Source organism: Eubacterium album, assembly GCF_025336545.1.
Classification (GTDB): Bacteria; Bacillota; Clostridia; order Lachnospirales; family Lachnospiraceae; genus Eubacterium_U; species Eubacterium_U album.
In genome coordinates this window covers 288357-345297 of record NZ_JAODBU010000002.1, presented here as the reverse complement: position 1 = coordinate 345297, position 56941 = coordinate 288357, and the positions used below count along the sequence as shown (strand labels likewise).

Annotated in this window: 76 protein-coding genes and 1 CRISPR repeat array (2 of these 77 only partly in view); of the genes, 66 read left to right on the top strand and 10 right to left on the bottom strand. The window is 30.9% G+C overall.

Features of this window, described 5'->3' with window-relative positions; genetic code table 11:
- From N5B56_RS01920 to N5B56_RS01905, 4 genes are all read left to right on the top strand, one after another.
- A protein-coding gene (locus tag N5B56_RS01920; RefSeq protein WP_260978281.1) for a hypothetical protein crosses the window boundary here: on the top strand, positions 1-263 show its 3' portion. It extends 58 nt beyond the left edge of the window; 263 of the gene's 321 nt are visible here — the last part of the coding sequence; the start codon falls outside the window, past its left edge; its stop codon occupies positions 261-263.
- A gap of 26 nt (positions 264-289) precedes the next feature.
- Positions 290-946 (top strand): hypothetical protein, encoded by a 657-nt coding sequence (locus N5B56_RS01915; RefSeq protein WP_260978280.1) that lies wholly within the window; start codon positions 290-292, stop codon positions 944-946.
- Positions 947-1515: 569 nt separating this feature from the next.
- Positions 1516-2223: an 8-oxoguanine DNA glycosylase, N-terminal domain-containing protein gene (locus tag N5B56_RS01910; protein ID WP_260978279.1), complete on the top strand. Its 708-nt coding sequence runs from the start codon at positions 1516-1518 to the stop codon at positions 2221-2223.
- Positions 2183-2653 carry a hypothetical protein gene (locus N5B56_RS01905; RefSeq protein WP_260978278.1) on the top strand — a complete coding sequence of 157 codons (471 nt, stop codon included), beginning with the start codon at positions 2183-2185 and terminating at the stop codon, positions 2651-2653. Before N5B56_RS01910 ends, N5B56_RS01905 begins: the two co-directional genes overlap by 41 nt.
- Positions 2654-2687: 34 nt before the next feature.
- On the opposite strand, the gene N5B56_RS01900 is transcribed toward N5B56_RS01905, so the two are convergent.
- Together N5B56_RS01900 and N5B56_RS01895 are read right to left on the bottom strand one after the other, a co-directional pair.
- Positions 2688-3041, bottom strand: a complete 354-nt coding sequence (locus tag N5B56_RS01900; RefSeq protein WP_260978277.1) for a hypothetical protein — start codon at positions 3039-3041, stop codon at positions 2688-2690.
- A gap of 64 nt (positions 3042-3105) precedes the next feature.
- Positions 3106-4143: a tyrosine-type recombinase/integrase gene (locus N5B56_RS01895; RefSeq protein WP_260978276.1), complete on the bottom strand. Its 1038-nt coding sequence runs from the start codon at positions 4141-4143 to the stop codon at positions 3106-3108.
- A 767-nt stretch (positions 4144-4910) separates the two neighbouring features.
- On the opposite strand from N5B56_RS01895, the gene N5B56_RS01890 reads away from it, so the two are divergent.
- The gene (locus tag N5B56_RS01890; protein WP_260978275.1) at positions 4911-5222 is read left to right on the top strand and encodes a hypothetical protein; all 312 of its coding nucleotides are present in this window, start codon (positions 4911-4913) and stop codon (positions 5220-5222) included.
- Positions 5223-5256: 34 nt separating this feature from the next.
- Here N5B56_RS01890 and N5B56_RS01885 read toward each other — a convergent pair whose 3' ends face one another.
- The 8 genes from N5B56_RS01885 to N5B56_RS01850 all read right to left on the bottom strand — a co-directional run bounded on the left by N5B56_RS01885 (position 5257) and on the right by N5B56_RS01850 (position 12074).
- Positions 5257-7386, bottom strand: coding sequence for a type IA DNA topoisomerase (locus N5B56_RS01885; RefSeq protein ID WP_260978274.1), 2130 nt, complete (start codon positions 7384-7386; stop codon positions 5257-5259).
- A 20-nt stretch (positions 7387-7406) separates the two neighbouring features.
- Positions 7407-7751 carry a hypothetical protein gene (locus N5B56_RS01880; RefSeq protein ID WP_260978273.1) on the bottom strand — a complete coding sequence of 115 codons (345 nt, stop codon included), beginning with the start codon at positions 7749-7751 and terminating at the stop codon, positions 7407-7409.
- Positions 7752-7765: 14 nt separating this feature from the next.
- The gene (gene lepB / locus N5B56_RS01875; protein WP_260978272.1) at positions 7766-8374 is read right to left on the bottom strand and encodes a signal peptidase I; all 609 of its coding nucleotides are present in this window, start codon (positions 8372-8374) and stop codon (positions 7766-7768) included.
- On the bottom strand, positions 8365-8802 hold the full coding sequence (locus tag N5B56_RS01870) for a hypothetical protein (RefSeq protein ID WP_260978271.1): 438 nt from the start codon (positions 8800-8802) through the stop codon (positions 8365-8367). The genes lepB and N5B56_RS01870 overlap by 10 nt, the downstream gene beginning before the upstream one ends.
- A gap of 19 nt (positions 8803-8821) precedes the next feature.
- Positions 8822-9301 (bottom strand): hypothetical protein, encoded by a 480-nt coding sequence (locus tag N5B56_RS01865; RefSeq protein WP_260978270.1) that lies wholly within the window; start codon positions 9299-9301, stop codon positions 8822-8824.
- A gap of 21 nt (positions 9302-9322) precedes the next feature.
- Positions 9323-10264, bottom strand: a complete 942-nt coding sequence (locus N5B56_RS01860; protein WP_260978269.1) for a ParM/StbA family protein — start codon at positions 10262-10264, stop codon at positions 9323-9325.
- A 130-nt stretch (positions 10265-10394) separates the two neighbouring features.
- Positions 10395-10961, bottom strand: a complete 567-nt coding sequence (locus tag N5B56_RS01855; RefSeq protein ID WP_260978268.1) for a hypothetical protein — start codon at positions 10959-10961, stop codon at positions 10395-10397.
- Between the two features lie 63 nt (positions 10962-11024).
- Positions 11025-12074, bottom strand: a complete 1050-nt coding sequence (locus N5B56_RS01850; protein ID WP_260978267.1) for a hypothetical protein — start codon at positions 12072-12074, stop codon at positions 11025-11027.
- Between the two features lie 598 nt (positions 12075-12672).
- Here N5B56_RS01850 and N5B56_RS01845 point away from each other — a divergent pair.
- From N5B56_RS01845 to N5B56_RS01545, 61 genes are all read left to right on the top strand, one after another.
- Complete coding sequence (locus N5B56_RS01845) at positions 12673-13044, top strand: hypothetical protein (protein ID WP_260978266.1); 372 nt, start codon at positions 12673-12675, stop codon at positions 13042-13044.
- 75 nt (positions 13045-13119) lie between these two features.
- The gene (locus N5B56_RS01840; protein WP_260978265.1) at positions 13120-15525 is read left to right on the top strand and encodes a TrbL/VirB6 family protein; all 2406 of its coding nucleotides are present in this window, start codon (positions 13120-13122) and stop codon (positions 15523-15525) included.
- 61 nt (positions 15526-15586) lie between these two features.
- Positions 15587-18907 (top strand): M23 family metallopeptidase, encoded by a 3321-nt coding sequence (locus N5B56_RS01835; RefSeq protein WP_260978264.1) that lies wholly within the window; start codon positions 15587-15589, stop codon positions 18905-18907.
- Between the two features lie 62 nt (positions 18908-18969).
- Positions 18970-19308 carry a hypothetical protein gene (locus N5B56_RS01830; RefSeq protein WP_260978263.1) on the top strand — a complete coding sequence of 113 codons (339 nt, stop codon included), beginning with the start codon at positions 18970-18972 and terminating at the stop codon, positions 19306-19308.
- Positions 19309-19310: 2 nt separating this feature from the next.
- Entirely contained in the window at positions 19311-21941 is a 2631-nt protein-coding gene (locus tag N5B56_RS01825) for a VirB4 family type IV secretion system protein (RefSeq protein WP_260978262.1), read from the top strand.
- A 112-nt stretch (positions 21942-22053) separates the two neighbouring features.
- Entirely contained in the window at positions 22054-22620 is a 567-nt protein-coding gene (locus tag N5B56_RS01820; protein WP_260978261.1) for a DUF5697 family protein, read from the top strand.
- On the top strand, positions 22613-23323 hold the full coding sequence (locus N5B56_RS01815; protein WP_260978260.1) for a DUF6100 family protein: 711 nt from the start codon (positions 22613-22615) through the stop codon (positions 23321-23323). The genes N5B56_RS01820 and N5B56_RS01815 overlap by 8 nt, the downstream gene beginning before the upstream one ends.
- A 208-nt stretch (positions 23324-23531) precedes the next feature.
- Positions 23532-24587, top strand: a complete 1056-nt coding sequence (locus tag N5B56_RS01810) for a hypothetical protein (RefSeq protein WP_260978259.1) — start codon at positions 23532-23534, stop codon at positions 24585-24587.
- 91 nt (positions 24588-24678) lie between these two features.
- Positions 24679-27417: a VirD4-like conjugal transfer protein, CD1115 family gene (locus N5B56_RS01805; protein ID WP_260978258.1), complete on the top strand. Its 2739-nt coding sequence runs from the start codon at positions 24679-24681 to the stop codon at positions 27415-27417.
- Positions 27418-27431: 14 nt separating this feature from the next.
- Positions 27432-27830 carry a hypothetical protein gene (locus tag N5B56_RS01800; protein ID WP_260978257.1) on the top strand — a complete coding sequence of 133 codons (399 nt, stop codon included), beginning with the start codon at positions 27432-27434 and terminating at the stop codon, positions 27828-27830.
- 175 nt (positions 27831-28005) lie between these two features.
- Positions 28006-28398, top strand: coding sequence for a hypothetical protein (locus N5B56_RS01795; RefSeq protein WP_260978256.1), 393 nt, complete (start codon positions 28006-28008; stop codon positions 28396-28398).
- A 5-nt stretch (positions 28399-28403) separates the two neighbouring features.
- Positions 28404-28646: a hypothetical protein gene (locus N5B56_RS01790; RefSeq protein WP_260978255.1), complete on the top strand. Its 243-nt coding sequence runs from the start codon at positions 28404-28406 to the stop codon at positions 28644-28646.
- Positions 28647-28841: 195 nt separating this feature from the next.
- Positions 28842-29258 carry a hypothetical protein gene (locus tag N5B56_RS01785; protein ID WP_260978254.1) on the top strand — a complete coding sequence of 139 codons (417 nt, stop codon included), beginning with the start codon at positions 28842-28844 and terminating at the stop codon, positions 29256-29258.
- Positions 29259-29261: 3 nt separating this feature from the next.
- Positions 29262-29504, top strand: coding sequence for a hypothetical protein (locus tag N5B56_RS01780; protein ID WP_260978253.1), 243 nt, complete (start codon positions 29262-29264; stop codon positions 29502-29504).
- A gap of 19 nt (positions 29505-29523) precedes the next feature.
- Positions 29524-29865, top strand: coding sequence for a hypothetical protein (locus N5B56_RS01775; protein WP_260978252.1), 342 nt, complete (start codon positions 29524-29526; stop codon positions 29863-29865).
- A gap of 69 nt (positions 29866-29934) precedes the next feature.
- Entirely contained in the window at positions 29935-30843 is a 909-nt protein-coding gene (locus N5B56_RS01770) for a DUF5688 family protein (protein WP_260978251.1), read from the top strand.
- A gap of 14 nt (positions 30844-30857) precedes the next feature.
- The gene (locus tag N5B56_RS01765; RefSeq protein WP_260978250.1) at positions 30858-31160 is read left to right on the top strand and encodes a hypothetical protein; all 303 of its coding nucleotides are present in this window, start codon (positions 30858-30860) and stop codon (positions 31158-31160) included.
- A 222-nt stretch (positions 31161-31382) separates the two neighbouring features.
- On the top strand, positions 31383-32189 hold the full coding sequence (locus tag N5B56_RS01760) for an ADP-ribosylglycohydrolase family protein (RefSeq protein ID WP_260978249.1): 807 nt from the start codon (positions 31383-31385) through the stop codon (positions 32187-32189).
- A gap of 68 nt (positions 32190-32257) precedes the next feature.
- Positions 32258-32902 (top strand): hypothetical protein, encoded by a 645-nt coding sequence (locus N5B56_RS01755; RefSeq protein WP_260978248.1) that lies wholly within the window; start codon positions 32258-32260, stop codon positions 32900-32902.
- Positions 32892-33122: a hypothetical protein gene (locus N5B56_RS01750; RefSeq protein WP_260978247.1), complete on the top strand. Its 231-nt coding sequence runs from the start codon at positions 32892-32894 to the stop codon at positions 33120-33122. The genes N5B56_RS01755 and N5B56_RS01750 overlap by 11 nt, the downstream gene beginning before the upstream one ends.
- A gap of 19 nt (positions 33123-33141) precedes the next feature.
- Positions 33142-33627, top strand: a complete 486-nt coding sequence (locus tag N5B56_RS01745; RefSeq protein ID WP_260978246.1) for a hypothetical protein — start codon at positions 33142-33144, stop codon at positions 33625-33627.
- Positions 33628-33786: 159 nt separating this feature from the next.
- Positions 33787-35265: a flotillin family protein gene (locus N5B56_RS01740; RefSeq protein WP_260978245.1), complete on the top strand. Its 1479-nt coding sequence runs from the start codon at positions 33787-33789 to the stop codon at positions 35263-35265.
- Positions 35266-35383: 118 nt separating this feature from the next.
- Positions 35384-35890 (top strand): hypothetical protein, encoded by a 507-nt coding sequence (locus N5B56_RS01735; RefSeq protein WP_260978244.1) that lies wholly within the window; start codon positions 35384-35386, stop codon positions 35888-35890.
- A gap of 31 nt (positions 35891-35921) precedes the next feature.
- Complete coding sequence (locus tag N5B56_RS01730; protein ID WP_260978243.1) at positions 35922-36518, top strand: hypothetical protein; 597 nt, start codon at positions 35922-35924, stop codon at positions 36516-36518.
- A 139-nt stretch (positions 36519-36657) separates the two neighbouring features.
- On the top strand, positions 36658-37077 hold the full coding sequence (locus tag N5B56_RS01725; RefSeq protein ID WP_260978242.1) for a hypothetical protein: 420 nt from the start codon (positions 36658-36660) through the stop codon (positions 37075-37077).
- Between the two features lie 18 nt (positions 37078-37095).
- The gene (locus N5B56_RS01720; protein WP_260978241.1) at positions 37096-37485 is read left to right on the top strand and encodes a hypothetical protein; all 390 of its coding nucleotides are present in this window, start codon (positions 37096-37098) and stop codon (positions 37483-37485) included.
- Positions 37486-37655: 170 nt separating this feature from the next.
- On the top strand, positions 37656-38000 hold the full coding sequence (locus tag N5B56_RS01715) for a hypothetical protein (RefSeq protein ID WP_260978240.1): 345 nt from the start codon (positions 37656-37658) through the stop codon (positions 37998-38000).
- A gap of 22 nt (positions 38001-38022) precedes the next feature.
- Positions 38023-38520, top strand: a complete 498-nt coding sequence (locus N5B56_RS01710) for a hypothetical protein (protein ID WP_260978239.1) — start codon at positions 38023-38025, stop codon at positions 38518-38520.
- An 8-nt stretch (positions 38521-38528) separates the two neighbouring features.
- A complete protein-coding gene (locus N5B56_RS01705) occupies positions 38529-38855 on the top strand; it encodes a hypothetical protein (RefSeq protein WP_260978238.1) in 327 nt (108 codons plus the stop codon).
- 302 nt (positions 38856-39157) lie between these two features.
- Positions 39158-39547 (top strand): hypothetical protein, encoded by a 390-nt coding sequence (locus N5B56_RS01700; RefSeq protein WP_260978237.1) that lies wholly within the window; start codon positions 39158-39160, stop codon positions 39545-39547.
- Positions 39548-39625: 78 nt separating this feature from the next.
- Positions 39626-39949, top strand: coding sequence for a hypothetical protein (locus tag N5B56_RS01695; protein WP_260978236.1), 324 nt, complete (start codon positions 39626-39628; stop codon positions 39947-39949).
- A gap of 17 nt (positions 39950-39966) precedes the next feature.
- Positions 39967-40455 carry a hypothetical protein gene (locus N5B56_RS01690; RefSeq protein ID WP_260978235.1) on the top strand — a complete coding sequence of 163 codons (489 nt, stop codon included), beginning with the start codon at positions 39967-39969 and terminating at the stop codon, positions 40453-40455.
- Positions 40456-40579: 124 nt separating this feature from the next.
- Positions 40580-41050: a hypothetical protein gene (locus N5B56_RS01685; RefSeq protein ID WP_260978234.1), complete on the top strand. Its 471-nt coding sequence runs from the start codon at positions 40580-40582 to the stop codon at positions 41048-41050.
- A 70-nt stretch (positions 41051-41120) separates the two neighbouring features.
- Positions 41121-41432 carry a hypothetical protein gene (locus N5B56_RS01680; protein WP_260978233.1) on the top strand — a complete coding sequence of 104 codons (312 nt, stop codon included), beginning with the start codon at positions 41121-41123 and terminating at the stop codon, positions 41430-41432.
- Positions 41433-41474: 42 nt separating this feature from the next.
- Positions 41475-41867, top strand: coding sequence for a hypothetical protein (locus tag N5B56_RS01675; protein ID WP_260978232.1), 393 nt, complete (start codon positions 41475-41477; stop codon positions 41865-41867).
- A 45-nt stretch (positions 41868-41912) separates the two neighbouring features.
- Positions 41913-42404, top strand: a complete 492-nt coding sequence (locus N5B56_RS01670; protein ID WP_260978231.1) for a hypothetical protein — start codon at positions 41913-41915, stop codon at positions 42402-42404.
- Positions 42405-42512: 108 nt separating this feature from the next.
- Entirely contained in the window at positions 42513-43610 is a 1098-nt protein-coding gene (locus N5B56_RS01665; RefSeq protein ID WP_260978230.1) for a ComEC/Rec2 family competence protein, read from the top strand.
- Positions 43611-43627: 17 nt separating this feature from the next.
- The gene (locus N5B56_RS01660; protein ID WP_260978229.1) at positions 43628-43879 is read left to right on the top strand and encodes a hypothetical protein; all 252 of its coding nucleotides are present in this window, start codon (positions 43628-43630) and stop codon (positions 43877-43879) included.
- 148 nt (positions 43880-44027) lie between these two features.
- Positions 44028-44726 carry a carbohydrate-binding protein gene (locus N5B56_RS01655; protein ID WP_260978228.1) on the top strand — a complete coding sequence of 233 codons (699 nt, stop codon included), beginning with the start codon at positions 44028-44030 and terminating at the stop codon, positions 44724-44726.
- 319 nt (positions 44727-45045) lie between these two features.
- Complete coding sequence (locus N5B56_RS01650; protein ID WP_260978227.1) at positions 45046-45399, top strand: hypothetical protein; 354 nt, start codon at positions 45046-45048, stop codon at positions 45397-45399.
- A gap of 113 nt (positions 45400-45512) precedes the next feature.
- Positions 45513-45989 carry a hypothetical protein gene (locus tag N5B56_RS01645; protein ID WP_260978226.1) on the top strand — a complete coding sequence of 159 codons (477 nt, stop codon included), beginning with the start codon at positions 45513-45515 and terminating at the stop codon, positions 45987-45989.
- Positions 45990-46129: 140 nt separating this feature from the next.
- Positions 46130-46525: a hypothetical protein gene (locus tag N5B56_RS01640; protein WP_260978225.1), complete on the top strand. Its 396-nt coding sequence runs from the start codon at positions 46130-46132 to the stop codon at positions 46523-46525.
- Positions 46526-46664: 139 nt separating this feature from the next.
- Complete coding sequence (locus N5B56_RS01635; protein ID WP_260978224.1) at positions 46665-46910, top strand: hypothetical protein; 246 nt, start codon at positions 46665-46667, stop codon at positions 46908-46910.
- A gap of 91 nt (positions 46911-47001) precedes the next feature.
- Positions 47002-47328 (top strand): hypothetical protein, encoded by a 327-nt coding sequence (locus N5B56_RS01630; RefSeq protein WP_260978223.1) that lies wholly within the window; start codon positions 47002-47004, stop codon positions 47326-47328.
- Between the two features lie 36 nt (positions 47329-47364).
- Positions 47365-49068, top strand: a complete 1704-nt coding sequence (locus N5B56_RS01625; protein WP_260978222.1) for an Ig-like domain-containing protein — start codon at positions 47365-47367, stop codon at positions 49066-49068.
- 54 nt (positions 49069-49122) lie between these two features.
- Positions 49123-49272: a hypothetical protein gene (locus tag N5B56_RS01620; RefSeq protein ID WP_260978221.1), complete on the top strand. Its 150-nt coding sequence runs from the start codon at positions 49123-49125 to the stop codon at positions 49270-49272.
- Positions 49273-49438: 166 nt separating this feature from the next.
- Positions 49439-49741: a hypothetical protein gene (locus tag N5B56_RS01615; protein WP_260978220.1), complete on the top strand. Its 303-nt coding sequence runs from the start codon at positions 49439-49441 to the stop codon at positions 49739-49741.
- A gap of 28 nt (positions 49742-49769) precedes the next feature.
- Positions 49770-50261: a hypothetical protein gene (locus tag N5B56_RS01610; RefSeq protein WP_260978219.1), complete on the top strand. Its 492-nt coding sequence runs from the start codon at positions 49770-49772 to the stop codon at positions 50259-50261.
- A gap of 18 nt (positions 50262-50279) precedes the next feature.
- On the top strand, positions 50280-50558 hold the full coding sequence (locus N5B56_RS01605) for a hypothetical protein (protein WP_260978218.1): 279 nt from the start codon (positions 50280-50282) through the stop codon (positions 50556-50558).
- 89 nt (positions 50559-50647) lie between these two features.
- Positions 50648-51154, top strand: a complete 507-nt coding sequence (locus tag N5B56_RS01600) for a hypothetical protein (protein WP_260978217.1) — start codon at positions 50648-50650, stop codon at positions 51152-51154.
- 177 nt (positions 51155-51331) lie between these two features.
- Positions 51332-51862, top strand: a complete 531-nt coding sequence (locus N5B56_RS01595; protein ID WP_260978216.1) for a hypothetical protein — start codon at positions 51332-51334, stop codon at positions 51860-51862.
- Positions 51863-51875: 13 nt separating this feature from the next.
- Positions 51876-52214 carry a hypothetical protein gene (locus tag N5B56_RS01590; RefSeq protein WP_260978215.1) on the top strand — a complete coding sequence of 113 codons (339 nt, stop codon included), beginning with the start codon at positions 51876-51878 and terminating at the stop codon, positions 52212-52214.
- A gap of 124 nt (positions 52215-52338) precedes the next feature.
- Entirely contained in the window at positions 52339-53280 is a 942-nt protein-coding gene (locus N5B56_RS01585; protein ID WP_260978214.1) for a hypothetical protein, read from the top strand.
- Between the two features lie 358 nt (positions 53281-53638).
- The gene (locus N5B56_RS01580) at positions 53639-53791 is read left to right on the top strand and encodes a hypothetical protein (RefSeq protein ID WP_260978213.1); all 153 of its coding nucleotides are present in this window, start codon (positions 53639-53641) and stop codon (positions 53789-53791) included.
- A 36-nt stretch (positions 53792-53827) separates the two neighbouring features.
- Positions 53828-54016, top strand: coding sequence for a hypothetical protein (locus N5B56_RS01575; RefSeq protein ID WP_260978212.1), 189 nt, complete (start codon positions 53828-53830; stop codon positions 54014-54016).
- Positions 54017-54033: 17 nt separating this feature from the next.
- Complete coding sequence (locus N5B56_RS01570; RefSeq protein WP_260978211.1) at positions 54034-54267, top strand: hypothetical protein; 234 nt, start codon at positions 54034-54036, stop codon at positions 54265-54267.
- 207 nt (positions 54268-54474) lie between these two features.
- Positions 54475-54882: direct repeats of the CRISPR family, unit length 35 nt; unit sequence GTTTAAGAAAAAAATAAATATCTACTGTTGTAGAC.
- A gap of 221 nt (positions 54883-55103) precedes the next feature.
- On the top strand, positions 55104-55427 hold the full coding sequence (locus N5B56_RS01565; RefSeq protein WP_260978210.1) for a hypothetical protein: 324 nt from the start codon (positions 55104-55106) through the stop codon (positions 55425-55427).
- A 293-nt stretch (positions 55428-55720) separates the two neighbouring features.
- Positions 55721-55975, top strand: coding sequence for a hypothetical protein (locus tag N5B56_RS01560; RefSeq protein WP_260978209.1), 255 nt, complete (start codon positions 55721-55723; stop codon positions 55973-55975).
- A 222-nt stretch (positions 55976-56197) separates the two neighbouring features.
- A complete protein-coding gene (locus N5B56_RS01555) occupies positions 56198-56389 on the top strand; it encodes a hypothetical protein (RefSeq protein ID WP_260978208.1) in 192 nt (63 codons plus the stop codon).
- 17 nt (positions 56390-56406) lie between these two features.
- Entirely contained in the window at positions 56407-56898 is a 492-nt protein-coding gene (locus N5B56_RS01550; protein WP_260978207.1) for a hypothetical protein, read from the top strand.
- Between the two features lie 26 nt (positions 56899-56924).
- On the top strand, positions 56925-56941 hold the beginning of the coding sequence (locus N5B56_RS01545) for a hypothetical protein (protein WP_260978206.1). Its footprint extends 424 nt past the window's final position; only the first 17 of its 441 coding nucleotides appear in the window; it begins with the start codon at positions 56925-56927; its stop codon lies off the right edge, out of view.

Sequence of the window (56941 nt, the reverse complement as noted above, 5' to 3'; positions counted from 1 at the left end):
CATCGCTTAACGAAACAATAGAACTATATAAATGGTTACAAGGAGAAAAGATGGAGGGCTATAAGATTAAATATCAGCCCAAATTAAATAAAGAGCAGGCATTTGCAATAATATATCTGTTGCAGGAAGCGTATGGATTCATCCCGGATGTTTACGAAAAATGTGATACGTGTGGAAAATTATATGATTCGGATGTTGAAGGAGACGTAATCTCTGACGAGGAACAGAGTAAATACATAAATTGCTGTGCAGAATGTATGTAAGAAAAAATATGAGAAAGGAAAGAATTATGGAACAAAATAAATCACAACAATATGAAGATAGACAAATCGCCAAGAGTAACGGCGGAGATGTTTTGATTGAATTTCAGGACAGTCTTAATTATGGAGAAACAAAGAGAATTCATGGTAAATATAGTTTAATTAAAATTGTTATGTGTAATTATAAATATAAAGATACGACAGGGTCAATTACCGTTAAACACTTTGTTGACCCGGGATTTATCAAGTATCTTTTATCATTATTTTATGCAAACAAGGATAAAGTATATATTACGCAAGATAAAATACATTCAGGAATAGATGAAAAAACAGGTCTATCTCATGTATCTAAACTTCTTATTGCAAGACAGCCTGTAAGAAATGATGGGAGCATTGCTCGTATGCCTTGGTATGTTAAAATAGAAGAAGGTACTGGTAAGCAGGCTAAAAATATGAAGACCGGAGGTGTGTACATAGCATCAGGTTCTTACAAAAAAGAAAAAGAAGCAGCAATTAATATGACTGATGAGGATTTTTTCATTATGTTGGAAAAATGTAGGTCATATATTGAAAGATTTGAACATGAAGGTATGATTAGAAGAGTGTTGGTTGGAGCATTATCAAATGTTCTTGGAACTATAAACAAACTTTTCAAGTCATATTTCAGCCTTATAACAAAAAATTAAAAAAATTTTTTAAATTAAAGAATTAGCGAAAAGCCCCAATTTATGGGGCTTTTCTTAGTATGTGCCACTTTTTTGCCACTACAAGGGTCATTGAAACGCCTTTTTTAAGGTAGTATAATGGTAAAATCTTCTAAAAATGTAAAAAATAGGGAATGTGAATTGACATTTACTAGAATTATGATATACTTAAGATGTCCACAAAAAGGCACATTGGCTTATTTGTGTGAGGAAATAGAACCTATAATTTTATATGCTTTAATTGCATTTTTTAAAAAGGATAAAGGCGTTTGCTTTTATCCTTTTTTATTTAAAATGCTGATTTATTAAGAACTTTAAAGGAAAATATTGGTAATAAAAAAATAGTAAAAAAGGATTGACTTTCACTATATTTTACTATATATTCTGAGTGTAATTGATTTAGTTAAACAACAAAGCCCAAAATAGGTTAAACAACATAGAGAATGACAAAACCTTCACCTTGAAGTTTTGATGATTCAGTTATTTAAGACAGATGTAAGAACATCTGTCTTTTTTATTATATTAATTTTTCAGGGGAAGGAGGTGATACTGTGGCAAACTTAGTCGAACTCATTGAAAATGCAAAGAGCCAAAACGAGATAATCCGTAGTCAAAGCATTGAAAAGGTTCTAAAAATGTACAAAGGTATGGCAATTCATCGAGCAAAAAATAACATAGGCTTGCAAATCAATTTAGAGAATACCATTAGAATTTGTGCATTCAAATTCGAACTCCAATCTAAAACTAATGAAGAAAAAGCAAAAGCAATGTTTACAAATTATCTAAGAAAATCATTAGACAGAGAAAAGAGCAATTATTTCAAAAATCAAGTGTTCAATAACCTAGTAAGTTCCTTAAATGAATTAGAAGAAATAGAAGATAAAAAGAATGATGTCGATTCGCTATTCTATCGTCAAAAAATAGAAGCAGGAGAAGAGGCTATTGCTAAAAATGAACCTGTTGGTTTGATTTTTTTAAGGCAGATTAATGATTTAGCCCTATACAGAGCAGGCAAGAAAATTTACGACTCAGACGAAAAGAAATGGGAAATTATTATTCGTCATTTTGCTTATGATGTGCAATTTAAAACATTAGTTAAATTTTACTCAAAAGAATACGGTGAAATTAAAAGCGTTGAGGCTATAAAAAAAATGGCATATCGAGGGCTAAGAGAACTTAGGCAAAACATTTACAATTACAAGAAAGGAAGTGGATTAAATGAAGAAAGGAGACAAGGTCGCAAAAAGCGACAAGTATAATGCTACCGAATTAGACAGTTTTTATATGCTCAGTTTATCAGTTCTTTTTGGATTGACACCTAACACTGCTAAGCAACTGTATCAACTTGGAAGAACGAGTGAAAAATCGCATAATTTTTTTGAAAAATTATATGAAAAAAAATGCAAGTATGACAATTTTGAAAGAGACATGAATATCGTAAGAGACAGGGTAAACGGTATGCGCTACAGGGAACTTTCAGCTAAGTATAATATAACAATATCATCTATTCAGATGGTGTTGAGTAAAACTGAAGAATCTTTTGCTGAAATAAGAGGATTACATAAACTTCATGTTTATACATCAATCACATCTGAAATGGCAGAACTGTTTGAGTGTGGAATGGCGTTACATAAGAGAAACAATGAAAATGAAAGCAGTTTGTCAGAAGACAATTTAGAAACATTATAGAAAAAAATCCTCCTAATATTTTAGGAGGATTTTTTTATTTTTTGTTTACTTCAGAAAAGAAATTTTGAAGAACTTCCGGATTATCGTTTTTATTATCTAATAAATCTATGAAGCCATTATCTATTTCACGACTGTTTCCATTCTCATAGATTTTCTTAATCTTATAAGCAGTTCTTAACATAGATGCCATACAGTACATCTTTTCAAAATAACAGATAAAGCAAGGAGTACAGGCAAAGGATAAGACAACATAGAAAATAGAAAAATCATATTTTCCCATATATACGTACATTATGCTGCATAAGGCAAACATTAAGCCAACCAAATAAAATCTATAGTCTTCCTCAACAGTTATTTCATACTTATTTATTTTTTTGATTAATTCCATAAAATTAAGCCCTTTCGTATAATTAAATTTGCGTATTGGTTATCTAGTGTATTTTCCTAAAACATTACTTGATTCTTCTAATAGACACAATATTTCTCGCTGAACGTTGCCTTTCTTTTTTCATGGCAACATAATGGTCTTTAGTAGTATTAATGTTTTCGTGACCGAGGCTATTTGCAACAAGATAGATGTCCCCAGTTTCATCATAAAGCTGTGTGCCAAAACTACTTCTCAATTTATGAGGGGTTATATGCTTTGCAGTAACACATGAAGCGTATTTTTTTACTATATATTCAATACTTCTGACTGATAGACGATTACCTTTAAGCGATATAAAAAGAGCCTTTTCATCTTCATTTTTTAACTTGTATCTATCTCGCTCATCAACAATGTATTCCTTTATAGCATCAATTACTTCATCGCTGCAGTATATAATTTGTTCTTTTTCACCTTTTCGTATAATTTTCAGTTCACATGTGTCAAAATTTAAGTCTTCAACATTGATATTATAACACTCTGAAACACGAATTCCTGTACCTAGAAGAAGAGTAACAATAGCAACATCTCTCAGTTTTGTGTTAAGAGCAATTTTCTTTTGTTTTTCACTCAAACCTTCGCCTGTTTCGATTTTATCTAAAAGTTTGGCACTTTCATCAGGTTCAAGCGTAATAATCTCTTTTTTCCTTATTTTAGGCGTTGAAACGAGGAGAGCAGGATTAGTAGTTAATTTACCATGAGTATAAAAGTAATTATACATTTTTCGTATAGATGACAACTTTCGGCTTTTGGCAGATGCATCATTTGAAATTACATGTCCGGTTTTATCTACGTAACTTGTTAAATAATGTAAATAGCGCTCAATTTCCGTGGCGGTGAGAGAATCAAGTGTTTCCAACGATATTTCCTTAATATCTCCGTCATTAAAAACTTCTAAAACCAAATAATTGAAAAAACTTGTAATATCTACAGCATACGCAACACAAGTCTTAATCGTACAGGTTAATTCCAATGCACAAAAAAACTGTTCAATGTAATCCGGAAGTTTTTCAAGTAACCGATTTAATTTTTCCATTTCTTTCTTTTTGTTTTCGTTCTTATTCATAAAATTATCACCTCATATGACATAAAATAACAATCCGAATGAAGAATAGAACCAAATAATTTTATAATTTTATAATACCAAAAGGTTTTTTTGATTCTTTCGTAAATTACTAAAAAAGCACAAATTTTGATAAAAATTTTTTCATAAAACAGTACCATTGCGTTAAACAGCTATTTAACGCAATGGTGGGTGCTTTTAAATTACTGCCACTCCATTGAGTTTTTTGCTTTTTAAACATTGAATTGACCTTATTTATACGTATTCTGATTTTAATACATATATTGTTTTAAATTACATGCAGCTCTTATTTAATTTCTTATTTATTTCATTTTAATTTCATAGTGATTTGCATTTTATATTTTTAAAATTTCAGACTTAAGAACTTTCTATTTAATATTAATCATTAAGCCATTTCTTTCATGTATTTGCTAAATCATTCTATAAAAAGTTTTATTTCGTTATAAAAAATTCTACATAATTTCTTATTACTTCAATTAATTATTTAAAACCACATTTATAAAATTTCATTTTCTTGAAAAATAAAATGTGGAATTAAATTCCATTTTTGACGCTACTACCACTTCAAAAAGATAAAAACTTAAAATAATACGTATATAACACGTAATTAATACGTATTTTATACGTTTACGCTTAATTTTATAAAAAAATTAAAAAAATTTGAAAAATTTCCGATTTTTTTCAAAAAAAATCCCATTTTAATTTTGGATAAAATCATTTGCATAAAAAATGCAGGAAAGGAGTTATTAATGATTGGCAGAATTTATTCAACAATTAAAAAGGAGACGGCACTCAAAATACTAACGCAAAAAGAAGAATCACAAACTATTTATGTGACAGAGAATATTGTGGGATATAAACATCTTCGTTGCATTGATGTTGCACAAGACGAAATTATACTAGATTTAACATTGCCTTTTAATGCTGTGGTATTCGATATAGACGAGCCAGATATGGTTGAGATTGTATTAAAAGATAATGATTACATAATAGTTTTTAATTCGTTGAGTGATTATGAACATCTAAAGAAGTTAGGTGCGTTGCTAGTTGTTGAACCATAGTAAAAAAGGGAGGGGTAAAACCCCTCCCTTTTCTTCATTTTTCCTTATTTGAGGCTTTTTTGTCATCAAATAGTAAATTGTACTGATTATCTTTTAATTCAAGCCCTGCGGTTGATTTTTTACCTGATTTCCACGTAAATTTCTTATATATATTCTTTCCTGCTAGAAGTTTTCGCATGTCCTCAACTGAGATTTTTGCCCCAAAGAAATCAGTGGATATAATGAATTTACAACCATTTTCTTCCTTTGAATTACGCTTACTACAATAATAGTATTTATCTGACTTCATTATTGGTTCGCCACACAAAGGACAAAGCAAATCCGTCTCAGAGGTTTTCTGAGTATTCACTTTGAAATTGTCGTCTTTAGGTAACGATGATAATTGCTCTGTTATTTTAGTGATAAAATCAACCATTTTAAAGTAATAATCGTTAGCATCTATATTTCCTAACTCAACTTGTTTCAAGTCATATTCCCATTTGGCAGACAGTTCAGGGGAAATTATCTCCATTCCCTGAAATATTTTTATCATGTGTCTTCCTAAGTCAGTCGAAACAATAAAATTATTTTTGCCAATTTTTTTATATGACAGATATTGCTTGTCTATTAGCTTTTTTATCACTTCTGCTCTAGTAGCAGATGTTCCTAAACCTGAAGATTCATTTAACGCCTGAGATAACTCTTTATCTTCAATTTTATTTCCAACCAATTGCATTGCCGTTAATAGAGTGTCTGAATTGTAATAAGGCGGTGCCGTAGTTTTTTTGCTCAATATTTCAGCACCTAAAGCAGATACACCGTCCCCATTATGAAGAGGCGGTAACATCACGTCTTTATTATTTACAGGCATCACTGCGGTATATCCGGCATCTTTTAATACATTACCTGTTGTAATCGTATTAATGTCACCAAAATTACATACAATTGTTGTTTTTTCCACAACCCTTTTTGGCATGAATATTGCAATAAGTCTTCGAGCAATAAGGATGTATATATTTATCTCATCTTTTGATAATGATGAAAAGTCAGGAACTTCAGTCGTTGGAATCAATGCATGATGGTCGGTAAGTTTAGCATCATTAACATATTTGTTTTTCCCTTTACATATTTTTGTTATGGCTGATATGTTGTTAAGTATTCCCGACACAATAGGCGTGTAAGCAGGAATTTTGCCCACTACGGCTAAGTTCTTACTTAAATCCTTTGCTACATTTTTAGATAAGTAGCGACTGTCAGTACGTGGATAAGAAATATACTTTTTTTCATACAATGACTGAGCAATACTTAACACTTTATCAGGCGTGTATCCATAAGTTCGGTAGCCTTCTTTCTGAAGCTCGGTTAAGTCGTGAAGTAAAGGAGCATCCGTTTCCTTTAAGCTCTTTTTTACGTCAACAACAGTTCCGTTTCCATCTACCTTTGCGAGCATATCTCTAATTTCATTTTCATTATCAAACTTAATATCATTATGGTTCTTTAGCATATAACCCTTAAATGAACCGTTATCAGAATCAATTTCAAACTCACATTCATAATATGGAACTGGAATGAAATTTTCATGTTCATAATCCCTTATTACAACCATGTTTTGAACTGCAGTCATAACTCTGCCAACACTGAGTTTTAATCCGGTTGATAAACTTGCAGCTCTCGAACCATTCATGCCTAACAACCAATCATACCACTCTCTTAGCATGGCAGCCTTTTTGAGATTCATCTGAGGTGGCAATAGGTTTTTCAATGCAGCTTGTGATGAAGCAACTGACTGGTCCTGACACCAATATCTAAGTTGTGGTAATTTGCATTTTGCTAAGGTGAGAATTTCATCTATGATTAATTCACCCTCACGCCCTGGGTCGCCTGCGGATATAACATAATCATATTCGCCTGAATTAAGCTCTTTTACAATGTTACTATAAATTTTTCGACAATCACTTTTAACAGATTTCTTAAATTGTCCCGGCTTTGGAATCATTGGAAGAACTTCCAAAGTCCATGGATAACCCCACTCAGCACAATACTTATCAGGGTCGTCCATACCAATGAGATGTCCCCTAGCAGCAGCAAAAGTAATAGAAAAAGGCTTATCATTCATAAGAAGATAAGCCTCTTTAATTGACTGAGCAAGAGCGGGTTTTTCTGCTATTAATAATGCTTTCTTCATAAAAACCTCCTTATAGAATTTTATTTTCTATACTTTCTTGCAAGGATAATAAATACAACGTCAATAAAAACTAAAACAAAGATATACTTGGAATTTAAAAACAGATTTAAAACTTTTGAAATGGAATTTTCTGAGTATGCTGAGATTAACAGTATGGCAACATATAGACCACCAACTGCTTGTATTAGTCCATCCGCAACAGTTAGTATGGTTTTAACTATGTTACTGTTATGAAAAATCATAAACAACAAACTTATCGCAATTCCACTCAATAAAAATATAACTACAAATTTTTCTTCAAGGGGAAATAACTGGTTAAAAGCTGAATAACCGATGTTATCTATCCTAGATATGATTTTCTCCATATATTTTCCTCCGATTAATAATGTTTAACTAAAACTCCAACTAAATCGTCAATGGCAACTACGCCACATACTCTTGAATCGGCTGAATTATCTCTGTTATCGCCTAAAACATAAACATATCCTTCTGGAACAGTTATTTTTCCTGTAAAACTTTCTTCTTTGAAGTTTTTCTTCGAAACATAGGATTCTTTAAGAACTTCATCATTGAGAATAACTTCTGTTCCGTCTATTTCAATAGTGTCTCCTGCAACTGCAATAACTCTCTTAATAATTTCGCTATCTCCGTAATAAGTGTTTTTAAAGATGACTATGTCACCTTTTTCAACTTTATTCAAATTAAATTTTTTATAAAAAGTTACCTGTCCGTCATGTAATGTATTCTGCATTGATTTACCTGAGATAACATTAAAGCCGAAGAAACAACTGAATATGCTTGCAGCAATAACCGATATGATTACAGGAATAACTAAACTGTTAAAATAACGTAGTCTTTTGATTTTAGCATCAGCAACATGTTCGTCAATTTCATTGTTATCATTTTTTATTTTCTCAACTTTTTGTTCAATACTAATGTCTTGAGCTTTTTTAATTTTTGATACAAATTTAAGTTTTTCTAAAGCCATAAAATATCGTCCTTTCTTTTAAACGTAATCTTTTTGGAAAGTGTTTTATTTTGTCTGTTAATATATGATACAATTTTATTCCATAACAGAATGTCATTATTTGATTTCCCGGCAACAAGGCAATCAGATATGGTTTCTAAGTGATATGATTTTTCATATACATTAAGAAAAGCCATACATGACATATTCCCATTTCTGTATACTACCATATATAATGATAAATCGTAATCGTATTTTCTCTTTCGATATTCATTATAATCACCGAAAAAGAAACTACAGGAAAAATAGTTTATAAAATCAAATATTGATTTTCTGTCATACAATTTTACTGTTTGTTTGAAAAAATCATCACTGACATTTTCATAAAACTGAAGTCTCTTTACTGAAACCACACCTGAGTTGTTTTGTACAAGAAGTTGTATTGCCATATTAATCCGTATCTACTTTCTAAAAAAAACTTAAACCTGCTAAAGCAGCAGCTTTCTTTCGGTCACTTGCTGCTTTAGTAGAATTGTTGTTAATATTAATAGTATCTATGTCTAAGGACTTATCCGTGTCTTCAGAGGAATCCTTCTCATCATTTGAAACTTTTGATGCAGGTGTTTCTATTTTAGTATCTTTTATTATTTCATCTTTAGCAACTGTTTCAGTTGGAACATTGTTCTGCATAGCAGTTTCTTTAGATTTTACAAAAGGTGTAGAACTACTTAATGTAGTTGCTTTCATGGTAGCAACATCTAAGTTTAATTCAATGCTGTCTAAATCAAAAACATGATACTTTTGATTATATTCATACAATGCCTCAGCAACCATAACAGATTTACTACGAGGACTACACAAATTCAGAAACTTAATTGCATCAATTTGAAGTGTAGAATTTGGATTAAACTGCAATGTGAACTTGTTTGGAAATTTTTTTGTCGCCATTACATTTCTCCTTTTTCATTTTTATTCAGCAACGGACTGTTGAATTTCATAGCACTCTCTATAACCTTTAACGTTAGCCTTAATGTCGTCAATGAAAGATACATTTTCAGCTTTTATCAAAGGGCTTTTCATTATGTACGGTTTAAGTGTTAAAGCACCACCTCCTACGAAGATGATGTTAACTGTTTTTAATTCAATGTCCTTTTCAGCAAATCCTTCAAAGAATGTGTCTACAAAATCCTGAGCCATGCTCTGAACTGCATCCAACAATTGCTGATTACCATTAAGAAGTCTTCCGCCTAAAAGTCTGTCAATATCTCCTTCATCTAAAGATAAGTCAAAATTATCATTTGCCATTGTTGAAATCTTGTTATATAAAAGAATAATTCCTTTATTAAGAGAACCACAAACATCACGGTTTAGAATCTGATTTTCTAATAACAAATAATCCGCTGTAAATCCGCCTATATCTATAACAACAACTTTAGGATTCTTAGAAAAATCATAAGTATCAAAAGTTGTTACTGCTGCAGCATATGCTTGTGGATATACATATACATGATTGAACCGAATGTTGTATGTTCTGCTGTTATATTCAAAAGTTACATAATCATCACTTTCGAAGTATTCTTTATATTTCTTCGCCATTTTCATGTGTGCAGGTGGTAATCCGTGAAGTAAAGTCAAATTATTAGTGATGACCTTATCCGTGTTCCCCGCCTCTTTTAATGCTTTATCAAGTTCTTTAGCGACTGCGATGAGATTCAATATGTAAAAAGATTCATCAGTAGTTTTATCTTTGCAGTATTTAAGTCGTTGACCTGATGCATAATAATAGTTACCGTTGTATTTCAAAGCTGGTTCGCCGAATCCCACATTAAAAGGTGTCTTGTAAAGTGAAGTTGGAATAACTTCATTATCGGTTTTTACATTTTTGTTTCCTAAATCAATTGATATAACCATAGTTTTTTTTAATTAACGCAATTACCTGCGTTAGCTCCTTTCTTAATTATACTTAAATTATAACAATTTGATATTTTAATTCTTTCGTAAAAATTGCATAATTTTAAAATTTTTAAAAAATATTTTACAACTAATAAAGAGTTACACTGTCTATTAATTCCTGTGCATGATTTTTTAAAAATTCTGTTAATTCTTCATTGTATACGGAAGTTCCCCATAGAAGATAATCAAGAATATCCATTCCCTTGCGTTCCCAACGTCTATAAGTACGTTCACTAATTACCGAACTTAAATCTAAAACCTTGCTAATATCAGCTCTTATTTTAGCATTGCCACCTTTCTGACGAGAAACATATGTATGATATAAAGTCCAATATATTCGTTCACCATCAGGGTATTCGTCACGAATATATTTTAAGTTTGTTTCAATTATTGCCAATTTGTCTTGATAATACTTAACATCATCAACACATCCAATTAATTGAATGTCATCATTCAAATTAAGCCCCGCTTGTTTAACGCTATCAAGAAATTCTGTAATATTGCAATTATATTCGTTTTCAAAATATCGTCTTGCAACAATTTCATAATGTTTGGCTCTGAATGCAGTTGCTCTATATAGCTGCATAAGTAAGCGAGTGTCGTGATAACTCTCAGATGAATCATCTTTTACAATTACAATTCCGTTTTTACCCATAATCAACCTCCTAATTATATAAATCAGATATTTTTGCCTGATAACGAGTTAGGATATTTGGAATTAATACGTACATAATGCGTATTCTATACGTTTATAATACGTATTACGGCTTTGGTTAAGTAAAATGATTGAGTCAAAATCAATTTGTACTTTAATTTTATCCCTACCGTAATACATCCGCTTGCGCTTCAACCAATAAAGTATGCCCTTAATAGTCTTATTAAATGCATCTGTAAACTTATTCTTAAAACTTCCGTTTATACTTATTTCAGCTAAACATTCTTCATAATTTATACTTTCACAATCGTCATATTCAGTTTTGATATTAAAGTATGAATATACAACTGAAACATCTACGCTACACTGCTTTTCGGGAGTATTAGTAACAATTATACTTCCTAAGTTTTCAGGCAATGTTACGAATGAAATCAATTTAAGTTTGCACAACTTATTTACTTTTTCACTTATCGTTGATTTCGAAACACCAAAGAATTCAGAAATCATTGACAATGAAGTGATAGGTGTATTCGCCTTGCGTTGAGCATCATTGATGATTGCTACAGAATAAACCTCTGAGAGAGGTATAAATTGATTATTCTTTTCACTTAAAATCCAAAAATATAAATATAAGTCGCATAACGCAATACTGTTAGCCATTTTTGCAATTTTTGTAACTATTTTTTCAGAAACAAAGTAAAAACCATGATGAATATGTCTAATCATTTTTGTAGGTTTATTGCTTTTTCTAAAATCATTCACGTTATAGACCACATATCCTCTTTTAATGCGTGTGTATGTAATCAATTCCATTTTCTCCAGTTTTTTTAGCATTGAATACAATAAATGAGTGTCCCTAAGTCCTACATAATCAGCTAATTCTTTAGCTTTAAGACAGTTACCACCTACATTTACTTTGATTGTATCGTTACCTGTTGCTGATATATAGTCGCTATAAGATGCTAATGAAGCCAATGATAAATACAAATACAGATATGCATTTGAACCCGGCTTAATTAAGTCTTTGACTTGGCATAATAATGCACGGTCAACTTTACGCAACGGATAATATCCATGTTTTGTATCAGACTGTTGCTGTCCGCTAATGCTCATTGGCTTCATCTCCTTTCGATTGATTTTTTATGTGAGGTAAATAAGTCCTTATATATATAACAATGGCGAAAAAGGTCAAAAAGGGACACATTTTGAAAAAAAAATTAATTTTGTGAAATATGCACAACAAACGTAATTAAAATTTAGTAATTATTTTATGATACGAAATTTTAAATATTTTTGACTGAAATTTTGCTAAATTTTCAATAAATTAAGTATATCTAAAATAAAGATTTTCCCTCAGAGTAAAAAGAAATATTAAAAAAATATATATTATTATAATAATAGTAATTGCTCAGAAAGCCTTTGAAATAGCACTTTTCGAAAAATGTTTTCTTAAAAATCCGAACACCTTAATATATAAATTCGAACAGAAATCTTAAAAATCCGAACACCTCAAAATTTCAAAAAAATACGAAAAAAAGCAAAAATGCCACTTTTACGCCACTATGAGGGTCATTGAAGCGCCGTATTTTATCGGACATATTAATAACGTACATATAGTACAGATTGATTAAAGCAAGTTTCCGCAAGGAAGTTTGCTTTTTTTGTACCCACTTTAACTTTAACGACAAAACTTACGAAAGGAGGAAAAAGTATGAGTTTTAAATACGTGAAAAACAAGGTAGCAGATTTGAGAAAAACAGGGGTAACAGGTTTAGTTTGTGCAGGTGCTAGTGCATTAACAGTTGTAAATAATACAAGATTTACACATGCATTGACTATATCTGAAGCCGTTCAGAAATTCACAGAAAAATTTGAGGAATTAAGAGGAGCTTTAATGACATTCGCAACTGCTGCTGCTGGTGTTATGGGTATAATAGCATTTCTTTTCATTTTGTTTTCAAAAGATGATAAGAAAGCAGGTGCAGCATATGACTGGTTAAAACGAATTGCTTTAGCCTATATAGGTATTATGAGTATTATCGGATTAATAAGTATTGCTGATTCCTTTAAAATTTCAGAATAGTTGTTAGTCATTTAGATAAAGGTGATGCCATGTAGCATCACCTTTTTTAGCATAAGAAAGGAGAAAAATAAAAAATTGAATACCTACTTTGTATCAGGAGGTATCATTACTAAATTGTTTCAACTTCTGTTTCAATTTATTGCACAGGGCGCAGGGCAAATATGTCAGGGACTTGCAGGTGTAATGTTCAAGGCTATGAATTTTTTCATAAGTACAGGAGCAGATGGTCTTGTATCGGTAATTCTTAAGCCTGTTCTTGACTTCTCATTGAATTTTTTAGTTCCATTAGCAAAAGGAATTATAGTATTGCTTGTAATATGGAACTTAATTAAATGTATGTGGGGAAGATTTTCAAACTCGCAGGATAATCCTATTGAACTTATTATCAGGTTCATTATATTTTATGGTTTAATTCTATCAACAAGTTTCTTCATAAATTTTATTGGTGGAAACTTAGTTGAACCTTTATTATCCGCAACAGTTGAATGGACTAACACTGCAGAATATGAATCGGCAGGTTCAAGTTTAAGAAACGATTTGCAAAGTTCATGGAATTTGATTTCAGATTTAACGGGAAAAGAAGTTAATTCAAGTGATTACACTACACTTAATGATGATTTAAATGATACAGGAGATTCTTTTGAGTCTAATCAATCTCAGTCAACCGAAGCAGAAACAACAGGTAATGATAATGAGAAAAAGAAAGAAAAAGATGATGATACAAATTCAACTATATCATCAAGTGATGCAAGTTTGAGTGATACTGCATCTAAATACAATACAAAAGACCTCGCAAGTGACGCATTGGCAGGAGCTTTATTATCTACTCAGGCAGGCTTTTTCTTAGTTTTGCTAGGGATTATAATTTATGTTTTAATATATGGCGTTTTGGTATTACTGATAGCGTACAATGCTGTAGGTGTATGTTGGAAACTTATACAACGTTTAGTCGCATTTTATGTAGTACTGTATTGTGTACCACTTGCATTTGCAACGGCACCGTCAAAATCAACATCTAAGATATTTGAATCTTGGTGCAGAATGATTGCAGGCTATACTATAGCTCTTATTCTTAACATTGGCTTTATGAAGTGTGCGCAGGAAGTAATAACCAGAGGGTTCATATTGTCGGGAATGGTAGGAAACATCATCGGTAAGGCTTTTTGTTTTGGTGTTATTCTTGCTTTCATAACAATGATTAAGGAGCTTGAAAAGTATATAGATAAACTTGGACTTAATGTTGTTGGATGGACGAATCGCTCATTATGGGAAAGTCTTGTCGGCGGTTTTGCCCTTAAAGCAGGCACAAACCTTGTTAAAGGTGCTGCAGAAAGAACGAAATCTAACTTGCAACTTAAGGCTGCATCAATTAGCCTTGCAAGTACAGACAGTGCATCAAAGCCTATAACAGATATTCCAACCAATATTGAAGATGGTAAAAATCTTAACGAAAAGCTACAAGATGGTAATAAAAAGAATATTGTTCCTGAAGAAGATGGAATGTATGCATATGGCAAAGATGGAATGTTACATGAGATTAATCCTGATGCTGAAGCTGATGAAAACGGAATGGTTGAAGCAATGGATGGAACAAAAATTGATGCCGGAGCGGAAAGATTTGGAGATATAACAGATGCTAATATCCAACTTGAAGGCGCAGATGATGTAAGTCCATATGCTGCACTCGAAAGTGCAAACATTAATACTGTTCCAGACGAAAACGGCGAGTATTATATGAATCCTGATACGGGCGCACTTGTAAATGGAGCAGACATTGAAGAAAGCGATTTGTATGATTCGGATGGAAATGTTGTGGGCAAAGATTACGCAGGTAATAAATTCGCTAAAGTCGGAGACAGTCTTGTTAATATTGGAGACGGTCAAAAACATGCAATGGTTGGAAGCATTCAAAATGGTTCAGAATTTGCTAAAACTAAAGATGGCAAAAATGTTAACGTATCGGGTTGGACTGATTCTAGCGGTAAACTTACAGAATATGGCAAACGTCAAATGAAAAATTCAGGACTTGATTTTAATGGGTATAACGAAAAAGATGGTACATTAAAGACGTTTAACGCACAAAACAGCAAATATCTCGTTAATAAAGATGGAAATGGTAATGCAGGATATGTACATATGAACGGTAATTACTATTCATCTAAGGACTTAAGAAGATATGATGAAAAAGTTCCGGGAGGAGGTAAATATCTTAACCAATCAGGTATCAGATATACTTCTTACAATCAGAATATACAGGCGGATGGCACACAAACAGGTGTAAGGGAACAGACATTAAGCAATGGCAAAAAAGTATATGTTCCTTATAAGCGTGTACCATACAATGAACTACACAAGGATGAAATTGAACAACGTTCATCAAAAGGAAATGATAATTCTGCTGAAGGATGGGTTAACATTAATGGAGAAAGATTCTATGAATATGTTAACGGAGACCCAATTGAAGAAGGCATAATTAATTAAACAATGAGGTGCTTATTGATAGATAAGCACCTCTATATTTTTAGGAAGGAGCGAATTGCAATTGAGTGATGAACAAAAACAAAGTTCGTTAGGAAAGAAGGCGGCAGACGCTGCTAAAATTGTAGCCGATAAGAAGTTAGGCAAATATAAAAGAAAGATAATTGTTAAGGTTGCAAAATGGATAGTAGCCGGATGTACTGCTATCGCAGGTATTTGCGCACCCATTTTCGCATTTATATATCTTCCGTTAATTATCGTTCTTGCCGTAGTATCAATGTTCTCGAATCTTCAGGTATACAAGCAGGAATGCCCAGAGTTAGTCAGAGTTTTTCTGTCGGAGAATTATAATGAATTCGAAGAAAAAGTCAAATATTATTCTGAACAACCATATGTTAAGGAACAGATAGCAGGACTTGCCTTTGACAATGCTTATTATAATTTGGTTCTTGGTGGCTATGTAAATGCTGATACGAGCCAAATTATCAATAATGATTTGGTTGCATATAACGAAAAAAAAGACTCATATACAGTCAAAACTGTTATGGATAGCATAGAACAATTACGAAAAGATAAGGGTAATGATGTTTTATCAAAAATAACAATTAAAGATGATTATTTGTCGGGATTATCTTCATCTTCTTTGCCAGGCGAAGAAAATGTCGAATTTGAAAAGTGGTATCCCTCATTTTTCTATAATGTTCCCGCTTACTTTGCTTATCAGGGAACAGTAAACATAAGGACAATTTATTACCTAGGAGTGTCTAATTATGAACACAACGTATATTTTAGCGATTTATCCAAATTAAACGTACCTTATTCTGAATATATATCAAACATAAGAGATACTAGCGGAAATAAATTGGAGCTGTCAAAAGAAAAACAATCGTTGGTTTCAAATAAAGACAATTCCAAATATGGATTTAATACATCTAGTATATTGGTTTTCAATACTAAAAATAAATATGAGTATTTTGATAATAAAAATTTTTACGATGTTGCGGATTCAAAAATGGAAACATATGGAAATAGAATTGGAGCATCAAACACAACTGTAGATGAATGGAATGAAGTCTTGGCTGAGTACATTGCTAAGTATATTTACTATGTATACCCTAACAGAGACTATATTATGGATAAGTTTTTGTCAGATGATGCTAATGCTCAGGATTGCATGGAATTCCTTGCAAAATCGTACAAAGCCATTGCATCAGGTTCAGAATTGGAATATGCAATGAAAGATACATATACAATTCAAAATGGATACGTATATGGAGATAATACCGAAAATGTTGACGGTACAACTAAGATACAGTCAATTAATCTTAAGAAAATAAAACCTGAAAGAATTGAATATGCGTATCAGAATAGCGAAGGAGCATATGGAATGTATCAGGATATGTTTTTTGATACTTCCACTGTTACAAAGGCTAAAGCTGACATGGTTAAACAATTAGGCGAGTTACCAACTCAAACAGCGGATGGTACACTGCAAATTATGAATGCAACATATCAGGCTGATGTGGAATTGACATCAACAGATAGTAGTAAAGAAACCATAAAAAACGGAGCATCTATTGTATTAATTAATGGTCAGTTAAGAGTAACACTTAATAAAAATTGCAGAAAGCATCTAAAACAGGTGTATTCAGCTACCTTTAGTGACAGTTATATTTCTGAACAGGGCTGGTCTCAGGAAGTAATTGACAATCTTGAATATAAGGCAAATGGATTCAAAAAAACTATAGACATTAACGTTGAAACATTAAGCACAAGTACAGAAACAGTTACTTTAAACAACTCTGACGTTAAAAACGCTCTAAACAGTGTTTCATCATATAACGTCAATGGTACTACATTATTGGCATTTTTAGACGGAACTGTTAGTAACCCTAGTCAAGAACCATTAAAAATTCAATATAACGATAAGGCATGTTTTTCGTGGCATTTGGATGAAACAAGAGATGCAAACGGAGAAATTAAGTCTTACGATTATTCAATAGACGTGAATTTCCCAGATGCAGACAAAATTGGAAACAATGATTCATACAGAATTGCTCTTGGAATCGAAAAGCCTGAAGCCATTACTGAAGCATTTAAGTTGTTGGGATATGCAACGGAGCATAATTCTCTTGATGGAGTTTCAAAAGAAGTCGATTTTGACAAGATATTTATTAACAACAACAAGACGAAAGAAAATTATTCGTCGGACATCAACGAAACATACATAACCTCAAATAACCTTGCTGAACAGGTTATTGACCTCATATTTGGAGCAGAAACGGGAGGTCGTGCAAGTGGATATTTGAGTGCGAGAAATCCAATATCAGGTACAAGGGAAAAAACTATTACTGTAGGATTCGTTCAGTGGTATGGGGGAAGGGCGCATAACATTTTGAGAAAGATGTGTAATGCACAAAAAGATTTCGCAAAGTCAACACTTGGAGAAGCCCTGTACGATGAAATACAAGGGAATTCAGACTGGGTTAGCAGTTGCAGAATATTTTCATCTGCTGAACTGGATGCAATAAAGAAACTTCTTGCAACAGATACATCAAAAACCATTCAGAATGAGCAGGCAGTAATAGACATAAATGCCTACATAGATGAATACAAAAAGTATGGAATCACAAATGATAAACTGATTGCTTATTTGTGTACAATTAAACATCAATCCCCGGCAACTGCATTAACAATAATGTATCAGTGTATAAATCATTATGGAGATGCAGCAGCTTTCAGTAGTGCCGAGGATGGACTTGATTATCTGCATACTTTAACACTGAATAATGAGGTTACAAGCAAATATAGGTCACATAGATACATACCTGTATACAACGCTATTAAAAAATTGAAAACAGAAACAGAAGATGTATATGAAATGCCTCTTGCTTGGAATGATAATTGGAGATTTGAGGATGATTATGGGGATAGAACTCTTGGCGGAAGCTACGATTTCCACCAGGGCATAGACCTATCGGGAAAGGCAGGAACAAAAATATATGCTGCTAAATCAGGAGAAGTTGTGTTTGCCGGAATGGGAGTAAGCGGAAGCGGATATGGCGGATATGGATACTGTGTATGCATCTATGATGGTAAATACTATGCGTTATATGGTCATATGCAAAATTCTCCTAAAGTCAAAAAGGGAGACCACGTAGATGTAGGTCAACTTATAGGATATATGGGAGCAACAGGTCAGGTAACGGGAGTTCACCTACATTTTGAAATAATGAAAGTAAACACCGGAGTTCATAATGCAGAAACAACCATAGACCCTGTAACGCTTATGAGAATTATACCTGATTTATTGAATAAGCATGGATTAGGTAATCAGATACCTTCATATGATTCAATCATAAAAAATGCACTAAAAACAGAATAATAAATGAGAGAAGCGTAGTTTTAAACTGCGCTTCTTTTATTGGAAAGGAAGAAAAATAAAAGATGGATTATAACAAGCGAAGACGAAGAATACCCGGAAACTTCAATTATTGGGGAAATAAAATTCAAAATTTTGTTGAAACAGCCTTAATGGATGGGCTTTGCATATTTATTATTTTTAAACTAAGTCTGGGATTTGAGGTGTCTATTTATCTTGGCTTAGTACTTATTCCTATAACTGTATTTGGAATAGTTGGTCTAAATAATCAGAGTTTATTAACGGCGTTATTTAATTGGATAATGTTTATGAAAAATAGGCGTGTTTTAGAGGAACCTGATTCTGAATACCGTAAGAGAAAAGATAAGGCAATGATAAAGAAACGAAGAAAGGAGAGAAAGTAATCATGGCAAACCAAAATAAACAACTTAAAAAAATGGCAAAAAAGGCGCTGAAAAATGATAAAGTATCGAGAAAACAATCAAATAAGTCCGTTAACGAAATTGGTGAAAGACTTCAGATTGCAAGGGCAAGATTAAACACTATTCGAAACAGTTCGGGAAAAAGAGAATTGGAAAATATAGAAGATGAAGCACTTTATCCTTTAACTCTTGCATCAAATTATATTCCGATAAAGAACATTCAGAATGGAGTTATTGAAACAACGGATAATCGTTTTCTTAAAATATGTGAAGTTGAACCTGTTAACTTTGACTTAAAAAATGAGCATGAGCAGGAAAAAATAATTAGTTCTTTTGAAAAATATTTGCGTATAGCACCTAAATCATTTCAAGTTAAATGTCTTTCTCGAAAGGCATCTGTAGACAGGATGATAAGCGAAATTCAAAAATGTAAAGTCGAAGAAAAATACGAAGACGTTAAGGAACTTTATGACAATCAGATTGATTTTATTAAAAAAACAGCAAGAAACGAAGCAATTTCACGTAGATTTTTCGTCACTTTTGAATATGAAAGTGAATCAAGGGTTGAAGCAGGAAATAGAAAAAAAGCTGAAAGACAATTATATGATTATGAAGAAACTGCAAGAAAATACTTAAAAACTTGCGGAAATACAGTATACGAAACAAACGAAAAAAAGAATCACGAACAGGCTAAGTTCATATATGACATTTTGAACAGAAATAAGGCATTTGATATTCCTTTTGAAATAAACATAACGGATGTCAGACAACGTTACTTAAGCCAAAATAATAAGATGGATATATCAAGCATTCCGATTAGAGATTATGTATCACCTCAGAGTATTGATTTCAGGAATAGTCGATATGTAGTAATTGATGGAACGTATTATTCATTTATGTTTCTGCAAAGTAACGGGTATCACGAAAATGAATTCTATGCATGGTTTTCAATTCTGACTAATCTTGGTGAAGGCATTGATGCAGACCTATTTGTTAGAAAGTATGACAGAGAATTAATGAAAGACAAAGTAGCAAGAAGTACACGAATAAATAAATTGAGACTAAACGATACTAATGCAGAATCTCAAAACACAGACAATCTTACAGTGTCGGTAGATTCAGGAAACTTTATAAAGGAAGGCTTAAAAAATAATGAGGATTTCTATTATGTAAATACAATGATAACAATTACTGCTGAAAACTTGGAAGCTCTTGAATATAAAGTTAAGGAAGTAAAGAAATATCTAAAGACAAACGAATATGGAATAACGACATGTGTTAATAAGCAGGAAGCAGCATATAACTCTTACATGCCATTTAACACAATAGACAAACAACTTGATAAACAATCTAAACAAAATGTTTTAACTAAAGGATTGTCAATGTTCTATCCGTTTACGTCATATGAAATGTCGGGCAATGGTGGAGTAATGATAGGAACAGCAGAAAATTCCGCACTTGTTAGTTTAGATAACTTCAACAATCATTTATACAAAAACGCAAACATGGTCATTCTGGGAACCTCTGGTGCAGGTAAAACTTACGATTTAAACATTATAGCATTAAGACAAAGGCTTATGCATATTCCGGTATGTATCATAGCACCACTTAAGGCAGAAGAATTTGCTAGAAGTTGTGAAAAGGTTAAAGGTTCATTCATTACAATTTCTCCGGATTCTTCAAATTGTATTAATATCATGGAAATAAGACCAAAATCTGAAAGTAACAACAAATTCATAGATGGTGAAATTGTTTCTGAAAGCAGTTTGTTGGTCGAAAAAGTTCAGGACTTATTAATTTTCTTCGCATTGCTTGTACCTGATATTACTTATGAAGAAAAGCAGTTGATAGATGAAGAGATTATAAACACCTACAAAGATTTTGGAATTACTCACGATAATAAGAGTTTATACAACGAAGATGGAACAGTTAAGACAATGCCTATTCTTGGAGATTTGTATGAAAAGTTGATGGGAAATGCAGATACAAAAAGAATAGCCAATATATTAAAAAGACTTGTAACAGGGTCAGCTAAAACATTTAATCAACAAACTAATGTGGATTTAAATAATGAATATACAGTAATAGATATTTCAAGACTGACAGGAGATTTACTTGTCGTTGGAATGTTTGTTGCTCTTAACTATGTGTGGTCTAAAGCAAAAGAAGACCGAACAAAATTAAAAACAATCATTATTGATGAGTTGTGGAAATTATTAGGAAGCAATGAACTTGCAGCCGAATATGTTTTAGAAATTTTCAAAATCATTAGAGGTTATGGTGGAAGTGCAATTGGAGCAACACAGGATTTAGGAGATTTCTATTCTTTGGCAGGTGGAAAGTTTGGAAAAGGTATTATAAACAACTCAAAGATTAAGTTCGTGTTGCAGCTCGAACATGATGAAGCGTGTGTAGTTCAAAAAGCACTTAATCTCAATGATAACGAAAGAGACAAAATTGAGTCTTTCGAAAGAGGAACGGCTATGTTAATTGCAAACAATAACAATATGATTGTTAACTTCAAGGCAAGCCCATTAGAACATAGATATATAACAACAAGCAGAACAGATTTAGAGAAAATTGCTATGGAAGAAAAAAGAAAAATGGGCGCTTAGAAGCATACATAATAGTAACACGTACACAATGCGTATTGTATGCGTAATCAATACGTATATAACACGCATACAATACGTATTTAATACGTATTAGCATTTAGAAAGGAGTGTAATGCCGATAAAAAGGGCGTTACGAAGAAATAATATGACAAAGGTAATGGTACATGAAGATTTAGAAAAGATAATTTTTGCATTAAAGAGATTCGGACAGATTACAGTAACTCAGGCGATGGATTACTTTGATATGGAAGAAGTTGTTGTTAGGGCAAATTTCAAATATGCCGTGAAACAAAAGTATGCAGTAGCAAGTGAAGAAAATGATGCAGTTATATTAAACAGTATTAATTCAAAGAAGTTTAATAAAAAATTGGATAGAGCAATGACATTATTAGCTGAAATAATGAAAAATGTGGAAATTGACTTAAATAATGTATTTCCACAGGTAAATGAACCGTTTCAGTTATTTGTAAGTGTTGGGGAAGATATTTACGATATTTTATATTTTGAAAAAAATAATGATAAAATGCTTTCAAATATTGTTAATCGTACTAATAGTGATGGGAAATTCTTTGTTATAGTTGAAAATCCCGGTCAGAAAGAAACTATTACATTCACGAATAACAATAAGGCATTAGGATATTATCTTGTTGATGAAGAAGGAGTGAAGACTATTGAATAATATTAAGCAGGAAAGTGTAAAGATGATTACCCTACTGCGGGAAATTATGAATTTATCAACAGACATATATGATTATGCTGAAATATACGACAATTTGATGTATTCAAGCGACCCATTAAGAGAGGGTTATATTGAAGAATGTAAAAATAAACTAACTGATTCCTACGCAAAAGTGAAACAACTTGAAAAAATCACAGTTAAAAACCTTGATGAAATAATATCTAATGAAGATGACATTGAAAGAAAATATAAGGTAAATTTAGCAAAAAAAGAGTTGTATCCTGTAAAAGTAAAAAGTAAAGCTGGTATCATAAGTTTCATCTACAATGATTTGATGCTACATAGAAATACTCCTGTTAAAAGAAGCATGTATGAAAGTAGCACAATAACGGAAGGTAAGGCTTTTATGTTAAAAAGAGGAATCACTGAACCGCTGAAAAAAGCATTTGTATGCTATGAGCATATATATGCGTATGATGTTAATGAGCAGATAATAAGAGATAACGACAATTACAATGCTTTAGAACAAAAGCAGTTGTTGGATGCAATTGTAACAATCGGCATGTTGGAAAGTGACAGAGGGGAAGACTGTCAGATAATGAATATCACGACCAGAGGTGACGAAACAAAGACAATAATTCATATAATTCCATATCATATGGTAAATAGATTTTTAAGACAGAAATATAAGTATCAGCAATAAAAAAGTGTTGATAAATAACGTTTACTTAAGGTGTTGACAAATCGCCAAAAACATAAAGCGAAAAAGTCAACACCAAAAGTTAACAATAATTTCCTTAACTTTAAGGGTTTCCGATTAAAAATGATACGCAAAAAGTACCGTTATTGTATTCAGTAGGGTAAATTATTGCGGAAACCTAAACGGTATCAAAAAAAGGAGTGATAATTGAATGAAAATAGATAATAAATACAGTAACGCAAGCAAAATATTAATCTATTTGTATCTAAGTGGAGAAGTCCGATATGAACATACAAAAAAGATTATACAAAATTCAGGCGTTCTAAAAACAGAAATAAACAGGCTAAAGAAAAGAGGATATATAGAAAAGCGAAAACCCGAATTTGGAAGCTCTATATATCTAACAGAAGATGGTATAAGATACGTAGAAGAAAAATTTGATTTGTATTCTGCAAACAGTCCTGTAGGCGAACTAAGATATTCTGTAGTAAAAAAAGTAAGAATGACAAGTAGACAGTTAAGGGGAATGAACATAATAGCCTTTGGTAATACTCAAATAGAAGTAGCAGAAAAAATACCAACATTGAATGAACCTAGAAATGAATCCATATACATAGATACTTTCAGATTGAAAAAGGAGTTAGGACAAGAAGTTAAACAGGCAAGAGTGAATGGAGTATGCATAACGAAAGATGAAGTATATAAAATATATGGAGTAGACGGACAATTTAAAATGCTAAAACCAATAGAACAAAGATTTATAGACAGACTTAAAAATAAGAAAATGGATGGGAACCCGGCACAACGAACCATTAATGAAATTGTACTAAGTAGTAATGAAAAAACTTTAAAAGCAATTATGAGTACAACAAGAGAAAAATCTGATGAAAAATCATCGTTGTATTATATAAATTCAAAAGACACACATAAATATTACGTTCCATTTAAAACTTCTGAGTTTCAACTAAAGATTGCTACATCTAAAGAAAATCGAAATAAAATTCTAAACGCATTAAACAGTGAATTAAATAGCGATATGAAAACAAATTGGTTTGGAGTTGTAGATAATCAGTTTTACATGAACTTAATAGACCTTAACATGGGAAATATTAAGAAAGTAATGGAATGTAATAAACATTCACCTGAAAGAATAGTTACAATCGTATGTTTGGAAGAACAAAAAGAAATGTTGGACCAAATATTTGAGAAAGAGAATAGTTATATACTTTTAGACCGAAAACAGGTTGAAGACATTATAGAAAAATAGAAAAATAGTCCGGGGCGACACAAAAGGAAGAAAAAAGAAAATAAAAATGAAAGAAATATGAAGTCGCCCCATTATTTGGAAAGGAGAAAATATGCGTAAGAAAAATAAAATGAGCAAAGAATATCTTGAAAAACTGGAAAAATACAAAATATTAAAAGAAAGCGTAGGCGGGGCGACACAAAAGGAAGAAAAAAGCGAAGAAAATGAAACAAAAAAGAAGTCGCCCGAAACCATAGACGTAGAATATAAAATAAAAAATTATGTTCATGCAGAAATTCCGGCAAAAGAAAGTGAAAATTACAAAAAAAAAGAAAATGAGAAATTATGGGAAGAAAATGGAGAGAAAAAAAGTGAAAAAACAGAAACCGAAGAAAACGAAACAGACAATGAAAAAATAAATAACGAAGAAAAGAGCAATGAAACGAAGAAACCTGAAATCAAATCGAGGGTTTCTTTTTTTGTTGACAAAATCAAAGACAAGAGAAAAGAAAAAAGAGAAGAAAATGAAAACGAAGAACTATCAGACAAAATTGTAAGAATTGTTCGAAGTTCAAGCGTTCAAGTTTGTTTTCTTGGTATCGCTTTAATATTGCTGCTTTCATACATATATGGAATGTTTGGGAGCCTCGTTCAAGGAAAAATATCAGCAAGTATTGTGAGAAACGTAGGACTGGCTCTTCATCGTTCAGGATTCAGAAAGTTTTCAGTTTTTGCAATAGTAGGCGTAGCGGCGTTGTCGTTAATCATAAAAAGACAAGAAGGAAAAGCAGGAAATAGTGACGATAGAAACTTTGAATTTTCAGAATATGACCATTACGGAACTTCAAAATGGATGACAGATGAAGAAAAAACAATATTGCTCGAAGAAAAAGATAGTCTAATGGAAATGTCAGGTCTTATATTTGGAATAGATTTAGATACTGGTAAATATGTAGGACTTCCAGTCGATAGCAAATTAAATCGAAACATAGCAGTTTGTGGTTCGCAGGGAAGTACAAAAAGTGCATCGTATGTTAGAAACTCCATTATACAGTTAGTTAAAAATGGACAAACAGTAATCGTCACCGACCCAAAAGGCGAAATGTATAGAGATACCGCAAAGTATTGTGAAGATAATGGATATGTTGTAAAACAGTGGAATTTGAAGGATTTGATTTCATCAGACAGTTGGCATTGTCTTGGGGATGTTGATGAAGACAATATTAACACATTCGTAGATACCGTTATAAGAAATACCACTGATAAGTTTGACCATTTTTACGATAATACTGAAATGGATTTACTTAAAGCACTGTGCCTGTATATTAAATTGGACGAAGATATTCCTAAAGAAGAAAAAACATTCGCAAAAGCATATCAGATGATTCTTAATAATGATGTTTCAGAATTAGATGCAAAATTTGATGCATTAGAAGAAGATAATCCGGCAAAACAAGCGTACAATCTTTTTTCTAAAGCTGATAAAGTAAAAGGAAATGCAATATTGGGATTGGGAACCCGATTACAGACATTGCAAAACAAAAAGTTACAAAAGGTAACAGGTTCTGAAGATATAGATTTAGAGCTTCCTGCGAAACAAAAATGTGCATATTACATAATTACATCAGACCAAGAGAGTACATATGATGTTTACTCAACTCTTTTCATTGCATATCTTTTCATTAAAACGGTAGCATTTGCTGACAGACAACAAAACGGTAAAACAATAGTTCCAATACACTTTATGTTGGATGAATTTCCAAACATTGGTGAAATTGTTGACTTTAAGAAAAAACTTGCAACAGTTAGAGGACGTGGAATTGGAATCAGCATTATTTTTCAAAATATCCCTCAGATGGCAAACAGATACCCAAACAATCAGTATCTTGAAATTTTGGGTGGCTGCGACATTCAGCTTTTCCTTGGTTGTAATGATGAAATGACAGCTAAGTATTATTCCGGAAAAACAGGAGAAGGAACAATTGATGTTGAAACAAAGAGAAAGAATTTAAAAACATTGCGTGTAACAGATTATACTTCAGACTTTGCACAATCGGAAGGATTAGGAAAGAGATTGGTTCTTACGCCTGATGAGGTTATGCGCCTTAGAGAACCGACTGAGGAAGACCCGTTTGGTCAGGGATTGTTGTGGGTAGGCGGCAGCCGTCCACTTAAAATTAGAAAAGCAATGTTTTGGACTCATCCTGAAAGTAAGAAGTTTGAAAAAACAATTGCATCACAACATATTCCAAAATGGGTTTATGACTTAAAAGACAAAACAAACTTTAAGACAAAATATGGTGGACTATATGAAATTGGAATAATACCTGATAATTTTAAGGATACATTTGAAGCATGGGAGAAAGAGGCACAAGAAGTAGAAGCTAAGAAAATGGAACAACTCCAATTAAATAGAGAAAATAAAATTGATGTAAGCGGTAGCAGTATACCAATAAAGAGGACATCAATTGAAAATAAAAACGGAGCCGTAAATGTGAAACAAAATATTATCAGTTCAGGCAACCAAAACCAAAACGTGAAACCAAATCAAGAAAATGATAATAGTGAAACAGTTAATAACATAGAAAATGACTCATCAAAAGAAAATGTAAATCCTATGGAAAATCTCAATTTAGGAACCGCTATAAAACAGGAAGAAAATGTGACTCCAACAGTTACAAAATTTAAATTCGGTGCAAAACGAAGAAGTTCAGAAACAAAAACTGAAGAAAATGAAAATAAAACAATTGAGAATCAAGAAAATGAAACTAAAAATACAGAAACAAGACAAAGAATAAATCAGTCTGAAGTGAGCATTGACGATGTGATGAGCAGTCTGATTAAAAAATAAGCGAGGAGATTAACATGAATTTAAAGGAATACGTAGAAAATACATTTAATATACAGTACCCGGAATACAAAAACAAACTAAAGGTATTAAAGCAAGAGCCTGTAGATGATGATATTATGGTTACGGTTGTATATGAACAAATATCAAGCAAGGTTCAGTTACCAAAAATTGAGGAATTTAAAGGAACGGAAAGAGAAGTATTGATAGTTGCAAGACTTGCAATTGTTTTTGAAAATATTACGGAGGTATACGGAAAGTCTTTGGCAGAAAACGAAATTTTATTGTTGAAACAACAAATAGAAGACAGAATCGAAGAAATATCCAAAAAAACAAAAGTTGAACCCATAAGTTTAACGAGAGATATATCAAAACAAATAAACGAGTTAGAAAAAGAATTTGAAACGGAAAATTAAATCTTGACAAAATTTCATTATCGTATATATTTCGTATAAAGATTGATGAAGCGTTAGCCAGAGGATATAACAAACGTCAGTTTTTAAATTACAATTAAATATTACAATAATGCACAAGAAGAAGAGAAGCCTATACTGAGGTTTCTCTTTCTTTTGTTTCAAGAAAGGAGAACATATGAAAAAATTTTATTTTACTTTTGGTGATTGGGATAAGTTTCCGTTTCAAAATGGTTATCTCATAGTTGAATCGAAAGATATAGCTGAAGGAATAGCAGAGTTTCGAAAACATCATCCCGATATAAATGAAGGTACAGTCAATTGTTCATTTATATATAATGAAGAGGAATGGGAAAAGGAAGGACTTGCGCTTAAGTATCCGGGTAAGCCATTAAAGATATACAGAAGCGTTGAAGCTGAAAACCTTTTTCTTAAGCAGTTATTGAGAAAGTCAGTTGATGGATTATGTATGGTTTCTAAGGGAATGTACTTCGACTATACCGATAGTTATGTTTCAAAAATATTAGGAATAAACATAAGCGAACTTAACGAAATAATTGGAGAGGAATAAGGAAGATGAGAGTATTGTGCAAAATCAATAATGAACCTACAGTAGTTGAAGCGGTCGTAATAGGCTATGATATTCATATTGTAGGTGAAGAAGGTGGCATGTATGTTAAAACAAGAGATGGTGAAATATTAATAAACGTTAATCTTACAAGAGATGAATGTTCAGATATATGCATGAAGGCTGCATCATATGGCTGGATAGACATAACACAACATGGCAACATGATGGTTGGTGAGATGATTGAATAAAAACAGAAAGAAAGAGGATAAAAACTCTGAAAGGAAAGAAAGGCTGCGTTTAGTGCGTAGCCTTCTAATTTTTTAGGAATGGAGAGTTTAAGAAAATGAAAATCTACTTACGAAATTTAGGAACAATTATAACCACAACATTAGCATTTCTGCTTTTCAATTGTGGTTTAATGAAGTAAAGAAAGGACAAGTTTTATGGTTCAAGAAAATAAACCAAAAAAAGTAACCAGAGATGAATATTTTGAGATTGTCAAAAACTCAGGAAGAGTTCCGGCTAAAGACGAATATGAAATTATTCCGTTAGACCTATCAAGATTTTCGTTAGAAAAAATTACCAAGAAAATAGTAAATGCAAATTTCACAAACGTAATAGATGAAAATAGAGAAACCATTACGTTGTTTAGTCACATGAGTTTAAAAAGGGAAATGGAATTTGCTAAAAGATGTAACTTCAGGAATGTCATCATGGAAGCATATCTTGGATATGCATATTCAGATGAACAGTTGGCGTTTCTAACGTATTGCGAAGAAGACACAATATTATATCTGTTTACAGACAAGGATAAATACGAAAGGAACAGAGATAAGACAATCAAAGAGATGGAGGAATGAAGAATGAAAAGTTTAAGTCATGCAAAAAGGCTTACTCAGTGCTACGAAAGTGGCAATGTGTGGTGTTATTATGACGCAGACGCAACAAATAGTTGTGGATGTGGAAGTAACTGTTATCATTATGAATACGATGAAGACGAAAACACAATATATGGAGTCTGTAACGGATGCAATAAAGAGATATATAAGGTAGCACCAGAAGATACAGACAAATGGTTAAGTGAAGGAAAATGGTTAAATAAATAGATAGAAAGGAATCAATATTATGAACAACACAGAAAATTTAAAGAATGTAGAAGAAATAGTGAAAATTTTAAACGAGAAAATACCACAGTTTAAATGTACTTATGAAACGGAGCCGGAACTTGTTATTGTGGCATCAAGAGAAGGCTTTGAAAAAATAAAATATAAGTTAGTTAATTGTGAGAAAAAAGATATTTCTAACAGTGATAGAATTGCAAACGAAATAGCAATAATCATTTTGTTGGATGCAGTAAAACAGAAGAAAAAAGGAGATAAAGAATTTCTTGCTCCAATAATAAAGCGTTCAGCAATTTTGGACGATGAGTTACCAAAACTTCTTGCAAAGTATTTCAAAGCAGAATAAATCAAGAAAATAAAAACAGTAGCCGTGATATACAATTGAGGTTACTGTTTTGCTATAGAAAGGAATTATATGAATAAAAAAGATAAGGACATCATCATTAAAGTTATTAAAGAACTTGAAAACAATATAATTGGATTGAGCTGCGAACTAAAGTCTGGCATTGATGTTGTTTCAATAGAATGTAACGTATGTTTTGGGAACAAGAACATAGAAACGGAAGTTGATGTTACACAGTTCATAGGTCGAATAAATGAAGAAAACAGCGAAGATTTACAAATTTTTATTCTGAACAAGTTAACGGATTATTCCAATAAAATACGTAAAGATTACATCAATAAAATACGTAAAAATAATAAAGGAAATATAGAAGAGATTATTTTCTCATTGGTTAATCCAAAAGGAAATGAAGAAAAACTAAAGAAAGTTCCACATTTTTATTTTCTCAACTTGGCAGTTACTTATAAAAAAGTTAAAAGAAAGGCAATAAAAATTAAAGATAACAAAGATAATATAATAGGTTATTCATTCAGTGATGAAGACATATCAAATGAAATGATGAAAGAAATGAAAACTGATAAAGAAGAATTGTATCGCATGGCAAAAGAAAAAACCAAAGATTTCTTGGAATTTGCAGTAGATAAACACGTACTTGGTGACATCAAAACCGGAGAAGTTTTAACGTTTTACTCAGTTTATTCCCAGATACCGATGTTGCCGACATTTGGAGCAACAGCATTACTTTATCCTGAAATCTTCAGAAAAATTTCAGAAGTGGAAGGTTCAAATCTTATAATCCATGCAAAGTACTCAAATGAGCTAATCGTTCATTCAGAAAAATGTAAAGTGGATGTTACTGAAATTTATTACAATTTACTGAAAAAAGAAGACAATAACATCAGAGAAAGACTAACAGACAGTAAGTACTATTATAATCGTGAAACTGAGCAGATTAGTATGCTTGGTTTCTTCAAGTTATAGAAGGAGTTGAGAAAATGAAATTTTATCACGCAACAACGGAAGAAAATGCATTGAAAATAGTTAGAGATGGAAAAATTAAAATGTCGGCAGAAGGAGCAGTATTTGTTTGCAAGAACCCATTGGACGCATGTAAGTTTTTGGTTATCAGAGGGATTGAGAAAATAATAGTTTTCGAAGTTGACCTTGACGAAAAACGCATAGTGGAATCAACAGACCACTCAGAGGATTTCTTCCAATGCAAGGCATATATGTATAATGGAGAAATTGAAATTAAAAACGAAACACCAAAATGGGAATATAATTTTCCTAACAAATAAAGACTACGCCCTACCTTTTCCAAATGGAAAGTGGTGGGGCTTTTTTCTTTTTATGTTCTTTTTATTTCATATAAACATCTTTTTTATCTCATTTGTAATACGTATACAATACGTTTTTAACACGTAAAAAAGTTTTTTTCGGATTTTTAGAAATTTACGAAAGAACTAAAACACCACCTTGCTACAATCTAAATAAAGGATATAAAAGGAGGTTTGAACAAAATGTATGGAGCAATACTTGGAGATATAATCGGAAGTCCCTTCGAATTTGACAGAGGAAAGCAAACAAAAGATTTTGAACTGTTTAGTAAAGGCTGCACATTTACCGATGATACTATTATGACCGTAGCGGTAGCTGAAGCACTGTTAACTGCTGAAAGAGATTCAACTGTAGCAGACATAGAAACGTTGGTTACATATTTTATGCAGGGATGGGGCAGAAATTATTTATATGCAGGATATGGCGGAAGATTCAGATTTTGGTTAATGGAAAACAATCCAAAACCGTATGAAAGTTTCGGAAATGGTTCAGCAATGAGAGTTTCAGCGGCAGGATGGTTATATGATTCCATTGAAAGAACAAGAGAGGTCGCAAGAGCAACCGCAAATGTTTCACATAATCACCCGGAAGGTCTAAAGGGAGCAGAGGCAGTCGCAAGCGCAATTTATTTGGCAAGGAACGAGTTAGATAAAAAAGAGATAAAGGAATACATAGAAAAGGAATTTGATTATGAGTTGGATAGAACTCTTGATGAGATAAGACCTTATTTCTGTATGAATGAAACATGTCAGAAAACAGTTCCAGAAGCAATAACAGCATTCTTGGAAGCAAAGGATTTTGAAGATGCAGTAAGAAATGCAGTATCATTGGGTGGAGATACCGATACACTTGGAGCAATAACGGGAAGTATCGCTGAAGCATATTTCGGTATTCCTATGAATCTAATAGATGAATGTAATAAAAGAATAGATATAAACATAAGAGGAGTTGTTGACAGATTTGAGCTTGCAGTCAAAAAGAAAAAATAATAACTTATTTAGAAAATACATAAATAGAAAAAGTAAATAAAAGAGGAAAGAAAGGTGGAAACAAGAAAATGAAATATACAGGAAAATCAGAAAATAATGTAGATGTTGAAATAAACACATATGACGACATAGAGAAAATAACACTAGAAAGCAAGTATGAAAGAGCAAAAATAAGACTTAAAAGGTTAAATATAAAAAAATCATTATACAATTTCACCGAATTATTCATTATTGGAATTATGACGGCATGTTTATACAACCTTATTTTTGACAGCCAACAGATTTTATTCTTTATGGTAATGGGAATAGCCTTTGTATACTGCATATTAAGCGCAGTCATACCTAAGATAATAGACAGACATTTCGATGCAAAGGAAGATAAGTACTTAGATGACCGATTGTTAACATCAATAGATTTAACACAGCGAATGTTAAGCAGAGCTGATTTGAGCAAAAATTTTGAAATTAAAGACAATGCTTTAGTATACTACGACAAAGACATAAAAGATGAAGAAAATCTAAAATTATTTCTGTTCCCTAATATAACAAGCAAATGGAATGAGAATAAATATCAGATAAACACAATTATAGACAAAGAAAGAGTGAAATCATACATAGAAATTAAAGTTCCTGAAAGTGTATATGAAGAAATAGAAAGTAATTATGATGATACTCTCAATGAAATAATGGAAGAATTAAAAAATGTTTATTAGATTAAAAATAGAAATAGGTATATGGGTCAAATCATACGACAAAATATGTGATGCAGGTTTTAAGATTAAAAATTTTGAATCAAAAGAAATAACAAATGAAATTATAGAATATGTAAGAAAACACCCAAATGTATTCAAAATTTATGGACCAGGATTTTATTTTTATACAAGAGAAGAATTTTTGAATAAATTTAACAATATAAAAAGAAAAAATATTTAAAAAAAAAGGAGAAAAGTTTATGATTTTTTTTATGATAACGTTACTATGTTTTAATTTTATAGTCTTTAAAAAGGAAGGTACTGCATTGTATACGTGCGGAATGTTTTTAAGTCTAATCTTAGTATGTTTTTCGACACTGATGATAAACAATATAAGTAAAAGTAAAGTAAATAATTATAATCAGGAAAATTTAGCAAAATGTCAGGTTGAAAAAGTTGATGTAGAAAAAGTTGATATAGATGAACTATACGCATCTTCAGGAATCGAAGCACAACCGTCTAAAGACAATGTATATGAAATTACATATGTAGTTAATAACATGACTAAAACAATGAATATTTCAGGTGAATCGTTATTTGTTGAAAAATCAGATGCAGATAATTCGTATATTATCCGTTACAATATTAAAAAGGAAGTGTCAGGTTTTGAAATATTATTTTCTTTAAAATTCTTAGATTTACTTCCTCCATTTTCAAGCGAAACGATTTATGGAATTTATATGTAACTTCGTAAAAAATTAGTAAAATAAAATAACTCGAAATAAAAATCTCAAATATTTTTGAGATTTTTATTTTTTTTTACGAAAGAATTGAAATGACGGTTTGATAAAATTTTTATAAATACATATGAAAGGAAGTACCAATATGGTACTAAGGTAAAAAATATGATTAAATTTATAATTCTAGGTGTAGTTGTTGTAGTGGTTTTACTTTTAATTCTTACAAGTTATGTTAAAGCCCCGCCAAATGAGGCTTTCATTATTTCAGGTCTTAAAAAAGAACCAAAAATTTTAATAGGAAAAGCAGGCTTCAAATTGCCAATACTTGAAAGACTTGATAAGTTGACTTTAAGTCAGAAAACAATTGACATTAAAACAGAAGGCTATATTCCTACAAAAGACTTTATCAACATTCAGGTAGACGCAGTGGCAAAAGTAAAAATAGGAACAAGTAAAGAAATGATGTCCCTTGCAATGAAAAACTTCCTTAACAAGAAAAATGAGGATATTATTTTAGACCTTCAGGATTCCTTACAGGGAAATATGAGAGAAATAATTGGAACAATGGACCTTAGAGACATTTGTAACGATAGAAATGTGTTTGGAAACATGGTTCAAGAATCAGCCTCAAAAGACATGGAAAAACTTGGCATTGAAATTATTTCATGTAATATCCAAAATGTAACTGATGAAACAGGTCTTATCGTAGACATGGGTGCAGACAATACAGCAAAAATAAGAAAAGATGCAAGTATTGCAAAAGCAGAGGCAGAAAGAGATGTTGCAATTAAACAGGCAGAAGCAGATAAGGCTGCAAATGATGCGAAAGTTGCAGCGGAACTTGAAATAGCTCAGAAACAAAACGAGCTGGCTATTAAACAGGCAGAACTCAAAAAGGAAGCAGATATTAAAAAAGCTGAAGCTGATGCAGCATACAAAATACAGGAACAGGAGCAGAGAAAATCAATAGAAATAGCATCTTCTAATGCAGATATTGCCAGACAGGAAAAAGAAGCTGAGAAAAAAAAGCAGGAAGTATATGTGAAAGAACAGGCTTTGGATGCAGAAATTAAGAAAACGGCAGAAGCAGACAAATTCAGAAGACAGCAGGAAGCCGAAGCAGAATTGTTTGAAAGACAAAGAAATGCAGATGCTCAGAGGGCGGAAGCCGAAGCTAAAAAATATGCTTTAGAACAAGAGGCAGAAGGTATCAAGGCTAAAGGTCAGGCAGAAGCAGAAGCCATAAAGGCTAAAGCGTTAGCAGAAGCAGAAGGTCTTGAAAAGAAAGCAGAGGCGATGAAGAAATATGGGGGAGCAGCCATTCTTGAAATGTACTTTAAAGCACTTCCTGAAGCAGTGAAGAACGCAGCAGAACCTCTGGGTAACGTAGATTCAATCACAATGTACGGTAACGGTAACAATGAACAATTGGTTAGTTCAATTATGAATACTGTAAATCAGGTAAATGATGGAATTAAAGGTTCAACCGGATTAGATATAAAATCTATGCTTGCAGAAATGACTAAGAAGAATGAAGATGAAGAAATTCCACAGACAGAAAGCAATAATTTCAAAGAAGTAGAAACTGAAGAAAATACAGTGGATGTAGACAGTGAAGATAGTACGATTGATAAAGAAGAATAGCATAGAACCTTAAATAAAATGGAGAAATCTTAAAAAAAGAGATTTCTCTATTTTTTTACGAAAGAATTCAAAAAACAGTTTGATAAAATTAATATAAATAAAGAATTTAAAATCATAAATGGAAGGAAGAAAGAACATAGAAAAAACTTATGAGATTAAAGAAAATAATCTTACCAACATCAAGATTGAAACAGATGACAAAATAAAAACTTTAGATGAAAACCGAAACAAATGTTTAAAAGTAATTATAGGATTAATGTTTTCTTGTTTTTCTGTCTTAATATTAGTACCTGTAATAGTTCTTAATACGAAAGACATATCTTGCATGATGCAATTTAAACTTTCATTTGAAATTATTTTTGGATATAGTATCTTCACAATTTTCATACTCTCAATAATTTCACTAATTTTTATGCCGGGAGATTCTGTAAAAAGGATTTATAACATTCAGCAAAAATTAGAAAATAGCGAACAGTTTTCTTCAATAATTTTTACAAGATTGAAAGAAGATGAAATTGAAAATTGGGACAAAGATTACATTTTATTAAAAACAGAAGTTGATGAGAAAAATAGAACAGCAAATATAAAAGTATATGTACCGTATAATTCATTATTATTTTTGTAATTGTTGTTCATAGTAGATAAGGAGTATGTTTATGAAAAAAATAATTTTAATTGTATCTATTTTGTTAATAGTTTGCGGTATTACACCCGTGTTTGCCAATCAAGAAGAAACCATTATTGTAAATAGAAAGACGTATAGCTTAATTGAAGAAACAGAGAGCAAAAGTCAAAATAAAGCAGAGGAACAAAATAATAAAGAATATAAAATTAAAATCGTCAATAAAAGGAGAAATAAGATGAAGTCTTTTTGGGAGAATTATCTGTTACAAGTTGTATTTTTTTCTTTATTTGCTGTAATTATAATTTTTAGTATATCAGACCTTATTATCAACAAAAACATAACTTCAAAGGAGAATATTGTTGATACAGTTCAAATTGTAGATTCTTATGAAAATACAACCGGTGGCACAATGACTCTTGTTGGAAAAACACTTGTACGTACTCCTAGTACTACACATTACAATATAGTTGTTAAACACAAGGGAAAAGAATACAAAATTGATAATTATAATACATATAAACAATTTAAAGATAAAAAAGGACAAAATGTAAAAGCAATGATGGAAAAAATAACATACAAAGATAAAAAGATTAAGTATGAAATTAAGAATATATATGAAGAAAATTAGGAGAAAAATAATGTTATTTACGAAAGAATTGAGAGATTGATTTGTTATTATCAAATCGTAACATAAAAAATCATACAAATTTATCAAAAGAGAGAAAAATGATTGGTTAAAAACAATAAAAAAGGAGAAATAAATAAAGATGATGGGAATTATAATTTTAATTGCTGCTATTGTATTATTTTCAGTAATTTTTATTTTAATATGTTTATTCATAGGAGAGTTCATAGGAGAGCAAGAAGGAATGTTTATAAGCGGCTTTTGTATTGGTGCTTATAACATTATATTATCATTGATTATAAGCGGCTTATTATTAACACCAAACATAACAATAAAAGAAATGACTTTGTATCAAAATGGCAATATTGAAATCAAAGGCACAAATTATTTTGGAAGTAATGACACACGTAAGTTTTCATTTTCAGATTATAAAGTGGTAGAAAGCGATGATAATATATGTATAGGATTCAAAGATAAGATTGAACTTACAGTTGAATATTATGAGCAATATGAAGATGCATTAAAAAACGAAAAATCAATAACAATAAAGATTAAAAAATAGAGAAGGAGAAAATGTTTTATGATAGGATATATAATTATAACAATAACTACTGTTTTACTTTTTGGTTTCATTACAATTGGAGTTATGGAAATTGAACGAGTTGGAATACTTATAGGAGGAATAATTATTACATTTTTATTATTTATAGGTTCTTTATATTTAGACACAGCTTTAACTCTAAAAGAATTTACTGTATATCAAAATGGCAATATCGAATTGGAAGGAAAAAATTATTTTGGAGATAATAATATACATAGATTTTCATTTTCTGAATGTAATGTTGTAAAAGGCTCTAGTAATACATATTCAGGCTTTGGGAAAAAAATTAAGCTTACACCTGAATATTATGAACAATATAAAGCTACATTGAAAGATGAAAAGTCAGTAACAATAGAGATAAAAAAATAGATAAAAAATTTGCGAAAGAATAGAGCATATGGGCGAAAAAGTAATTCCCTACATTTTATTAAAAACAGAAGTTGATGAGCAAAATAGAACAGCAAATATAAAAGTATATGTACCGTATAATTCATTATTACTTTTGTAATTGTTGTTCATAGTAGATAAGGAGTATGTTTATGAAAAAAATAATTTTAATTGTATCTATTTTGTTAATAGTTTGCGGTATTACACCCGTGTTTGCCAATCAAGAAGAAACCATTATTGTAAATGGAAAGACGTATAGCTTAATTAAAGATACAGAGAGCAAAAGTCAAAATAAAGCAGAGAAACAAAGTAATTACGCAAATGAAGAAGAGTCAGAATCTATAGCAACAAAAGAAAATAAAGAAACAAACGTAGAAAAGAAAACATCCGATAATGATAGTTCTGTTCATAAAAAGTCTGATAATGTACTAGATAGTATTTCCAAAATATTTATTATTGTATGTATAATGAGTCTTGTATTTCTAGCATATATTTGATTCGAAAAAGGAGGACTAACTAATGTTATTTTATTTTGTGTTTATATTTGCAGTTATATCTTTAATTTCAGGAATTATGCTTAATAAGGAAGAGTTGTCGCTACATTCAAGAGTATTAATTATAACTGTGTCAATTATATTAATAGTTGCAGATGCAAGTGTTGCTGTATATTTAGGTACAACAGATTTAGATAAGAGTAATTACTACAATAAGTATTATAAAGAAAAAGAAAGAATAAAGGCAGAAAATATAAAAATTGTTGAGGAAAAGAAAAACAGTAAAAGTGATGATACTTCTTTGTCATCGTCAACATTCAACTGCATTATTACATTTACTGATGAATACTCAATTGAAAGAAGTATAAAAGCAAAAAGAAGCAACATAAGTATTTCGGATGGAAGTGAAAATATTATAATTAAGAAAGAGCTAGACCTGCCGGATATAGAATTAATAATTAATCCATTTTCGTTTTTCAATGCAAAAACTAAATATGAGATTATCAAAACTAGCGAGGAGTAAATAAAACAATGGATAAAACAAAAAATAGCAAGAAAACTAAATATTTACTAATAATATGTTGGGGATTTTTTCTTTTTACATTTGTTTTTCAATTCATAAATGAAACACACAGAGAAGAAGACAACTACATATATTGCGAAATACTTCAACAAAATGATGAAAGCAACATGCAGGTATCGTTACCTAGCGGAAAAACAGAATGGATAGTCAGAAAAGATGAACAAATAAGTGAAGATGGTAAATATGTACTGCTGCATATAGTGAGATACTACAATCGACTAAATCAGTTAAATGCAGAAAATATATTAGAAACAACTATAAGAAATATTAAATAAAGAATCCCCCAAAAAGGGGATTTTTTTATTTTTAGAAAAATTTTAAAATTTATGTTTTTACGAAAGAATTGGAAAAACACTTTGCTACAATCAAACCATAGAAATATTATGATGGTTTAAAAACCGCAAAAAAGATAAAAAAGGAGAAATGTGTATGACGATAATAGTACAACCATTTAGATAAAGATTTAATGACAAGTACAGGAGCGATAAAATAAAAATTTTTTAATTATAAAAATGTGCTTGAAGTAGAGGAACTTGTGGTGATTAAATTTTACAAAAAATGAGAAAGGATGTAAATTATGACAAAAACATTTACAATTGGAGACCATATCTACTTTCCATGGTTTGGAGATGTGTATGGAGCAGTAATAATTGATATTGACAAAGGTATGGATGTTAAAGGAATTCCATATGCAATTGCTAAGTTGCAATTAGACCTTGCAGGTGGAGAAACTCATTGTAAGATGAGCAGCATATATAAGACAGAAGAAGAGTGTCTTAATGCAATTAGAAAAAGGTCAAAAAAAATGGTTAAAGAATACAAAGAGTCCATCAAGGATATTAAAGAACTTGTAAAATTTATGCATATTCATAATATTTCATCTGCAAACGAATATACAGAAGAAGAGGCTAGGCGTGCTGCTTGTGAGAGAGCAAAAGAACTATTGAATATCGACTTGGAATATTAGATTTTATCATGCAAATTGGAAAACAAAAAATAGTTGCAAAAAAGAAAAATATTAAAATTAAAGAGGAAGGAAAAAATTATGAATTCTGAAAATCAGGAGGTGAAACTTGCTATGATTGCATTAGGAAAAGTTCCTTTTTTTATATTAGGAATTGCAATAATGGGAATTATTACAATGATGCTAGGTGGAATTTATTTATATTACAAAAAAAAAGACAAGGAATATATAGTGTTAGCTACAGAACTTTCACGATATTTATCAGTTTTGGGAATAGGCATAGCTGCAATGTCGTATGGTATAAGGCTTACTGTAGATGATGCAATTATATATATTTATGTAATGGCTTTAATAACATTATTTATTATAGGGTTATTTGTAACTGAAGTTACATGGGAATATTAGTAGAAAAGGAGAAAAAAATGATTTTACTTTTAATTGCAGTAGGTTCATTCTTTGCTGGTTTGCTTCTGGCTCATGAATGTGAAAGAAAATATCACTTGTTTCTTTTATTATGCTACATAATTTGTGGTTTATCATTGTTCGGGCTTGTGGTATTTTCAAGTTCACCTACAGATTATAGTACATATACAATTACACAGTTGGAAAAAATCAAAATAAGTAAAACTGAAGTTTCAAACATTGAAAAGTTAAAGATTTCAATAGCAGGGAATGAGACAGAATCAAATCCTAATAATTGCAAAATTAAATATTCAACAAACATATTGGACTCAAAGGTGGATACTGATACATACCACATCAACATTCAAAAATCAGAAACAGGTGAAAAGTCAATAGTAAAGTATAAGGTCAGACGAAAGATTTCTCACTTCAAATTATTATTCAGCCTTGATGCTTTGGGTGATATGGAAACTATGGTTTATGTCATTTATGATTCAGGCTTACTGTAGATGATGCAATTATATATATTTATGTAATGGCTTTAATAACATTATTTATTATAGGGGCATTATTTATTATAGGGTTATTTGCAATTGAAGTCACATGGGAAGATTAGTAGAAAAGGAGAAAAAAATGATTTGGATTATATTAATAATTATATCAGGTGTAATTGGTACATGCTTAATATTTAAGGACAAGGAAAAAGAGCTAAGTATGCTTCTTGCTCCACCTATGTCTATTTTTTTACTATTGGTTTTTACCAGTGTTAGCTATGGTATTGATTCAGTACTTCCACAACCTGATTTCAGTACATATACTATTGGGCAGTTAGAAAGCATTAAGACAAGAGAAACTAAAATATCAGACATTGATAGGCTAGAAGTAAACATGAAAGAAGATAATGGAACTTGTGTTGTTGTGTATTCATCCGGCTCAGTAAATAATGAAATTAGCACTGACTCACATCATGTGAGCATCCAAAAATCAGAAACAGGTGAAAAATCAATAATCAAATATAAGGTTAAAGAAAGAATTTCAACTTTGAAATTTTTATTTGTGTTACCTACAAGTCAGGAAGAAACGGTTTATGTAATTTATATGTAATTTATAAAAAAACTTTTATACATATATATGCTATATACATGACTTTTTCACGTAAAGGAGATAAATCAATATGAATAATTTGGAATTAATTTTGGAGAAAATACCTTGTTTTATTATAGGTTTACCCGCTGTCGGAATACTTGCATCTGTAATAGGAATTTTTGTATGTATCAAGTTCAAATACACAAAAGGTTTTATACAATGCATAGAATTTGCAGTTATTTTTTTTACTATTGGAATGTTATTGTTTATAATACAACAATTTATAAAATTAAATATAAATGATTTATATATGAGAACATTGTTCTTTTTATTTGCTACGATAATAGTATTTTATATATTTTTAACTATCATTTGTAAAAAATTAGAAAAAATAAAATAATAAGTAAACAATTTAAAATCATAAATGGAAAGGAGAAATAAGATGAAGTCTTTTATGGAAAATTATTTATTCGGTGTTATGGTATTTTCTTTTTTTGCTGCAATTATTATTTTTAACATACCAAATTTTATTAGTAATAAAAACATAACATCAAAAGAGAATATTGTTGATACAGTTCAAATTGTAGATTCTTATGAAAATACAACCGGTGGCACAATGACTCTTGTTGGAAAAGCACTTGTACGTACTCCTAGTACTACACATTACAATATAGTTGTTAAATACAAGGGAAAAGAACACAAAATTGATAATTATGACACATATAAACAATTTAAAGATAAAAAAGGACAAAATGTAAAAGCAATGATGAAAAAAATAACATACAAAGATAAAGAGATTAAGTATGAAATTAAGAATATATATGAAGAAAATTAGGAAAAAAATAAAAGAGTTCGAAAATAACAAAGGAGAATATGAATAATGTTAATTGTTAGTATATGTGGAATTATTGGGTTGTTAATAGGAAAAAAGGTTGGTTCTTGTGGTGGTTGGTTTGAAGCTATCTTGCTTGGGACCATTTTTGCGGGACTTAGCCTTGGTATATCAGAAATGTTTACACCTTTGTTAACACCTCTTATGGCAAATATAGCCCCGGTAGAAACTGAAGTTATTGAAAAAAAGATATATGCTCTTAATGATACATCTTCTAATCAAGGAACTCATTATCTTTATTCCGGATACATAAATAACGAACTAAAGTATAGATATGTTGTTGGTACTTCAAACGGAAAACAAGTTAAAGAAACTAAAACTACTAATGTGTTCATCAAAGAAGAAAATTGTGAACCAAAGGTTAAAATATATAAAAGGGTTTTAAAATATAAAAGTTATAGTTGGCTCTTTTTTGTAGAATTACCGGATGAGGATAAAGTTGAATTTTATGTTCCAGAAAACACCGTGATAAATGATTAAAAGATTGATTTGCAATAATGATTGAAATGAAAAAAGTAAAATATTGAAGAAAATAAAATAGTGTAATAAAATAAGACATAAAAGGAATAAGGAGGTATTATATTTTAAATGAAAAAAATCAAAAATCTTAAATATGTCATTGCAATGATGATGATGGCATTATTTGTATCTTTGGGAAACACAAATAACGTTGATGCAGCAGCAAAACTAAAGGTTCACTTTGTTGACGTAGGGCAGGGTGATGCTACTTTGGTACAGTATGGTCATTCATACTCATTGATTGATACCGGAAAGGAAAGTAATTACTTAGACTTAAAGGATTATCTTAAGAAAATAGGTGTCAAAAAAATTTCGTCATTAATTTTAACACATCCCGATTCGGACCATATTGGAGGAGCAGATTTGGTAATCAGGGATTACAATGTTAAAACGGTGTATATGACCGATAAGAGAGCAAAAACAAGGGAATATTACGAAGTTTTAAATGCGGCTGACAATTTCAATGCAAAAATAAAAAAAGTCACAAAAAGCGACAAAATTCCGTTTGGAAAATTAAAAGGTGATGTGCTTTCAGCAGACGCAAAAGCGGATGATACAAATGATTCTAGTATCATTATCTTGTTAAAAAATAAGAAAAATTCATTCCTGTTTACGGGCGATGCAAGCGCTAAGTTAGAAAACACAATTACAGAAGAATATGACACAAACATTGATGTTTTAAAAGTGTCACATCATGGAAGCGGTTACAGCTCTGCAGCATTGTTTTTGAAAAAAGCAAGCCCTAAAATTTCCGTTATAAGCGTTGGTAAAAATAATAGTTACGGACATCCTGAAAAATATGCTCTAAAGAGAATAAAGAAATTTTCTGATAAGGTATACAGAACGGATGAAGACGGAACTGTTGTTGTAACTTCAAACGGAGATAAGTTAAAAGTATCTACTACGGTTGCAAACACAAATAAATCAAGTAAAACAAGTACAAAGTCATCAAGTACAAGTAAATCAAGTAGTTCAAGTAGCAATTCGGCAAAATATTCAAGTACTACAACAAGCAGTAGTACAACATCATCAACAACGGTATACATAACAAATACAGGTTCTAAGTATCACGAAGCAGGATGCAGATACTTAAGCAGCAGCAAAATTAGTATTAGTTTGACAGATGCAAAGAATAAAGGTTACACACCATGTAGTTTTTGTCATTAGAAATGGAGAAAATGAAAATGAAATATGATAAGGAATATTTGAAGAAAATGAAAGCAAATCCGGGAGACAAAACGCTTTCTCCAACTTGTGATAATTGCGAATTTAATATGGGAAATGTATGTGCAGGTTCAGGAGATAGAACGGATGGAAAAGGCGACATCTACGGAATGTCAATAGATGAAACTAAAAAAATGTTTCCTGACGGTTGTAGTGATTTTGGAATATCATTCTCAGCATTTGAGATTCAGGAAAAAATGAATGGAAGATAAAAATATATCATAGTACCCTCAGAGGAAAATAGAGACCATGCGTATAGCATGGTTTTTATTTTGGCAAAAAATTAACTATTGAAATGCTTTTGTATTGCGTGTATATTGTATTAAATTTTAAAGTAAAGCGAAAGGAGTACATTGAGTAATGAGAAATCTAGTAAATGAATTAGCCATAGTTGTTTTAACGATTATGGTTGCTTTTATTATATTGGCATGGGTTTCACCTGTAGGAAACAAGATTGAAGGAGCAATGAATAAAATTGTGGATAATTACCTTGGAGAAAATCAAACGGTAGAAAATGAAACAGAAACAACGACAAAATCATACGCTGATAACATTAAGGACAAGTATGAGGGAGAAACGGATTGGCTTAATGTCGCTAATTCAGATAATGTGAAATATAAAGTAATTAAAGGAGAGGGAAAGGTATTAGAGGTTAAACGTGAAAATGATTACATATATGTTCCAATGACAAATATTGCAGGACCTCTGAGGGACATACTATTTAATGGAAGCAGTCTTGAACCACAAGACGGAGCATATGTAAAATTATATGATGTAATAATGGGAGCGGATGGATATTATCAGTTGAAGTTTAATGATTATTATGGAACTGAAGATATTGAAATAATCTTTAAAAAGGTATCAGATGAAACAACTACAGTACCTCCAACAACAATTGGTTCAGAATATCCACAGTGGAATAAAGATACAACATACACAGGTGGAAACAGAGTTATATATAATGGAAAAGTATATCAGGCAAAATGGCAGACACTTGGAGAAAATCCTGAAACAAGCGGAAATTTTGGTGTATGGAAACTGATAGGAGAGGCAAATTAAAAAAATTAAAAAAATTAAAAAAATTTAAAATTTCTTCTTGACTAAAAAAAATTATGGTGTATATTCTAAGCAGATAGATTGATTTAAGCATTGAAGCACACCACTAAAGCTAAGTGGAAAATACAGAATAGCACAAGCTAGTGCATATTCTTTTATGATTTAGATAATAGAATAAATTTATGTTACATAGAATGAGATACTAACTTAAGTTGGTATCTCTTTTTATGATTAAATAGAAGTATAAGTTTAGGGGTTTACGAATACCCTTGCAATTCATTAAGAAAGGCAGGGGTTTACGAATCCCTGAATGGTGATTACTATGATAAAAGAAAAAATAGAATTGCTTTACGAAGCAATCAAAGAAACAGAAGGTAGCAACGCAAATGAAGTTTATGAATTTGTTAATCAGTTATTAGATGCAGCACCGGATTATGTGGCAAATGTAATTAAGTGTGAATTCAAAGTACAGGTTGCAGATTTTTCAGATGCATCCCAGTATCGTTATGCAAAGGAAACTTATCTTTTAAGAAGAGAAATTTTCTTGAATTCTTGGAAAGTTACAGTTTCAGCATTAACAAGAATTTGCGTAAAATACAATGTTAAAGCTATATTTGAAGATGAGCATAAACTTGATGATTATGCACTTCAGATTGTAGAAGAGTACTTCTCGTAAGTATTGAATGCATTTTTCAAATCCTTAAAAAGAATGAACAAAAAAGGTGGAGAATTAAAAAACTCCACTTTTTTTATGTTATAATTAAAACAAAAAGGAAGGAAATAAAAACCATGTACACTAAGGAACAGGTAAGGTCTATGCTTGGTATCTCAGGTAAGACATTACAAAAAGACATTAAGGAGGGAAAATTAAAATCCGAAGAAAATGATATATTTACACTTAAAGCAATAAATGATTATGTGGACGGAAAGAATAGTATCCGTATGAAAATTAATATGTTTTATTTTCTTGCTGAAGATGCAGATGTATCACTTATGTATAACATAAGAAAAATGTTTGAAGATGTTCTTCATGTAACAGCTCTGTATGATGAATACAAACTATTCTCAAAGCAGACAAGTTATGGACCAGATTGGGAAATGGAAAAGAGTCAACAGGATTCAATACAAAAAATTGTAGATACAATCAACAGACAGATTTTCTTATGCAATTCATTAGCAAGAGATTACGGTATGACACCTATATTCTCTGAAAAATTTTATACATATGAAGAGATTATAAAAATTGCAAAGAAATTAAGAAAATAATGAAATTAAGACACACCAAAATGGTGTGTCTTTTTTTATTTATTTTTACGAAAGAATTTAAAAACATATTTGTTACAATAAAAATTAGAATAGATGATTTTAGTGATAATTATAAAATAGAAATGAAAAGGAAATAATGCATGAAAGAAAAAAATTGTAAAGATTCTGTATATAAGGCTAATGTAAAACAAGATGCCAGATATGTTATAGAAACATTAACGAAAAGAGTTCATTTAGATGAACTTCCCGAGTCGTACTTATGTGATGTAATTAATGAAGCTAAAATGCAATTACATGGTAATGATATAGAATTAGCAATTGCCGAAAACGGTAGCGAGATGGAAATTATTGAGGAAATTGAGAAAACAAGAAGAGGCATTGAAGCATTACCAATGACTTCATATGAGAAAGGGCTTAGATTTGCTTTGCAAACTATTCAAAAAAACAAAAAAGCGGTGAAAATGAATTCAGATTTTTTCAAAGATTTATATAACACAGCTTATACGAGAGGATTTAATGCTGCTAAAAATAAATAGAAATGATAAGGGAACAGGTTTTGCCTGTTCTCTTTTTTTATAAATAAAAGTGTGCCATTTTCTTGCCACTATAAAGGTCATTGAAACGCCGTCAAATAACGTGTATATTATATTAAATTTTATAAAAAAGGAGCAAGAAATGGGATTTATTAAAGCAGCAATTAATTCAGTAGGTGGAACAATGGCAGACCAATGGTTGGATTATTATATGCCACCGACAAATTTAACAACGGGAGCAGCAGTATATAAAGCTGTGCCTTCAGGAACAAATAATGGTAGAGGAGAAAATGCAAAATGTTCAGTAGGAATTATTTCAAATGGTTCAAAGATTGTAGTACCTGAAGGTACTGCACTTAGATTAAAGGCAAAATTATTAGGACTATAAAATACAATGCAGTCCACGATTCGGCTTCGTTAGGCTAAGTGGGATGAGCAGATACATTTCCCAACTGCATATAAGTATGAAAGGAGTATATATGAGAGTAAAAATTTATGAATTTGTAAAAAGAGGTTTAGAAACAAATGTCATCCATAAATTTATTAAGACAATAGTAAATTGTTTTGTGGATTCATGTGGATTAACCCTTATGTTAATGTTTTTTTCAGGGAATATAGAACTATTTACGAATGAGGTAGCAATAATTAAAGTGGTTGAAGAAATATTTTTCGTACTTTTAACAATATATTTCATCATTTGGATTCTAAAAAAGTGTTTTTATGATGAAAGTTGTAATCAGAATAGTTATAATTTAACGATTCCAGAATCAACATGGGATTATATCAGAAGAAAATTAGGAATTTAATATAAAGTAATTCAAGAGAATTGGAGGGAATAAGAAATGAAATTTTTAAAGAAAATGATTTGTTTAGTATTGGCAATCGCCTGTGCGTTTTCTTCACTTTCAGCATATAAAGTAAACGCAGCAGGAAATGATGTTGTAGTAAAAGAAGTTGATAGTAAAGTAATAGATGTTACAGATATAAACACAACGATTGGTAATGATATATACATGACAAATAAGCAGATTTTATCATTGGAATGTAGAGCAAATGGAGACGTAAATCCAAATCGTATGGATTTAAAAGATTTATATTTAAAGATAATACCTGATGATAAAAGAATACATTTTGATTTTTCAGCTTATAAACTGCGAGATGAATTGCGTGATGCACCCCAGGAAATACGAATTATATTAAGCTGCAGTTACAATTATGCTCCGCTAGACACTACTATTACGATTAAACTTATGAATAATAATGTTACTTTATATAGAAAATTAAATTTACATGTTAGAAATCCTTTATGTGAAATTAAAAGAGATGATGTTAACATGTACAGCGATGAAACTGTCGGTTTAAATCTGCAGGGCATGTATGCAAGCACATATTTTAATGGTACTTATGATGGAGCAGTAGATTTAACTAAAGCGACTGTAGAATCAAGCAATCCGGATGTTGTAGCAATTAATAATGGAATACTTATAGCTCAAAACGAAGGAACAGCTACAGTTAATGTAACTTACAATGAAAGTTATAAAGGATATGTACTTAATAAAGTAAATGGATTCTATGAGTATGATGGACTTACGTACCTTAACAGTCCAACATTGCAGACAAGTTTTAATGTTACTGTTAAAAATAAAATAAAAGGAGTATCTTTTACAGAAACCAAAGTTAATGTTAAGGTAGGAGAAACTTATCAGCAGCAGCCTATTCTTGAAGTTAACAAAGATGGAGCGACAACTTCATATGAATGGGAATCTTCAAATACAAGAGTTGCAATAGTGGATGAAAACGGTGTTGTAACCGTTAAAAACGAGGGAGATGCAATAATTACTGTAAGAACTACAGATAAAAGCAAATCTGTAGCAACATATACGGTTAAGGGATATGATACAACAGAAGTAGTTGATAATCCTAACGCAGAGATAGTAAAACCCGGAGATAATATAAATTCATCAAAACCAAGCACAATAGTTGGACCTGATGGAACTAAATACATAAAAGCTCAGGCACCGGATGGAGTAAAAGCGATAGCAGGAAAGAACAGTATTAAAGTAACATGGAATGCAGTAAACGGAGCGTCTGCTTATGTAGTATACAGAGCATCAGAAAATAGTGATTACAAACAGATTGGAATTACAGCCGTTAATAATTTTACAGATAAGGGAGCAGTATACAATAAGAAGTATATTTACAAGATTGTTACAACGCCTCTGACGGGAACAATAGGTAATTCTGATATGTCAGAAGAATCAAACCTTGTTAATTTTAAAATTAAGACTCCAAAAATTAAGTCTGTTAAAAAGAATAAGAGTAAGTACACAATAAAAATTAGTGGTACTACATATGCTGGCTATCTTATATATGTCGGTAAAAATAAAAAGCCGAAAAAGGTAACTGCTGCTGTGAACAAGAAAACAGTTGATTTGTTCTTAAAAAAGAATAAAACGTATTATATACGCATAAAGGCGTATGCAAAAGTTAATAATTCAAATATGTATAGTAAGTTTTCAAAAGTCAAGAAAATAAAAACACGATAGTTTAAGAAAAGAACATGTGATATAATAACCCATAAATTAGGAGGTTCTATTGATATGTTTAGATGTTTTGAAACAGAATATCAGGCAAATGAGTATGCAAAGAAAGTTAATGGAAAAGTAACATGCAGACCATTGCCTGATTATATGGGTGTTATAGACAATTGGGTTGTCGAATGGGACAACAAGGAAGATGAAAAGGAGTAAGTAAAGGCATCTTATAAGATGCCTTTTTACTTACAAGTTTTTATTGACAAAAACGAAAATTAATATATATTCTAAGCAAGAATTGATGTATGCATTAGCACAGGCGGGTAGAGCCAATAGCAGACATCAATTTTTTTATTAAAAATGTCAGAAAGGAGCAACATATATGATTAATTTGGAAGACTTAGTTGAAGAAAATGAAGTAATTGCAAAGTATCATGTAACTTCTGATGGATTGGCTACAAGAGAATGTATTATCAATAAAGACAGTGATGATATTTCGGGTGCGCTCGAAGATACACTACATAGAATCCTAGATAACGGAGGAAATGAAGATGATGTCTGGAGAATACTTGGAGCAAAAATTCCTGAAGAAGATGAATGGGATGACTTAAACGAATTCAATGAATACATAAACATTGACCTCGGATATGTTGTCTGTGGACTTATAGATTCTTTTCTTAAATAAATCTTAATTTGAAAGGATAAAATAAATTATGGAAGAAAACAAAAATATAATTGACTGTTCTATATGCAGAAGAAAAGTAGGAGAAAATGATTCACTAACACCAACAACATTGCCATATATATGTACAAATAGCAATCAGGAAAAATTTGATGAGAAAACATTTTTCTTGTGCAGCAAATGTAAAAACGCTTTTGCACATTTGGTAATGAACAAATTTGCAACCATAATAGGAAATGAGGAACAAAACATTTACGTAAAAAAGAAATATGGGAAATTGGATGGTTATGTACTCACAGATGATGAAATAGCCGCTTTGACTCAGGCTGTCAAGTTGTCGGGATATGAGCCTACTGAAGAAAAAATAGCATCATGGCTTGAAAATGATACTATTACACTTAACATGTGTAAGAGTGGAAGAGAAGTAGTATGGCTAATGTTAGAATCAACTTCTATATGTTTATATGTAGACACTTTGGAAAAATTAGATGATTTAAGAATACAAGAAGAATTAATTAAATAAATAGCGGAGGAAGAAACGATGGCTAAGACTCAGGTTTATTATTTATGTAGTTGTGACGAATGGAAGTCAAACTCTAGTATGCGCCTGTTATTTATAGGAACTTCGCAGACTAAACTTATGATGAAAATATCTAAGGAAATTGAAGCGGAAAACATGGAGTATGGAGATTCTTCATTAACTCCAAAACAACAGGCAAAATCTTTTAGAAACGACTGGAAAAATAAAACAAGAGATGTGATAAATGGTAATTTAGTATATGGTCATTACGATTATGCTTACAATAATGAAGAAATATGATATGTATTATGTCATAGATTAAAGAAAAGAATTGATGTTAAAAATCTTAACGTCAATTCTTTTTATTTTATGGAAAGGAAAATAAAAACATGGAGAAATTAATTAATGCAAACGAAGGATTTGGTGTATTAGACAGGCTTTTTGCTAAAATTCAGAAAAACAATTATAAGGCTACGCAGCAGATGTTGGATGAAGCGTGGAGTGAATGGATTAAACTGGATGAAGTAAATGTAAATAATAGGAGGAAAAATAAAATGGAAGCAAGACAGAAAAATATATTCTATAACTTAATTGTAAGTTGGTTTGAAGATAGTCTTGAAAAATATGATAGTCTTCAGGATGAAACGTTTATTGAGCGTGTATGTAGGATGACGGGATTAACTAAAGAAGAATACGACGACATAGTTAACAATGAAGGTGAAGAAGAAAAAATTAATGTTGAATTTAATTTTAATTTTGAAGCTGATGTTACTAAAATCAATCCTGAAGATGTGGATATAGAAGGACTTGCTAAAGAATTGGCTTTCAACGAATTAAAATATTCAATTTTGAATGGAATTGTTACAGAAGAGGACTTTGAAATAGTTAAAGATTAGAATGCTATACCGGGTTAAAAGCATGAGCTTTTCCCGGTATTTTTTATTGACAAAATTAAGAAATCATATACATTATAGTCAAAGATTGATGTATGCAACGGCACGAAGTGTAATGCTAAATTGCAGACATCAGTCTTTTTTTATTAAGAAAATGAAATTTTTTATAAGGAGGAAATTATGGGTTATCCAATTATTTTTAAAACTAAAATAGTAAAACTGGAAGATGGCAGATTAATTCATTTTGATTTATCAGGATGCAATAATGATAATGAGGGAAGAAGACCTGATGATTGGCATGGCAGAGTTTTTACGGAAAGTGAATTTCACGATTATGCAGAATCGTTTAAGAAAAACAGTAAGCCTTACAAGGAATCTGATGGATTTACTATGAAAATAGGAAGCAGATATTGCACAGAGTACGATTATGGTGAGCATTTACTAAGAATGAAGAAAAAAGCCATAACATGGAAAAAACTATGTTCAAAATATTCAGTATCAGTAAGTTTAGTAGAAAGTGTGGAGGTATATAAAGGTTTGTCAATAAAACCATTGATTATGACACCTGATGAATTTGAAGAATATTTACGAGAAAATTATCTCAAAAATATTGTATATCACATTGTTGAGTCTAAAGTTTCTGATGAAAAACAGGTAGTTGAGGCATTGGAAAATAATAAAATGGCAAGAATTTGCATTTGTATTAGATAAAAAGGAGAAAGATATGTTAATAGCGTTATTAGTAGATGAAGGAGTTTTATTAGAAAGAGAAAATAAAGAGTTTGAAAGTTACAACAAGGTTTATGACAAAAAATATGGCTATTACGATGAAGGTCAGTATTACAAAAGACTTAAGGAAAAAGACGAGGTAATAAAAGATGCAAAAAAATATGTAGAAGATGGTGTTGATAATACATATGTAGTTGTGTCAAAGACGCTTTTACCAGACGAAGTTGATGTAAATACAGTAGACGTAGAAGATGAAAATTATTACGTAGAAGATGTAATATATTCAGTTGCCAAAATGGACGGTAAAATAGTCGAAAATTTTGTAAGAAAATAGTTTTGTTTGAGTGTAAAATTATGATAAAATAATACATGAATACAACCAGAACGGAAAAGCTCAAACTCGCATAATTATGTGGGATTGAGCTTTTGTTGGTTGGAAAATAAGGAGGAAAGAAAATATGGCTAAATACGAAGGAGTTTTCGCTTGCGGACATTCAGGAAATGTATATGTGACAGGTAAAATGAGTGAGCGACAATGGAAAATAGATAGAATGTTTGAAGAAGATTGCCCGGAATGTAAGAAAAAGAAAATAGTGGAAAAAATAAAAAAATCATTCAAAGAATCTGAAAAAAATGGTTTTCCTAAATTGTCAGGCTCTTTAAAACAGATTCAATGGGCTAATAGTATCAGAATGGATTTTTATAATCAATGGAAGAATGAGTATTCGTGGATAGGTGAAATAATAAAAGAAAATACGGAAGCAAAATTTTGGATAGATTATAGAAATAAGTTCAAGGATAAAGATTTTGTACTTGCTTATCACAATAAAATGGACGAAGAAAAGCAGAAAACAATAAAATTAAATAATAGTTCAATCGAGCCAAAAAAAATACTTCACGATGGTATAGTGGAAATATATGAGGAAGATAAATGCGTATGCTTAAAGTATAAGAAAGACAAAGACTTCATTGATATTGTACGAAATAAAGACTATCAGTGGAGTCAGGATTATAAATGTTGGTACAAACATCTCAGTAAATATACAGGCAAATTTGAGGACAGAGCGGCTGAGGTAGGTCATTTGTTACTAAACAGTGGTTTTATTATAAATATTGAAGATGAAGAAATTTGCAAAAATGCAATATCAGGCAAATTTGGCAAAGATATGTCAAGAAGAATTATTCCATTTGGAGATAGTCGAATAGAAATAGTATGGGGTGTCAGTAATTCATCATTATATAATCAAGCCATGCTGATAAACAATGCAAAATGGAATGGCTTTGGAGCAATAGTAGTAGTTGATGAAAGCAATGCTGATAAAATCAAAGAATTTGCAAAAAAAAATAATTTTGTAATAGAAAAGAATGCAGTAACAATATTAGAGAAATTCTCTATATAGAGATAAAGTGTAAGTCAGATAATTTTTTAGTTAAAACTAAATTTTTATCTGGCTTATTTTTTATGATGACAAAAAAGCAAAAAATAGTATATAATAAAAACACAAGTGATAACCTTGTTCTTTATAGAACGAAAATATCTACTATTATAGACCAAATCGTAGGAATTCATTTTAAATATAAACAGCTACTATTGCAGAAAATTTAAGAGACCTACTATTTATGAGAAAAATATTGACACATAAAAATTTGCATATATATTATATAAATAAGATTGATGGATGCTAAAAGCACAAGTATAAGCTAATTAGCAGACATCAGTCTTTTTATTTTAAAAAAAGAAAAGGAGTAAAAATAAAAATGAAAATAACAGATAGAAAAGAAAACAAGAGAAAAATATTATGTAAAAATTGTGGATGGCAGGGATATGATACCGATTGTACTTCAGAAAATGAATATGGTGAAGATGAATGCCCGGCTTGCAATAGTACAGAATTTGAAATTTTAGAATAAAAATCAAGAAAATGATTTATATAAAGGAGAGATTTTATGCAATGTAAATGTATAGAAAATAAACATGGAAACACAAATTTTGTGGTAAATAAAATCTATAAAGTAGAAGAAAATGTAGGTATATGTTGTCCTATGTTAATTGGATTTGATAAGTATGATAACCCCGGCAAATTGGAAACCGGAAAGGTTTTCGAGTTTGGTTGGTGCAAATTTGAAGTTTTATAAAGAAAGGATTAGTAAAAATGAGTAATATTAAAACAATTCACTGCTATGAAAGTGCAGAATACATAAAAATGGTAACAGGTAGAAAACCTAGCAAGCATCCAACATTAAATGAAGTTGAAGATATGGAATTAGAACAGTGGAATCACGATGTAACAGAAATGAGTGAAATTTTAGAAAATGAGCTTGATGTTGTTATGGTAAGATTTCCAAAAGATAACGGAGAATACGATTTTCGCCTGTGTGAAATCTAATCAGAAAGAAAAAGGGTTGCCAATGCAACTCTTTTTTTATGATGACAAAAACAACGAAAATAGTGTATAATAAAAACATAAGTGCAAACCTTAGTCCTTATAGAACATAAAACCTTGATTTTTGTAGTAAGCTCATTAAAATCAACAAAAACCTAGGTAAATTAAAATAATTGTTTTAATATTTTTGTACATAATGACTAATTAAGGGTTTAAGAAAAAAATAAATATCTACTGTTGTAGACTTATACAACATATTGTTTTATTTTTTAGTTTAAGAAAAAAATAAATATCTACTGTTGTAGACCATGAATAATGGATTTTTATAATGCCTGTTTAAGAAAAGAATAAATATCTACTGTTGTAGACTAAATTTCATCATTTGGATTCTCCTTGTTTAAGAAAAAGAATAAATATCTACTGTTGTAGACCGTCATCCATTTTACACTTATTGGCATGTTTAAGAAAAAAATAAATATCTACTGTTGTAGACTCAATATCTAAGCAAACTGCTGTTAATGTTTAAGAAAAAAATAAATATCTACTGTTGTAGACAAATACAATTTGAATGCTGACTGCATTGGTTTAAGAAAAAAATAAATATCTACTTTTGTAGACATCACAGACTGAGTTTTGTTATTCTATAAATTCAGATAAAATTAAATGAAACTATCATTGACCGATATATCATATAAATTCAATATTGACAAATGAAAAAAATAATATATATTTTAGACAAAGATTGATTTTTGCTAAAAGCACAAGCAAGCTAACAGCAGACATCAGTCTTTTTTTATTTGCAAAAAAAATAAAGTATTATGAGAAAGAGAGGTATGAATATGGATATGTTTTATATTCCTAACATAAGTGGATTTGTAGATTTTGTAAGTTATCATGGTAATTATAATAAGCCTATTTATTTTTATAATGGGCATGTAATGGCAGGTTTTTGTTTAAACACCAGACTTGAAGATATGTATAATTTTACCGATGTTGATGCATTGAATGAAGTAAATGAAGCTATAAGAAAACATATGTATATGTTTGACGCAGTAGAAACAAATAAATTTTACTCATGTAATGATAATATGTTTTCTAGGGATAATTCACAAAAGAATCTTAAAGGATTATTGTTAACAGTAAAGGCGCCATATTATGGATAAGAATGTAGATGATGGATAATAAGTGTTTGTTCTTCAGAAGGTGATGGAATAGACTTATATCGCCTCAGAGGTACACCGGAGGAAGTAAAGGAAGCAATCGTAAAATTTATTCTGATAGATAAAAACGAGGACCTTAGACGGTGGGAGAACGGAACTGAAAGTACAGCCGAAATCGAAAATGTAACCGGAAGAAGTAGTAAATTCTACGGATATGGAAATTATAGTAATTATCACATAGATTATACTGCTGTTAAATATTCCGACATTGAGAAAATAGAATAGGAGTGATAAAGATGGAGTTTTCCACAAATAAATATCATTTTAAGATGTTGAATGAAGATGAACTAAAAAAACTTAAAGCAGGTGATAAAGTAACAGTTTGTGTATCAATGAATTTGCCTGAAAGTGCTGAATTCACTGATACAGTAGTCATTAATCCTGCCTTTTGGAATTGTGATTCAGATGAACCGGGATGGGAAATAGAAACAGCAATAGGATATGCAAGTATTGATAGTGTATATCAAGTTGAAAAAGTAAATAAACAATAGAATAAAATAAAAGTCTTCTAGCTTTGGCTAGAGGACTTTTTTTTAGCAGCTTTAGAATTGTTGTTATTGACAAACTCTTAAAAACGTATATATTTTAAGCAAAGATTGATTTTTGCTAAAAGCACAAGCGAAAGCTAATTAGCAGACATCAGTCTTTTTTTATTACATGAACATTAATTTAAAGCATTGTACTAAAAAATGGAAATAAGGAGGAATAGTGATATGTACAAGTACATCATATCGTATGACGGAGGAATTCTCAGAGACAGTTCAGACCACGATTATGTTTATGAGAGTTATGAGGAAGCAGAGGAAGAAGCTAGACTTGACAAAGAATCATTTATGGATGGTTGGAAAGCAAATGGCTGCAATTATGAAGAGGAACTTTTTGATATTGAAATTGATGAAATCTAAGATAAGGAGAGAGAAAAATGAAATATGATGAGTTTATAGTTACAAGTAGTGCCTCAGAGTATCATAAGTTCAATACTTATGAAGAGGCATTGCAAAAAAAGAAAGAAATAGAAGACAACATGAAGGTAACAGTCACAGGAGTTGTTAAAAATGGGAAAGATGAAATCTTGTGTCAGACCGAAAAGAAAGAAGGAAAAGGACCATTTGCAATATTCAAATTAGTGGAATGTTCAGATTCAGATGTTGAATACGGCATCTTGTTAGTAGAGAACAGTGAAATAACTGAGCAGGACATAAGAGAAAAAATAAGTGACTTCAAAAACTCATACAGAGCTTATGGATATAGTTCAGTTGAGAAAATGAAAGCAGATGGATTTGACTCGATTGAAGAGTTGGAAGACATTACCAATGCTGTTCCGGTGTGGACTGTTGAGCAGTTGGTTGATGAAGCATTTCCGGATGATTGGAAGGTCAGTTTTTTAGAACTCGATGGTGTCATGGAAGTATAAAATAAGCAAAAAAAAGGTGAAAAAATATGAAAAAATATCAATA

Bases quoted from the DNA above. Each gene is read 5' to 3' on its own strand.
- N5B56_RS01915 (WP_260978280.1), top strand. From the start codon at position 290: ATGGAACAAAATAAATCACAACAATATGAAGATAGACAAATCGCCAAG.
- N5B56_RS01905 (WP_260978278.1), top strand. From the start codon at position 2,183: ATGAAGAAAGGAGACAAGGTCGCAAAAAGCGACAAGTATAATGCTACC.
- N5B56_RS01900 (WP_260978277.1), bottom strand. From the start codon at position 3,041: ATGGAATTAATCAAAAAAATAAATAAGTATGAAATAACTGTTGAGGAA.
- N5B56_RS01895 (WP_260978276.1), bottom strand. From the start codon at position 4,143: ATGAATAAGAACGAAAACAAAAAGAAAGAAATGGAAAAATTAAATCGG.
- N5B56_RS01890 (WP_260978275.1), top strand. From the start codon at position 4,911: ATGATTGGCAGAATTTATTCAACAATTAAAAAGGAGACGGCACTCAAA.
- N5B56_RS01885 (WP_260978274.1), bottom strand. From the start codon at position 7,386: ATGAAGAAAGCATTATTAATAGCAGAAAAACCCGCTCTTGCTCAGTCA.
- N5B56_RS01880 (WP_260978273.1), bottom strand. From the start codon at position 7,751: ATGGAGAAAATCATATCTAGGATAGATAACATCGGTTATTCAGCTTTT.
- lepB (WP_260978272.1), bottom strand. From the start codon at position 8,374: ATGGCTTTAGAAAAACTTAAATTTGTATCAAAAATTAAAAAAGCTCAA.
- N5B56_RS01870 (WP_260978271.1), bottom strand. From the start codon at position 8,802: ATGGCAATACAACTTCTTGTACAAAACAACTCAGGTGTGGTTTCAGTA.
- N5B56_RS01865 (WP_260978270.1), bottom strand. From the start codon at position 9,301: ATGGCGACAAAAAAATTTCCAAACAAGTTCACATTGCAGTTTAATCCA.
- N5B56_RS01860 (WP_260978269.1), bottom strand. From the start codon at position 10,264: ATGGTTATATCAATTGATTTAGGAAACAAAAATGTAAAAACCGATAAT.
- N5B56_RS01855 (WP_260978268.1), bottom strand. From the start codon at position 10,961: ATGGGTAAAAACGGAATTGTAATTGTAAAAGATGATTCATCTGAGAGT.
- N5B56_RS01850 (WP_260978267.1), bottom strand. From the start codon at position 12,074: ATGAGCATTAGCGGACAGCAACAGTCTGATACAAAACATGGATATTAT.
- N5B56_RS01845 (WP_260978266.1), top strand. From the start codon at position 12,673: ATGAGTTTTAAATACGTGAAAAACAAGGTAGCAGATTTGAGAAAAACA.
- N5B56_RS01830 (WP_260978263.1), top strand. From the start codon at position 18,970: ATGGATTATAACAAGCGAAGACGAAGAATACCCGGAAACTTCAATTAT.
- N5B56_RS01825 (WP_260978262.1), top strand. From the start codon at position 19,311: ATGGCAAACCAAAATAAACAACTTAAAAAAATGGCAAAAAAGGCGCTG.
- N5B56_RS01820 (WP_260978261.1), top strand. From the start codon at position 22,054: ATGCCGATAAAAAGGGCGTTACGAAGAAATAATATGACAAAGGTAATG.
- N5B56_RS01810 (WP_260978259.1), top strand. From the start codon at position 23,532: ATGAAAATAGATAATAAATACAGTAACGCAAGCAAAATATTAATCTAT.
- N5B56_RS01805 (WP_260978258.1), top strand. From the start codon at position 24,679: ATGCGTAAGAAAAATAAAATGAGCAAAGAATATCTTGAAAAACTGGAA.
- N5B56_RS01800 (WP_260978257.1), top strand. From the start codon at position 27,432: ATGAATTTAAAGGAATACGTAGAAAATACATTTAATATACAGTACCCG.
- N5B56_RS01795 (WP_260978256.1), top strand. From the start codon at position 28,006: ATGAAAAAATTTTATTTTACTTTTGGTGATTGGGATAAGTTTCCGTTT.
- N5B56_RS01790 (WP_260978255.1), top strand. From the start codon at position 28,404: ATGAGAGTATTGTGCAAAATCAATAATGAACCTACAGTAGTTGAAGCG.
- N5B56_RS01785 (WP_260978254.1), top strand. From the start codon at position 28,842: ATGGTTCAAGAAAATAAACCAAAAAAAGTAACCAGAGATGAATATTTT.
- N5B56_RS01780 (WP_260978253.1), top strand. From the start codon at position 29,262: ATGAAAAGTTTAAGTCATGCAAAAAGGCTTACTCAGTGCTACGAAAGT.
- N5B56_RS01775 (WP_260978252.1), top strand. From the start codon at position 29,524: ATGAACAACACAGAAAATTTAAAGAATGTAGAAGAAATAGTGAAAATT.
- N5B56_RS01770 (WP_260978251.1), top strand. From the start codon at position 29,935: ATGAATAAAAAAGATAAGGACATCATCATTAAAGTTATTAAAGAACTT.
- N5B56_RS01765 (WP_260978250.1), top strand. From the start codon at position 30,858: ATGAAATTTTATCACGCAACAACGGAAGAAAATGCATTGAAAATAGTT.
- N5B56_RS01760 (WP_260978249.1), top strand. From the start codon at position 31,383: ATGTATGGAGCAATACTTGGAGATATAATCGGAAGTCCCTTCGAATTT.
- N5B56_RS01755 (WP_260978248.1), top strand. From the start codon at position 32,258: ATGAAATATACAGGAAAATCAGAAAATAATGTAGATGTTGAAATAAAC.
- N5B56_RS01750 (WP_260978247.1), top strand. From the start codon at position 32,892: ATGTTTATTAGATTAAAAATAGAAATAGGTATATGGGTCAAATCATAC.
- N5B56_RS01745 (WP_260978246.1), top strand. From the start codon at position 33,142: ATGATTTTTTTTATGATAACGTTACTATGTTTTAATTTTATAGTCTTT.
- N5B56_RS01740 (WP_260978245.1), top strand. From the start codon at position 33,787: ATGATTAAATTTATAATTCTAGGTGTAGTTGTTGTAGTGGTTTTACTT.
- N5B56_RS01735 (WP_260978244.1), top strand. From the start codon at position 35,384: ATGGAAGGAAGAAAGAACATAGAAAAAACTTATGAGATTAAAGAAAAT.
- N5B56_RS01730 (WP_260978243.1), top strand. From the start codon at position 35,922: ATGAAAAAAATAATTTTAATTGTATCTATTTTGTTAATAGTTTGCGGT.
- N5B56_RS01725 (WP_260978242.1), top strand. From the start codon at position 36,658: ATGATGGGAATTATAATTTTAATTGCTGCTATTGTATTATTTTCAGTA.
- N5B56_RS01720 (WP_260978241.1), top strand. From the start codon at position 37,096: ATGATAGGATATATAATTATAACAATAACTACTGTTTTACTTTTTGGT.
- N5B56_RS01715 (WP_260978240.1), top strand. From the start codon at position 37,656: ATGAAAAAAATAATTTTAATTGTATCTATTTTGTTAATAGTTTGCGGT.
- N5B56_RS01710 (WP_260978239.1), top strand. From the start codon at position 38,023: ATGTTATTTTATTTTGTGTTTATATTTGCAGTTATATCTTTAATTTCA.
- N5B56_RS01705 (WP_260978238.1), top strand. From the start codon at position 38,529: ATGGATAAAACAAAAAATAGCAAGAAAACTAAATATTTACTAATAATA.
- N5B56_RS01700 (WP_260978237.1), top strand. From the start codon at position 39,158: ATGACAAAAACATTTACAATTGGAGACCATATCTACTTTCCATGGTTT.
- N5B56_RS01695 (WP_260978236.1), top strand. From the start codon at position 39,626: ATGAATTCTGAAAATCAGGAGGTGAAACTTGCTATGATTGCATTAGGA.
- N5B56_RS01690 (WP_260978235.1), top strand. From the start codon at position 39,967: ATGATTTTACTTTTAATTGCAGTAGGTTCATTCTTTGCTGGTTTGCTT.
- N5B56_RS01685 (WP_260978234.1), top strand. From the start codon at position 40,580: ATGATTTGGATTATATTAATAATTATATCAGGTGTAATTGGTACATGC.
- N5B56_RS01680 (WP_260978233.1), top strand. From the start codon at position 41,121: ATGAATAATTTGGAATTAATTTTGGAGAAAATACCTTGTTTTATTATA.
- N5B56_RS01675 (WP_260978232.1), top strand. From the start codon at position 41,475: ATGAAGTCTTTTATGGAAAATTATTTATTCGGTGTTATGGTATTTTCT.
- N5B56_RS01670 (WP_260978231.1), top strand. From the start codon at position 41,913: ATGTTAATTGTTAGTATATGTGGAATTATTGGGTTGTTAATAGGAAAA.
- N5B56_RS01665 (WP_260978230.1), top strand. From the start codon at position 42,513: ATGAAAAAAATCAAAAATCTTAAATATGTCATTGCAATGATGATGATG.
- N5B56_RS01660 (WP_260978229.1), top strand. From the start codon at position 43,628: ATGAAATATGATAAGGAATATTTGAAGAAAATGAAAGCAAATCCGGGA.
- N5B56_RS01655 (WP_260978228.1), top strand. From the start codon at position 44,028: ATGAGAAATCTAGTAAATGAATTAGCCATAGTTGTTTTAACGATTATG.
- N5B56_RS01650 (WP_260978227.1), top strand. From the start codon at position 45,046: ATGATAAAAGAAAAAATAGAATTGCTTTACGAAGCAATCAAAGAAACA.
- N5B56_RS01645 (WP_260978226.1), top strand. From the start codon at position 45,513: ATGTACACTAAGGAACAGGTAAGGTCTATGCTTGGTATCTCAGGTAAG.
- N5B56_RS01640 (WP_260978225.1), top strand. From the start codon at position 46,130: ATGAAAGAAAAAAATTGTAAAGATTCTGTATATAAGGCTAATGTAAAA.
- N5B56_RS01635 (WP_260978224.1), top strand. From the start codon at position 46,665: ATGGGATTTATTAAAGCAGCAATTAATTCAGTAGGTGGAACAATGGCA.
- N5B56_RS01630 (WP_260978223.1), top strand. From the start codon at position 47,002: ATGAGAGTAAAAATTTATGAATTTGTAAAAAGAGGTTTAGAAACAAAT.
- N5B56_RS01625 (WP_260978222.1), top strand. From the start codon at position 47,365: ATGAAATTTTTAAAGAAAATGATTTGTTTAGTATTGGCAATCGCCTGT.
- N5B56_RS01620 (WP_260978221.1), top strand. From the start codon at position 49,123: ATGTTTAGATGTTTTGAAACAGAATATCAGGCAAATGAGTATGCAAAG.
- N5B56_RS01615 (WP_260978220.1), top strand. From the start codon at position 49,439: ATGATTAATTTGGAAGACTTAGTTGAAGAAAATGAAGTAATTGCAAAG.
- N5B56_RS01610 (WP_260978219.1), top strand. From the start codon at position 49,770: ATGGAAGAAAACAAAAATATAATTGACTGTTCTATATGCAGAAGAAAA.
- N5B56_RS01605 (WP_260978218.1), top strand. From the start codon at position 50,280: ATGGCTAAGACTCAGGTTTATTATTTATGTAGTTGTGACGAATGGAAG.
- N5B56_RS01600 (WP_260978217.1), top strand. From the start codon at position 50,648: ATGGAGAAATTAATTAATGCAAACGAAGGATTTGGTGTATTAGACAGG.
- N5B56_RS01595 (WP_260978216.1), top strand. From the start codon at position 51,332: ATGGGTTATCCAATTATTTTTAAAACTAAAATAGTAAAACTGGAAGAT.
- N5B56_RS01590 (WP_260978215.1), top strand. From the start codon at position 51,876: ATGTTAATAGCGTTATTAGTAGATGAAGGAGTTTTATTAGAAAGAGAA.
- N5B56_RS01585 (WP_260978214.1), top strand. From the start codon at position 52,339: ATGGCTAAATACGAAGGAGTTTTCGCTTGCGGACATTCAGGAAATGTA.
- N5B56_RS01580 (WP_260978213.1), top strand. From the start codon at position 53,639: ATGAAAATAACAGATAGAAAAGAAAACAAGAGAAAAATATTATGTAAA.
- N5B56_RS01575 (WP_260978212.1), top strand. From the start codon at position 53,828: ATGCAATGTAAATGTATAGAAAATAAACATGGAAACACAAATTTTGTG.
- N5B56_RS01570 (WP_260978211.1), top strand. From the start codon at position 54,034: ATGAGTAATATTAAAACAATTCACTGCTATGAAAGTGCAGAATACATA.
- N5B56_RS01565 (WP_260978210.1), top strand. From the start codon at position 55,104: ATGGATATGTTTTATATTCCTAACATAAGTGGATTTGTAGATTTTGTA.
- N5B56_RS01560 (WP_260978209.1), top strand. From the start codon at position 55,721: ATGGAGTTTTCCACAAATAAATATCATTTTAAGATGTTGAATGAAGAT.
- N5B56_RS01555 (WP_260978208.1), top strand. From the start codon at position 56,198: ATGTACAAGTACATCATATCGTATGACGGAGGAATTCTCAGAGACAGT.
- N5B56_RS01550 (WP_260978207.1), top strand. From the start codon at position 56,407: ATGAAATATGATGAGTTTATAGTTACAAGTAGTGCCTCAGAGTATCAT.